Origin of the sequence: Pseudomonas sp. PDM09, from assembly GCF_014852305.1 — a bacterium.
In the GTDB taxonomy this organism is placed as follows: Bacteria; Pseudomonadota; Gammaproteobacteria; order Pseudomonadales; family Pseudomonadaceae; genus Aquipseudomonas.
On record NZ_JACVBI010000013.1, the window covers coordinates 57,672 to 115,342 of the forward strand.

Genomic DNA, 57,671 nt, shown 5'->3' on the forward strand with positions numbered 1-57,671 from the left:
TGCTGGGCGAGCTGCGCGACGGCGCAGAAACCGAAGCAATCAACGTGTTCGCACACAACCTGCACGACTTGCTGCTGTCGGCCCCGGCCGGCCCGCGCGCCACCCTGGGCCTCGACCCGGGCCTGCGCACCGGCTGCAAGGTCGCCGTGGTCGATGCCACCGGCAAGCTGCTGGATCACGCCACGGTTTACCCGCACGTGCCGCACAACAAGTGGGACCAGACCCTCGCCGTGCTCGCCGCCCTGTGCGCCAAGCATTCGGTGGACCTGATTGCCATCGGCAACGGCACCGCCAGCCGTGAAACCGACAAGCTCGCCGCTGAGCTGATCAAAAAATACCCAGCCATGAAGATGACCAAAGTCATGGTCTCCGAGGCCGGCGCATCGGTGTACTCGGCGTCGGAACTGGCCTCCAAGGAATTCCCGGACCTCGACGTATCGATCCGTGGCGCGGTATCGATTGCCCGTCGTTTGCAGGATCCGCTGGCCGAGCTGGTGAAGATCGATCCGAAATCCATCGGCGTTGGCCAGTACCAGCACGACGTGTCGCAGCTGAAACTGGCGCGCGGCCTGGACGCGGTGGTCGAGGACTGCGTGAACGCCGTCGGCGTCGACGTCAACACCGCTTCCGTGGCGCTGCTGGCGCGCATCTCCGGCCTCAATGCGACCCTGGCGCAGAACATCGTCAGTCACCGCGACGAGCACGGCGCGTTCAAAACCCGTGCGGCGTTGAAGAAAGTCGCGCGTCTGGGTGAAAAAACTTTCGAACAGGCTGCGGGTTTCCTGCGTGTAATGAATGGCGACAACCCGCTGGATTCGTCCGCGGTTCACCCGGAAGCCTATCCGCTGGTGCAGCGCATTGCCGCTGAAACCGACCGCGACATTCGCTCGCTGATCGGCGACGCGAGCTTCCTCAAACGTCTCGATCCGAAGAAGTACACCGATGAAACGTTCGGTCTGCCGACGGTCACCGACATTCTGCAAGAGCTGGAAAAACCCGGTCGCGACCCGCGTCCCGAGTTCAAGACCGCCGAGTTCCAGGAAGGCGTCGAAGACCTCAAGGACTTGCAACTGGGGATGATCCTCGAAGGCGTGGTCACCAACGTGACCAACTTCGGCGCCTTCGTCGACATCGGCGTGCATCAGGACGGTCTGGTGCATATTTCCGCGCTGTCGGAGAAGTTCATCAAGGATCCGCGCGAAGCGGTGAAGGCCGGTGATGTGGTCAAGGTGAAGGTCATGGAAGTCGACATCCCGCGCAAACGCGTTGGCCTGTCGATGCGCATGAGCGACACGCCGGGCGAGAAAATCGACGGTGCCCGTGGCGCGCGTCCGGGGTCGGCACCACGCCAATCCCAGAACACCGCCCCGCGCAAGGAAACCACCGCAGCAGCCCCGGCCAACAACGCCATGGCCTCGCTGTTCGCCAACGCCAAACAGTTGAAAAAACGCTGATGGAGATCCCGGCCGGCTTGACCGAAAGCGCATTTTTCAAGCTGCTGGGGTGTCGCTTGCACAGCCTGGAAGCCGGGGTGGCGCAAGTCGCCCTGGCGCTTGAGCCAGAACTGCGCAATCGCGGCGGCAAGCTGCATGGCGGGGCTTTGTTCAGTCTGGTGGACATTGCCATGGGGCTGGCCTGTTCCAGCACCCACGGCTTTGACCAGCAGAGCGCGACCATCGAGTGCAAGATCAACTACATCCGCGCTGTCGCCGACGGTGAAGTGATGTGCACGGCACGGGTGATCCATCCGGGCCGGCGCACGCTGGTGGTCGAGGCCGATGTGATGCAAGGCGACAAACTGGTCGCAAAAGCACAAGGCACGTTCGCTGTCCTGTAGCCCCCAATCATCAATTTGAGTTAATTTCGGCGCTGTGACTGCAGCGTCGGAGTTTTCTGTGGGAGCGGGCTTGCTCGCGAAGGCGGTGTATCAGGCAACTTCAGTGTTGACGGACACGCCCTCTTCGCGAGCAAGCCCGCTCCCACAGGGATTGCGGCGATCAATCCCTGGCTGGCTGACAGCAGGCCAGTGCGGCCCGAAAACCAGGCGAAAACGCCAGTTTTAACTTCACCCTTGTAGACCGTCTTGCCCACCCCCATATTGGGGCGACTGACGCGTGAAGGAATCCAACTTGAGCGAACTTCTCAACCGCCGCCTGGCTCTGCTCGGCGAGCGCGCTAACCTCTCTCTGCTCGAACAGTGCCTTCACGGCATCGAACGTGAATGCCTGCGCGTAACCAGCGAAGGTCGCCTGGCGCAAACGCCGCACCCGGAAGAATTGGGTTCCGCGCTGACCAACGAACAAATCACCACCGACTATTCCGAGTCGCTGCTGGAATTCATCACGCCAGCCCTGCCAGACCCGGCGGACACCCTGGCGAGCCTCGATAAGATCCATCGGTTTGCCTACAGCAAGCTCCGCAACGAATACCTGTGGAGTCCATCGATGCCGTGCCCGTTGCCGGCCGAGAAAGACATCCCGATCGCTTATTACGGCACCTCCAACATCGGGCAGCTCAAGTACGTCTATCGCAAGGGCCTGGCGCTGCGTTACGGCAAGACCATGCAGTGCATCGCCGGGATCCACTACAACTTTTCCCTGCCGGAAAAGCTCTGGCCGCTGCTCAAAGAGGCCGAAGGCTTTGTCGGCACCGATCGCGACTATCAGTCGTCGGCCTACATCGCGCTGATCCGCAACTTCCGTCGCTACAGCTGGCTGCTGATGTACCTGTTCGGTGCTTCGCCGGCGCTGGACGCCGGTTTCCTGCGCGGTCGCTCGCATCAGCTGGAACAGCTGGATCCGGACACGTTGTACCTGCCGTACGCCACCAGCCTGCGCATGAGCGATCTGGGTTACCAGAGCAACGCCCAGGCCGGTTTGACGCCGTGCTACAACGATCTGACCAGCTACACCGACAGCCTGCGCAAAGCCGTGGCCACGCCGTATCCGCCGTACGTCGAGATCGGAACACACCAGGACGGTGAGTGGGTTCAGCTCAATACCAACATTCTGCAGATCGAAAACGAGTACTACTCCAACATCCGTCCGAAACGCGTGACCTACACCGGCGAACGGCCGATCCAGGCGCTGGTGGCCCGTGGCATTCAGTACGTCGAAGTGCGTTGCCTGGATATCAACCCGTTCCTGCCGATGGGCATCGACCTCACCGAGTCACGGTTCCTCGATGCGTTCCTGCTGTATTGCGCGCTGAACGACAGTCCGCTGCTGACCAGCACCAGCTGCGGCAATGCGACGTCGAACTTCCTTAGCGTGGTCAAGGAAGGTCGTCGTCCGGGCCTGCAATTGCAACGCGACGGGCACCCGGTAGACCTGAAGGAATGGGCAAGCGAATTGCTGGAAAAGATTGCGCCATTGGCGGCGTTACTGGACCAAAGCCATGGCGGCGAAACTCACAGCAAAGCACTGGACGCACAGCTGGCCAAGGTCAAGGACCCGTCCCTGACGCCATCGGCTCAGGTGTTAGCGGCGATGGCCGAGCACAAGGAAAGCTTTGCTCAGTTTTCCTTGCGTCAGAGTCAGGTGCATGCAGAGTTTTTCCGCAGCGAGCCACTTTCAGGCGAAGAACAAGCTAGATTTGAAGAGTTGGCACGTTCGTCGCTGGCTCAGCAGGTGGAGCTGGAACAGAACGAAGTCGGCGATTTCGATGTGTTTGTCGGGTCCTATCAGGCGAGTATTCTGGCGATCAGTAACTAAACTGCCAAAGCGGGTCCCCCTGTGGCGAGGGGGCTTGCCCCCGTTCGGCTGCGAAGCAGTCGTAATGCAGGCGACTCGGTTTGTATGATCGTTCCCACGCTCTGCGTGGTAATGCCTCAAGGGACGCTCCGCGTCCAGGTGACGCGGAGCGTCACCGGCTGCATTCCCACGCGGAGCGTGGGAACGATCGAAGGCCACACCACGGTCTCCCTTAGAATTTTCCGCTCATAAGTTAATTCTAAAAAGTTATTTATTTTCCAATTCTTATATCATTTAGTCTCCTTTTCACGCCGACACTCGGCCGTCTGACAAGGAGCTTCGCAATGAAACTGACTTCCCCTCTTCGCCTCCTGGCAGCCGCGTCTCTGGCTGCGGCGAGTTTCCTGGCTCAGGCGGCAGATGTGACCGTCGCCTACCAGACCACCGTTGACCCGGCTAAGGTTGCCCAGGCCGACGGCACTTACGAAAAGGCCATCAAGGCCGACATCAACTGGCGAAAATTCGACAGCGGCGCCGACATTATCGCCGCCATCGCTTCCGGCGATGTGCAAATCGGCTACCTCGGTTCCAGCCCCCTGACGGCGGCAATCACCCGCAAAGTTCCGGTAGAAACCTTCCTCATCGCCACCCAGATCGGCGCCGCCGAAGCGCTGGTTGCGCGAGACGGTTCCGGGATCAAGACCCCGCAAGACCTGATCGGCAAGAAAATCGCCGTACCGTTCGTTTCCACCGGCCACTACAGCCTGCTGGCCGCGCTGAAACACTGGAACATCGATCCATCGAAAGTCACCGTGCTCAACCTCGCGCCGCCAGCAATCATCGCTGCATGGAAACGCGGTGATATCGACGCCACCTACGTCTGGGACCCGGCCCTCGGCGTGGCCAAGGAAAACGGCAAAGTGCTGATTACCTCGGGCGAACTGGCCAAGTTCGGTGCGCCGACTTTCGATGCCTGGATCGTGCGTAAGGATTTCGCCGAGAAGCACCCGGAAATCGTCACCGCGTTCGCCAAAGTGACCCTCGATGCCTACGCCGACTACCGCAAAGATCCAAAAGCCTGGCTCGCCAACCAAAGCAACGTCGACAAACTGGTGAAGCTCTCCGGTGCCAAGGCCAGCGACATTCCATTGCTGCTGCAAGGCAACGTCTTCCCGCTCGCAGCTGATCAGGTGCTCACCCTCGGCGCGCCGACCACCAAGGCCATCACCGACACCGCGGTGTTCCTCAAGGAACAAGGCAAGGTCGAGGCCGTGCTGCCGGACTACGCGCCGTACGTCAGCGCCAAATACATCACCAATTGATCGGGAGTTAACCGCGATGGCTTTGCTTCAGCTGGAGCGCATCTGCGCACAGTATCCCGGCGCTGCGGAACCTGTGCTGGCGGATATTTCCCTGAGCCTGGGGCCCCGGCAGTTGCTGGTTGCCCTCGGCCCCTCCGGCAGTGGCAAGACTTCGCTGTTGAACCTGATTGCCGGTTTCGTCGAGCCCAGCGCCGGGCGCATCACCCTTGACGGTGTGCCGGTCAAAGGCCCGAGCGCCGAGCGCGGCGTGGTGTTCCAGGACGACGCCCTGTTGCCTTGGCAGGACGTGCTGGCCAACGTCGGCTTCGGTCTGGAACTGGCTGGCGTCGTCCGGGATAAACGCGAAATCCGCGCCCGGGAAATGCTCGCCCTGGTGGACCTTTGCGGTTTCGAACACCGCCGAATCTGGCAGCTCTCGGGCGGGCAGAAACAACGTGTCGGCCTCGCTCGCGCCCTCGCAGCAGACCCTCGGGTCTTGCTGATGGACGAACCCTTCGGTGCCCTTGATGCCTTCACCCGCGAACAGATGCAGGAGCTGTTGCTGCAAGTCTGGCAGCGCACCGCCAAACCGGTGTTCCTGATTACCCACGACATTGAAGAAGCGGTGTTCCTCGCCACGGATCTGATTCTGCTGGCGCCCAACCCCGGGCAAATCGTCGAGCGCCTGAGCCTGGATTTCGGTCAGCGTTACGCCGCCGGCGAATCGGCGCGGGCGATCAAATCCGACCCGCGCTTTATCGAAACCCGCGAACACGTGCTCGCCAAAGTGTTCTCCCAACGCAGTGCCGTCCAGCGACAGGAGCGCGTATGAGCACCTATGAAGTTCCCGCCGCGACGGTGAAACCGGGCTCGACCGTAATCCCGCTGCGTCGCAGTTTGAACACGCGCTGGATCAGCATGCTGACGCTGGTCGCTCTCGTTGCCATTTGGTGGGCCGTCACGGTCACAGGTTTGATCGAACCGCTGTTCCTGCCGCCACCGTCCGCCGTGCTGCAAAAAGGCTGGTTGCTGGTGACCACCGGCTACATGGATTCGACCTTGTGGCAGCATTTGGGCGCGAGCCTTGGCCGCATTGGCCTGGGCCTGGGCTTCGCCGTGCTGACCGCCGTGCCGGTCGGCATTGCCATCGGCCACAACCGCATCGCCCGAGGCATTCTTGACCCGCTGATCGAGTTCTATCGCCCGATTCCGCCGCTGGCTTATCTGCCGCTGATCGTGATCTGGTGCGGCATCGGTGAGTTGTCGAAAGTCTTGTTGATCTACCTGGCGATCTTCGCGCCGATCGCGATAGCCACCGCCACTGGCGTACGCACCGTCGACCCGGCGAAATTGCGCGCCGCCCAGTCGTTGGGCGCGACTCGGGCGCAGTTGATTCGGCATGTAATTCTGCCCAGTGCCTTGCCGGACATTTTGACCGGCGTACGGATTGGCCTGGGTGTGGGTTGGTCGACATTGGTGGCCGCCGAGTTGATCGCCGCCACCAGTGGTTTGGGCTTCATGGTGCAATCGGCCGCGCAATTCCTGGTCACCGATGTGGTGGCGCTGGGGATTCTGGTGATCGCGCTGATCGCTTTCGCCATGGAAATGGGCCTGCGTGCGCTGCAACGTAAACTGGTGCCGTGGCATGGTCAGGCTCACTGAGTAGAGCGGGTCTATGGCGAGGGGCAAGCCCCGGGGTTGAGCCCACCACAATCTCGCGTAGGATCGACGTCGCTCTTTAATTGAACGCGATGTAGAAGTAGCCCAGCTGTGGATCCCGCCCCATCGGGGGGACCCTCGACACGAAAATGTCTTTCACCCGGCCCAGTTCCGGTAATTCCATCACACACAAGCCATCGACAAAGTCGGTGGGTTGCAGGCTGTTGAACCCGACGCTGAACGGCAAGCGCTCGCTTTTGGGCATCTGTGAATGCGGTGTTTCTTTAAGGGTGTCGATATGGATCGGCAGTTCACTGCCATCGGGCAGTCGCAGCGTCCCCGTTTTGCCCAGCAGCGCCTGAAAGTGCTGGCTTTGAACCTGTTGCAGCATGGCATCACTCCATCAGCAAAAAGTGGCCGGGGGATTGGCATCCCCCGGCCAGACCCTCAGTTGCGCGAAGGGAAAAGACCGTTCAGGGCGATGCTGAAGTTGAGCACCAGGAACGGGTTCATCACCTCCATGGGCAAGCCGTTGCCGGCGGACGAGATTTCCCCCGTTACCGTAGTGGCCACGCCCTTGAGCGGCACGGCCGCAGCACCTTGCTGATCGGAGTAAATACTCGCCGAGCCCGGCCCGCCGCCGGAGGCGCCGATGTAGGCGTTGGTGGCGGTCGGGTTGGTGACCGGGTTGCTCGCCGGGCTGGCCAGTTGCAGGGTGGTGGTGGCCGTGAGCCCGGACAAGGCATGGGTGTGGTTGGGCAGGTTATTGATGGTCGCGGTGACGTTCTCGGTGCCGGAAACTTCGCCGATGACGCGCGGGGTCAGGCCCAGGCCGTTGCCCATGGCGACCGGCATGCGACCTTGCAGGTTGGGCAGCATGAAATTGGTGGTGCCATTGCCTCCGTAGTAGGTTCCCAGCAGTGCGAAAACTGTGTTGTATTGCGCGATGCTCAGCGTCTGGCCGTTGCACAGGGCCCAGCCGTTGGGCGCGAAGTTAAAGGCGAAAGACTGGATAGTGCCGATGAATACTTCCATGGTTCCTCATCCCTCAGGTTAGTGTCTGATGCGTCACGTTGCAGGCCCGGTTAACCGGGTTCGCGCTATCAGCCGACTCCTTTCCTCTCCATGGCTGGGTCACGCCACGCCAAAGCGTAGACGCTGATCGGAATGATTGCCGGACGTCGTCCGTCGCAAGGCCAGCATCGACGTCGGGCTCGCGCCTGTCCTACAGTGCTGGGGAAGCTTCGGTTTTCACATGGCCGTTGCAAGGGGAGGTAATGGAGGCGCGCAGAGAAACACCGCTGGGCGATACTCAGGACCCGCATGCGATGCCGGGGTCGTGGGCGGCTGCCCGTCGCTTGCTGCGATGGGCGCGGGAGCATTGGCTACTGTCGATTCTGACGTTGGCCACGCTGGTGCGTTTTTACCACCTGACGGCGGCAGTGATTCGGGGCGACGAAGGGTCCAGCCTGTTGCTGAGCCAATATTCCCTGGCCGGGATCTGGGAGCACGCGGCCCATGGTGTGCATCCACCCCTGTATTTCATGCTGCTGCACGGCTGGATCGATCTGTTCGGAGATGGCATTTTTTCGATTCGCAGCCTGAGTGCGTTGTCGGGGATTGTCACGGTGGGGCTCGGCGTCTGGTTGGTGGACTTGCTCGCTACCCGCCGTGCCGCGTTGCTGGCCGGGGTCGTGCTGGCGCTGCTGCCCACGGCGGTACATTACAGCCAGGAAGTGCGCATGTATTCGTTGCTGGGGCTGTGGCTGATCGGTGCCACGATCGCCTTGATGTATTGGATCAGGCGGCCGCAACGTACACGCTACCTGGTGATTTATACCCTGCTGATGAGTGCGGCGTTCTACACCCATTACTTCACGGCGTTTTGCGTGCTGTGTCACTGGCTCTATCTGGGGCTGATCCGCCTGCAGCCAGGGTATCGATTGCGGCACATTCAGCGCTCTGGCTGGTGGTTGGCCAACATGGCGATTGTGGCGTTGTACCTGCCATGGCTGCCCAATCTGTTCGATCTGGTGCAGCACATGGATCAGCTCCAAGCCAATGTCGACGTGGGGTGGGAGGCGCCCGTCACGCTCGGCTCACTGCCTTCAATGATCTGGTCGTTCCTGATCCAGGACGATGGCGAGAACCTGCCCACACTGATTTTTATTGCGTTGCCACTGGCGCTGCTGGCCCTGGCGGGCGTGGCGCTGGCGCGCGATCGCAGTGTTTTCCGTGGAAGTGCGCTGGCGCTGATCTACACCGTTCTCCCGTTGTTGTTGGTATTTGCGGTGTCGTTCATATCGCCGGTATTCATCGAACGCTACCTGAGCGCTTATGCCTTGGGCTTGCCGATGCTTGTGGCGCTGGCCATCGATCGTTTGTACGCGGACTTCAAGGTAGTGGCGCTGGCCGTGCTGATGCTGTTTGTCGGCGTCGAACTGGTGGGGCTGAAAAACAATGCCACGGTGGATACCGGCGATCAGATCAGCGTCATGGTCAGCTATGTGAACCAGCACTTCGCTCCCGGCGACCGAATCGTCGCGCCTTTGCCCCAGGGTTGGCAGAAGTAGGCCGTATTCAAAGGCTTAATCGGTTCATTTTTCAACTGGCTATATGAATCGCCTTTTCCAGTCGATTTAGCTCAGATTTGATATCAAAACACCACTAGTTGGATGGCCATTCATGGTCTACGCTCGTCATATAAAAGGACTTATGACGGGTGAATGGATGCAGCACTTTCACTTTATTTCCGGCTTGCCGCGCTCAGGCTCGACCCTGCTTTCTGCCATTCTTTTGCAGAACCCGCGCTTTCATGCCGGTATGACCAGCCCCGTGGGTGCGCTCTTTTCCGGCGTTCTGGAACAATGCAGCGCTGGCAGCGAATTCGGCGCGGTGATCGACACCGACCTGCGTCGCCGTCTGTTGCGCGGCCTGTTCGATTCTTTCTACGCCGACAAGGCCGACAAACCGGTGGTGTTCGACACGAACCGCCTGTGGAGTTCGCGCCTGCCGGCGATCAGCGATCTGTTCCCTCAAGCCAAAATCATTGCCTGCGTGCGCAATGTCGCTTGGGTCATGGACAGCATCGAGCGCCTGTACCGCGCCAACCCCTTCGAAAACACCAAGCTGTTCGGTGATGCGGTCGAACGCAACACGGTCTATAGCCGCTGCGAAACCCTGGCCCAGCGCAATCGGCTAGTGGGGTTTTCCTGGGCCGCCCTCAAGGAAGCCTATTACGGCGAACACGCCGACTCGTTGCTGATCATCGATTACGACCTGCTGAGCCAGGCGCCTGAGCGGGTGATGCGCCTGGTCTACGATTTCATTGGCGAACCCTGGTTCGAACATGATTTCGATCATTTGGCCTACGACGCCCCGGAATTCGACCAGGCCCTCGGTCTCTCGGGGCTGCATAAGGTGAAGGCCAAGGTCCAACTGCAATCGAGGCGAACGATCCTGCCGCCGGACCTGTTCAAGCAGTACGCCGAGTTGTCCTTTTGGCTCGATGGCTCAGCCAGCGCCGCCAATGTCATTCGTATGAAAGCCGACGCCGCGATCAGTTGATCGCGGCGTTTTCATTGATGCGTCTAAAAGTTCGAGTCCGGGTGAGCAGCATGTGGTGGAGCAAAGGCAAGTCGCGGGTTACCGAAGGCGCACGAGCGCTGGCCTCGCCAATGATCATGTCCCTGGAGCCGCGCATGCTGTTCGACGGCGCGGTGGCCGCCACGGTCGCCGACACTGCCCAGGCCGACAGCCATGCCACCGCCGAGGTGGTCAAGGCACCGACGGCCGATCAACCGGTCGCCAGCAAGGACACCCACGGCCAGGCCGATGCCACACCGGCGCCAGCACCCGCCGCGGTGCCGGGGCAGAGCGTGGTGTTCGTCGATTCGCGGGTCAAGGACGCTGGCAGTCTGCTTCAGGGTATTGCTCCCGGTACCCAGGTGGTTCAGCTCGATGCCAGCAAAGATGGCCTGCAACAAATCGCTGACTATCTGGACGGCCATCAGGGCATCAGCTCGGTGCAGATTATCGCCCACGGCAACGCGGGCGATTTGTGGCTGGGCAACAGCTACTTGTCTGCCGACAACGTCGCGGGCCGCAGCGCGGTGCTGGCGGAAATTGGCAAGGACATGAACGTTGGCGGCGACATCCTGATTTACGGCTGCTACACCGCCGAAGGCGAGCGCGGCTTGAATTTTATTGACTCGCTGGCTCAATTGACCGGCCGCGATGTGGCCGCCTCCAGCGATCGCACCGGGCTCGGTGGCGACTGGGATCTGGAAATCGCCACCGGCAACATCGAAAGCGCCAATGTTCTTTCGACTACGGCCATGAGCGACTATCAGTGGGGTCTGGCTACTTGGACCGCCACTAACAACGCCAACACGGGCGTCGGTTCGCTGCGCGCGGCCATCGCCTCGGCGCAGAACGGCGATATCGTCACCTTCAGCAGCAGCATGACGGTGCAGCTGACGTCCGAACTACTGATCAACAAGAACATCACCGTTGATGGCGACTTGAACAACGACGGTGCGGCTGACGTGATTATCGACGGTCAGTACAGGACCCGAGTGATTGAAGTGTCGTCTGGCAGCATCGTGACGCTCGATGGGCTGGTGATCACCCGTGGCTTGGTGTCGGGCAACGGTGGCAACGGTGGCTACGGTGCCACGGGCTCGATGGCCGGGGGGATTTTCAACGCAGGGATTCTGACCCTGAACAACGTCAGCGTGACGTCCAACGGCGCTTCCGGTGGCGGTGGCGGCGGCGGTGTCACGACGTATTACGGCGGTGGCGGCGGTGGCGGCGGCGGTTTGGGCGGCCAGGGCGGCGGGCATGGCGGTTCGGTAGGGCCGGGCACCGGCACCATGGAGGGTCAGACGGGCAGCGGCGGTATCGGTGGTAACGGCGGTTATTATAACGGGGTCGACATGGGCGGTCACGGTGGCACCAGCACTGGCGGAGCTGGCGGGCTGGGCGCTTTCGATTACAGCAACGGCGGCAATGGTGCGACGGCTACCAATGGCACGCTTTCCATTGGCGGCGGTGGCGGCGGGGCCGGTTGGGACAAGGTCGGTGGCGCCGGTGGCAATGCGGTGGGCGGGATCTACAACGCCAGCGGCGGCACCATGACCATCGTCGGCACCTCGACCATCACCAACAACATCGGTGCCGGCGGTGGCGGCGGTGGTGGTGGTGGCTATGCCAGCAATGCCAGCAATGGCGGCGTGGGCGGCCGGGGCGTCGGTGCGATCTGGAACAAAGGCACGCTGCTGATCACGGCTGCCAACTTCGCCGCCCTGGCCGGTAATGCCGCGGCCAGTGGCGCCGGTGGCGCCGCGTTGGGCGGTGGGAGCACCGGCACCTCGCCAACCGCAGTCGCGACAATCTATAACGACGGCGGCGTACTCAACACCGCGTATTCGCCGCCACCGACCGCGACCATTGTGGTCGCTGACACTACACTGAGCATCGGCGAAACGTCCCTGGTGACCATTACCTTCTCCGAGGTGGTGACCGGTTTCACCAATGCGGACCTGACCATCGCCAACGGCACGTTGACGCCGGTAAGCAGCGGCGATGGCGGCATTACCTGGACGGCAACCTTTACCCCATCCGCCAGTATTTCCGATACGACCAACGTCATCACCCTGGACAACACCGGGGTGATCAACATTCTGGGCACCGCCGGCGTAGGCACCACCAACTCCAACAACTACACGGTCGACACCGTACGCCCGACCGCCAGCATCGTGTTTACCGACACGGCGCTGAGAATCGGCGAAACCTCGCTGGTGACCATCACCTTCAACGAGGCGGTCACCGATCTCACCAATGCCGATCTGACAATTGCCAACGGCACCTTGACCTCGGTGAGCAGCGGCGATGGCGGCCTCACCTGGACGGGGACTTTCACGCCGAGCGCGAGCATCACTGACACGAGCAATCTGATCACCCTGGACAATACCGGGGTCAGCGATCTGGTGGGCAACGCCGGCAGCGGTACCACCGATTCGAACAATTACGCCATCGATACCGTGCGGCCAACGGCAACGATCGTGGTGACAGACAATGCGCTGAGAATCGGTGAAACCTCGCTGGTGACCATCACCTTCAGCGAAGCAGTCAGCGGTTTCACCAACGCCGACCTGAGCATCGCCAACGGCACCTTGACGGCGGTCAGCAGCAGCGACGGCGGCATCACCTGGACCGCCACGTTCACCCCGAACGCGAGCGTCAATGACACGACCAACCTGATCACCCTGAACAATACCGGCGTGGCGGATCTGGCGGGCAACACCGGCAGCGGCACCACCGACTCGAACAATTATGCGATCGATACGCTTCGTCCAACCGCAACCATTGTGGTGACGGACAATGCGCTGAGAATCGGCGAAACTTCACTGGTGACCATCACCTTCAATGAAGCAGTCAGCGGTTTCACCAACGCCGACCTGACCATCGCCAACGGCACCTTGAGCGCGGTGAGCAGCAGCGACGGCGGCATCACCTGGACCGCGACCTTCACACCCTCCGCGAGCACCAACGACGCGACCAACCTGATCACCCTGGACAACACTGGCGTGGCGGATCTGGTGGACAACGCCGGCAGCGGCACTACCGATTCCAACAACTTTGCGGTCGACACCGTACGCCCGACGGCCACCATTGTGGTTGCGGACACCGCGCTGAGAATCGGCGAAACGTCGCTGGTGACCATCACTTTCAGCGAAGCGGTCAGCGGCTTCACCAACGCGGACCTGACCATTACCAACGGTACCTTGACCGCGGTGAGCAGCAGCGATGGCGGCATCACCTGGACCGCGACCTTCACACCTTCCGCGAGCATCAACGATACAACCAACCTGATCACCCTGGACAATACGGGCATCGCGGATCTGGCGGGCAACGCCGGCAGCGGCACCACCGATTCCAACAACTACGCCATCGACACCGTGCGTCCGACCGCCACGATTGTGCTGGCCGATTCAACACTGACAGCGGGCGAAACCTCGCTGGTGACCATTACCTTCAGTGAAGCGGTCAGCGGTTTCACCAACGCCGACCTGACCATCGCCAATGGCACGTTGAGCGCCGTGAGCAGCAGCGACGGCGGCATCACCTGGACCGCGACCTTCACGCCAACCGTCGGCGTGAATGACCCGAGCAACGTCATTACCCTGAACAATACCGGTGTGGCCGATCTGGCCGGCAACACAGGCAGCGGCACCACCAACTCCGGCAACTACACCCTCGATACGGTGCTGCCGACTGCCACTATCGTTGTTGCTGACAATGCGCTGAGAATCGGCGAAACCTCACTGGTGACCATCACCTTCAGTGAAGCAGTCAGCGGTTTCAGCAACGCCGACCTGACCATCGCCAACGGCACCTTGAGCGCTGTGAGCAGCAGTGACGGCGGCGTCACCTGGACCGCGACCTTCACACCGACCAACGCCATCACCGATACCACCAACCTGATCACCCTGGATAACAGCGGTGTGCAAAACGCTTCGGGCAATGCCGGCAGCGGCACCACCGATTCCAACAACTACGCCATCGATACCGTGCGGCCAACGGCAACCATCGTGGTGACGGACACGGCGCTGAGAATCGGCGAAACGTCGCTGGTGACCATCACCTTCAGTGAAGCGGTCGTTGGTTTCACCAACGCCGACCTGACCATTACCAACGGTACCTTGACCGCGGTGAGCAGCAGCGACGGCGGCATCACCTGGACCGCGACCTTCACACCTTCCGCGAGCATCAACGATACAACCAACCTGATCACCCTGGACAATACGGGCATCGCGGATCTGGCGGGCAACGCCGGCAGCGGCACCACCGATTCCAACAACTACGCCATCGACACCGTGCGTCCGACCGCGACGATTGTGTTGGCCGATCCCACACTGACTGCGGGCGAAACCTCGCTGGTGACCATTACCTTCAGCGAAGCGGTCAGTGGTTTCACCAACGCTGACCTGACCATCGCCAACGGCACTTTGACCGCCGTGAGCAGCAGCGACGGCGGCATTACCTGGACCGCGACCTTCACGCCAACCGTCGGCGTGAATGACCCGAGCAACGTCATCACCCTGAACAATACCGGTGTGGCCGATCTGGCCGGCAACACAGGCAGCGGCACCACCAACTCCGGCAACTACACCCTCGATACGGTGCTGCCGACTGCCACTATCGTTGTTGCCGACAATGCGCTGAGAATCGGCGAAACCTCACTGGTGACCATCACCTTCAGTGAAGCAGTCAGCGGTTTCACCAACGCCGACCTGACCATCGCTAACGGCACCTTGAGCGCCGTGAACAGCAGTGACGGCGGCGTCACCTGGACCGCGACCTTCACACCGACCAACGCCATCACCGATACCACCAACCTGATCACCCTGGATAACAGCGGTGTACAAAACGGCTCGGGCAACGCCGGCAGTGGCACCACCGATTCCAACAATTACGCCATCGACACCGTGCGCCCAACGGCCACCATCGTGGTCGCGGACGCGGCGCTGGCGGTAGGTCAAACCTCGGTGGTGACCATCACGTTTTCCGAGGCGGTGACTGGTTTTACCACGGCTGACCTGACCGTGAGCAACGGTTCCCTGAGCAATTTGAGCACCAGCGATAACATCACCTATACCGCCACCCTGACGCCGACGGCGAGTATCACCGACTCGACCAACCTGATTACCCTGGACAACACCGGAGTGATCGACGGAACAGGCAATACGGGGACCGGTACTACCGATTCGAATAACTACGCCATCGACAGCCTACGCCCGACCGCCACTATCGTGCTGAGCGACACGACCCTGAAACCGGGCGAAACCGCGCTGGTGACCATCACCTTCAGCGAGGCGATAACGGGTTTCGACAACGCTGACTTGAGTATCGCCAACGGCACGTTGAGCGCGGTGAGCAGCAGCGACGGCGGCATCACCTGGACCGGGACTTTCACCCCCACCGCCGGAATTACCGACACCAGCAACCTCATCACATTGAGCAACGGCGGCATCTCGGACCTGGCCGGCAATGCCGGATCTGGCACCACCAACTCGGCCAATTATGTAGTGGAAACCGAAGTCCCGACCGCGACCATCGTGGTTGCCGACAATGCGCTGAAGGTCGGTGAAACCTCGTTGGTCACCATCACGTTCAGCTCGGCGGTCAGTGGTTTTGACAACGCCGACCTGACGATAGCCAACGGCACCCTCAGCAACGTTTCGTCCGTCGATGGTGGCGTGACCTGGACCGCGACCTTCACACCTGCGGTCAGCGTGACGGACACCACTAACCTGATCAGCCTGAACAACAGCGGTGTGACCAACGCGTCGGGCAACAGCGGCGTCGGCGTGACCGACTCCAACAACTATGCGATTGATACCGTTCGCCCTGATGCGACCATTGTGGTGGCGGACAATAAGCTGGGCATTGGTGAAACCACCACGGTGACCATTACCTTCAGCGAAGCGGTATCCGGTTTCGACCTGTCGGACCTCAGCGTGGCCAATGGCGTGCTGTCCAACCTGGCCAGTAGCGACGGCGGTGTGACCTGGACCGCCACACTCACACCGACCGCGAGCCTTAACGATGCGACCAACCTGATCCTGCTCGACACCGGCAATGTGCTCGACGCGGCGGGGAATGCCGGCGCCAGCATCGCCATTTCCAACAATTACGCACTCGATGCGACTCGCCCGACCGTCACCATCGTGGTTGCCAACCCGAACCTGGGCATTGGCCAGACGACGCTGGTGACCTTCACGTTCAGCGAGGCGGTCAGCGACTTCGATTTGTCGGACTTGAGCGTCACTAACGGCGAGCTGACCAATCTGGCCAGCAGCGACGGCGGCAAGACCTGGACCGGAACGTTCACACCCACCGCGAGCATCACTGACCCGAGCAATTTCATCGCGCTGGACACCAGCAACGTGACGGACCTGGCGGGCAACATCGGCGCCAGCGTCGCGGTGTCCAACAACTACGCCATCGACGGCGAACGGCCGACGGCCACGGTGGTGGTTGCCAACCCGAACCTGGGCGTGGGCCAGACCTCATTGGTGACCTTCACCTTCAACGAAGCAGTGAGTGGCTTCGACCTGTCCGACATCAGCGTGGCGAACGGCAGCTTGTCCGGTTTGAGCAGCAGCGATGGCGGTAGAACCTGGACCGCGACCCTGACGCCGAACGCCAATGTCAGCAGTGGCAACAATGCGATCAGCCTGAGCGTCGCTGGCGTCAGCGATTCATCAGGCAACACGGGTAGCGGTGTCAGCCTGTCGAACAGCTATGCGATCAATACGGTCGTTGCACCGTCGTCCCCGCCTGTCGTGGTGCCGCCGGAACCGGAATTCCGGGCCTCGGATCCTGTCAGCGTGCCCGATCTGCCCAACGTGCCATTACAACCGATCATCTTCACTGCGCCCACTGGCGATCTCGGCTCGCCGCTGACCTTTACCTCGCTGTTTGAACAGCGAGTGATCGGCAACGGCATTCGGCCTTTGGGCGATATTTTCATGAGTCATGGGGCGCTGACGCCCAGCTTTATCGCGCAGGTATTCAGCAGCAGTGAAAACGGTGGCGATGGCTCAGGTCACGGCTTCCTCGGTTTTGGCGGCGGCGATGGCGGGGTTTTTGGCAGCAGCACGCTGTCGAATCTGTTCAATCAGGACGCGGGCAGCGAGGGGGACTCGCTGAACGCCTTCGGCCATAACTCAATCAGGATGGGAGATGCTTCCCAAGGGTTGCGCGGCGTGTTTGGCGCACCGAGTCTTGGTCAGCAATTGCAACAACTCAAGGACATCGAGCAGCGGCAGGTCGAAAGCCTGGCCGCGGCTTTGCACCAGGTCGGCATCAGTGAAATGCAGGCCTGAAAAAACCATTAAAGCAGGGCGGCATCTGGGGGCTCCAAGGATGAAGAGAAGTCAGAAGTTATTCGGCGCCAGCCTGCTGGCGCTGGCGATCAGCGGGTGTGCAGTCACCAGTGAACCGATCGAACGCAGCGTCAGCCAACAGCGCGCCCAAAGCGATCTGCAAAACATGTACAAGGGGCAGGAACCTCTCAGCGGCCCGCTGACCCTGCACCAGGCCATGGCCCGGGCGGTGAAATACAACCTCGAAGGCCGGCTCAAGATCATGGAAGAGGCCTTGGCCAAGCGCCAACTCGACCTCGCCAGCTTCGACATGTTGCCGCGCATGGCGCTGGACGCCGGTTACGTGGGGCGTAACAACGTCAGCGCCTCCAGCAGCCAGAGCGTCGAGACCGGTGCCCAGTCCCTGGAGCCGTCGACCTCCCAGGACCGCGACCGTGAAGTGGCGGACCTGACCATGGTCTGGAACGTGCTCGACTTTGGTGTCAGCTACATCAGCGCCAAGCAACAGGGCGACCAGCGACTGATCGTCCAGGAGCGTCGGCGCAAGGTTATCAACACCATCGTGCAGGACGTGCGCTCGGCCTATTGGCGAGCCATGGCCGCCGAACGTTTGCTCAAACAGATCGACAGCCTCATGGTTCGGGTCGAAACCGCTCGCACAAATAGCCAGAGCATGAGCGAGCAGCGTATTGGCGATCCGATTCAGGCATTGGGCTATCAACGCTCGCTGATCGAAGCCACCCGCCAACTGGAAGAACAACGCCGCGCACTGTCGTTGGCGAAAACCGAATTGGCGACCCTGATCAACCTGCCGCTGAGCACCGAGCTGACGCTGGCGACCCAGGACGATTACGTCATCCCGGAACTCAAGGTCGATCTCGCCAGCCTGGAACAGGAAGCCCTGACCAGTCGGCCGGAGTTGCGCGAGCAGGATTACCAGACCCGGATCAGCGCCGCCGAAACCCGCAAAGCCATGCTGCGTCTGCTGCCGGGGCTGGAGTTTGCCGCTGGCGGGCATTACGACAGCAACTCGTTTTTGGTGGAACAGGGCTGGGCGGATTATGGGGTGAAAGTCACCTGGAACCTGTTCAATGTGATTTCCGCGCCCGCCGCGATTGACGTTGCCAAGGCCGGTGAAGAAGTCGCCGCGGCGCGCAGGCAGGCGATGTCGATTGCCATACTGGCGCAGCTTTACGTGGCCAACGCCAACTATCGCGAGGCGATGCGGCAGTTCAAGACCAATCAGCAACTGTCAGACATCGATGGGCAAATCGTCGGCCAGCTGCGCAATCGTTATCAGGCGGCCGGGCTGGGCGAACTGGACCTGATCCAGGGTGAGCTGAACACCTTGCAGGCCGATCTGCGACGCGACCTGTCTTACGCCGACCTGCGCAACGCTTACGGGCAGATCTTCGCCAGCGCCGGTCTCGATCCGCTGCCGGACGAAGTGCAATCGACTGAAGTCCAGTCCATCGCCACGGCCCTGGCCAATCGCGAAGAGGCCTGGGCGACGGGCAACATCTCAGTGCCGGTGGCCCATGCCCCGGTCCAATAACCTGCTGGCGCCGACGGCGAGCATCAGCCGTGCCCAACGGGAGACCCGCAACGGCCATCGCGGCACGGCAATTCTGCTGACCGGTTTGCCGGCCGCGGGCAAGTCAACATTGGCCCAGGCACTGCACGCCGAATTGTTCGAGCACGGCGTGCAGAGTGTGGTGCTCGATGGCGACGGACTGCGGGTCGGGCTCAATCGCGATTTGGGGTTTACCGACAGCGATCGCCTGGAAAACATCCGCCGCGCCAGTGAACTCGCGGCATTGTTGGTCGAGAACGGGCAGATCGTCATCCTCGCGATGATCGCGCCTTTGGTGGAGTTGCGTGAATTGTTCGCCCGACGATTGGGGGAGGATTACCGTGAAGTCTGGTGCAGCGCCTCGTTGGCGGTCTGTGAACAGCGCGATCCCAAAGGTCATTACGCCCGGGCTCGACGGGGTGAGTTGGCGGGGTTTACCGGTGTCTCCGCGCCTTACGAACCACCGCCATGCGCGTCGCTGGTGCTCGACACAGGTGCACAGTCGGTGGAGGCTTGTCTCGACCGTTTGCTGACCTGGCTCGGCGAATGCGCGGTGCTGCCGAAACGATGAGTCGGCCGGCCTTCTCCCGCTTGCCGGTAACGGTGGATGATTATTTCCTCAGGATTTTGACGACAAGTCCGCCATCCCCTTGAGCAACTCGATCGGCAGCGGAAAGACGATGGTCGAACTCTTGTCCCCGGCAATCGAACTCAGCGTCTGCATGTAACGCAGTTGCATGGCCCCCGGCTGACGGCCGAGCATTTCAGCCGCCTGCATGAGTTTTTCCGAGGCCTGCAATTCGCCTTCGGCGTGGATCACCTTGGCCCGACGTTCCCGTTCGGCCTCGGCCTGCTTGGCGATGGCGCGAATCATCGATTCGTTGAGGTCCACGTGCTTGATCTCGACGTTGGCCACCTTGATGCCCCAGGCGTCGGTCTGCGCATCGAGCACTTGCTGGATATCGACGTTCAGCCGTTCCCGTTCGGCCAGCAATTCATCGAGTTCATGTTTACCGAGCACCGCCCGCAATGTGGTCTGGGCCAGTTGGCTGGTGGCCATGAGAAAGTCTTCGACCTGAATGATCGCCCTTTGCGGATCGAGCACGCGGAAATACAGAACCGCATTGACCTTGACCGAGACGTTGTCCCGGGTGATGACGTCTTGCGGCGGTACGTCGAGCACCACGGTACGCAGGTCGACGCGAACCATTTGCTGGACCACTGGAATCAGCAGGATCAGGCCAGGGCCCTTGACCTGCCAGAAGCGTCCGAGCTGGAACACCACGCCGCGTTCGTATTCGCGCAGGATGCGGAAGGTCGACCCCGCCAGTGCAATCAGCAGTAACAGCAGCGCGGCAAAACCCAATTGCAGACCCATGACTATTCTCCGCCATCATTGTTCATACGGGCGCCGCGTCAGCCGCGACCACTTCCAGCAGTAGACCCTTGCGTGCCACTACCCGGACCTGTTGACCCGGTTGCAGCGGTGTTTCGCTCATTGCCTGCCATTGCTCGCCTTGCAGGTGCACCCAGCCGATATAAGCGTTACCGGCCTGCAACGACGTTATCGGCGTCACGGCGCCCAGTATTTCGGCGTCACCGCTGACGTTGCGGCGCGGTCGGGTTTTCAAGGCGCGGATCACCAGGAAAATCAGTAGCAGTGCGCTGATCAGTCCCAAGCCGATCATCAACGGAACAGGGACTTCGGCGTTAGTCAGAATCACCGCGCCGATCACGAACATCACAAGGCCGCCCAAGCCGACTACGCCGTAATTGGGCAAGGCCGCCTCGGCGATCAGAAACGCAATACCGAACGTGATCAACCAGAGCCCGAGGGGATCGGGAACCAGCACCACGAGAGTGTCCGCCGCGAAAACCGGTCCGCTCAGGGCCAGCAACAGCGCAATTGCACAGCAACGCATGTTCACTTGACCCTCCGGGAGAGTCATCCGTCCGCGAGCCGTTCAGGGCTCTGTATACAAGTCTAGTTGACCGAGCATTGGTATGAATTTTGACCCGTTGTCGAAAGCGTCCGACGGGCGGATTTCCCGTCGGAACCCCTCGGTGGGCCTAGACTTTTAATGGAGACAAAAAAGTTAACCATCGTCCGTGATTCGTTGCTGCGGACACCGAGGTGCATCATGCGTATGGCAAAAACCGTGCAGAACAGCCTGGACAAGGCTCACTGCGAATATGACATCGTTTCTCACCCGCACTCGGCCAGCAGCCTTGAAACGGCTCGGCTCGCGGGCATTCCTGCCGAACGGGTCGCCAAATCGGTGATTCTTGACGACAGCCACGGCCACTACTTGATGGCCGTACTGCCTGCCAGCCGTCACCTGGACCTGAGCAAAGTACGTGGCAGCGGCGAATGGCAAGTCACCCGTGAAAGCAACCTGCCGCACCTGTTCGACGATTGCGAACGCGGAGCCGTGCCTGCACTGGGCGAGTCTTATGGAATGGACATGGTCATCGACCCACTGCTGACCCGGCAGAAAGACATCTACCTCGAAGCCGGCAACCACAGCAATCTGGTACACATGAGCGTGCCGGAATTTTTGAAAATGGTGCCGCATGCCGAGGTGTGCGAGTTGAGTCTTTCGGCATAACAGTCGCCCCGACTGACGTCATCGCGGGCAAGCCTCGCTCCTACAGGACTTGCGAAAACCCTGTGGGAGTGGGCTTGCCCGCGAATAGCCGCACCGCGGTCACCCATCCAATAAGCGATTACCAAGGAGCCCGACATGGAATCCCCAACCCACAGCCTCCCATCCCTGTTCAAACAACTCGGCCTGCCGGATGACGCCGAAAGCATCGATAAATTCATCGCTACCCATTCACCGCTCAAGCCCGAACTGCACCTGGCGGACGCGTTCTTCTGGAACGAGAGCCAGGCAGAGCTGCTGCGTGAGGAGATTCTGGATGATGCGGATTGGGCTGAGGTGGTGGATCAGCTGGATGTGCTGCTGAGGAAGGGGCGAGGGGTGTAAAAAAATCTGGAGAAAAATGGCGAAATGTAAAAAAACTGTTGAGTGGTAAAAAAATCCGAGTAAAAACTTAATTTGGCAGCTTTTTCCAGGGTTGCTCAGAAACAGGTAATAGACCAGAATCAAGACCTAAATTGAGGTCTTAATTATGCAAAGTGTTCTGGCCGACATGGCGGTTAGCGTGTCTGAGTTGAAGAAAAACCCATCTGCCGTTTTGAGCGGTGCTCACGGTGGGCCTGTGGCAGTGCTGAACCATAACCGAGTGATGGGATACATGGTTCCGGCCGATGTTTTCGAGCAAATGATGGAGCGTCTCGATGACTTCGAGTTGGCGGAAATTGTTCGCTCGCGTAGAAATGAAAAGCCGGTCCCGGTAAGCCTGGATGACCTATAAGCTTGAATTCCTGCCATCCGCGCGCAAGGAATGGGACAAGCTGGGGCATACATTGCGTGAACAGTTCAAAAAGAAACTGGCGGAACGGCTTGAATTGCCTCGAATCCCTTCCGACTCCCTGCATGGGATGCCTGATTGCTACAAAATAAAATTGAAGTCATCGGGATACAGGCTTGTGTATCAAGTTTTTGATGAGCGTGTAGTCGTTTCTGTGGTGGCGGTTGGTAAGCGCGAACGCAGCGATGTGTACGACCGAGCCAAGAAACGCTGATAGTTATCAGACCTCTCCTATTTTTGCTGCTGCTCAAGCGTCGACCCGACGTACGGCGCAACTGGCCTCGGCCACACCCAAGTCGCCATGAGCCAGAACGATTTGTTCCTTGCTTTGGGTGGCGGCCGGGAAAGCGGACGAACGCAAGGGTCACAGCCCGGCAAACCCTGAGGCCGTTGCTATGCTTTGACTTGATGGGGGCGCGTGGCGAACCCGTCGATCAAGGCTTGCGTTGATCATGGGGATCTAATAATGAAAAACCCTTACGCTCCCGGCTTCTGGTGCGCCATTGCGGCATTGGTTTTGCTGTCGGCCACCTATTTCTACGGCGTCATGCTGGCCCACCAGCTCGACACGGCGCTGATATTCCTCGACAGCGCGGCGGCGTTGATCGCCGTGATGGCTATCGTGGTGGTCGCCTGGGCTTCATTACAGAACCAGCGCATCAAGAAGCGACAACTTGAACAAGGCAAGACCCTGGTGCTGATCTGGGACACCAAGGTGGCTTTGCGTCGCGTCGAAACGGTGTTCGACCGGTATTTCTGGGGCAGTTACTGGCAACCGGGGCGCACGTTCCAGGAAGTCATGGGCGAACTCACCGGCACGCCGCTGGAAAAAAGCCTCGAAACCTTGAAAAAACAATGCCTGGCGCTGGACAAGCAAGTGGCCGACGAGGGGTGGCACTGGCTCAACAATGCGCGAGAGCTGTCCGATGTCGCCAACGCCATGGCCCGTGAACGCTATCAGCTGGATTTCTGCGACCCGCGCGCGGAAGTGACCGGCGGGGCGGTGATCAATCGGGATTTTGAAGTGCTGGTGTATACGTGGACGGCGCGGCTCAAAAGCTTTGATCATCAGCTTGATGAAATTGAAGTGCAGTATTCGTGAGTTGAGGTTGGCTGGACTGACGCCATCGCGGGCAAGCCCGCTCCCACAGGTTCAGCGCAATCCTTGTGGGAGCGGGCTTGCCCGCGATGGCGATCTCATGACCACCAAAACTCTCGCTCCCATGCGCGGTCCATAGACACTCTTTCACCTTTAATCATTGGGCCGCTTTGCGGCGCAAATGCTAATCTCCATCCCACTTTCAGCACAGTCGTGACCGTAACCCGTCATGGGTTCAGGGAAGACGACCACACTTTCAACAACGGACATTGAACGGGTACTTCATGAATAAATCAGCAGGCGTGCTTCTAGGAGTTGTCGTGGCCATCGGTGCAATCAGTGCCGGCGGTGCGTGGTACACCGGCAGCAAACTCGATGGGGTGCTGAATACCTCGATCACCGACGCCAACAAAGAGCTGCAAGTCGCGCTGGCTGGTTCCAACGGCACGGCGTCGCTGGAACTGGTGTCGCTGGATCGCCATGTGTTCAGCAGCACCGCGCACTACCGCCTCAAGGGTGAGGGCGAGATGTTTGGTGAAGCACCGGTCGAGTTGCTGTTCGTCGACCGCATCGAACACGGCCCGCTGCCGTTCTCGCGCCTGGTGTCGCTGAAGTGGTTGCCGGTCCTGGCGACCAGTCACTACGAGCTGGAAAAGACCCCACTGACCGAAAAGTGGTTCGCGGCCGCCAAGGACAAATCCCCGGTCAAAGGCGTGGTCAACATAGGCTACGACAATTCCACCAAGGGCACCCTGGAGTTTCTGCCGCTGGAAACCGCACTGGATGACAAATCCAATCTGACCTTTTCCGGTATGAAACTCGATGTAGCCGCCAGTGCCCAGGCGCAAAAGGTCAAGGCAGACGGTTATATGGACAGCCTGAAGCTGACCACCGTGGCTGAAGATCAGACCCCGGTGCAGGTCGAGCTCAACGGCTTGACCGTGGCCAGTAACCTGAACAAAAGCACATACGGCTATTACACCGGCGAAAACACCGTCGAATTGACCCACAGCAAGACCACCTTCGGGGCCAAGCAGTCGGTACTCGGCATCAAGAACTTTGAAATGAAGAACCAGACCGAGGAATCGGGCACCAACGCTTCGGGGCGTGCCGATTACAAGGTCGGTGAAGTGTCCTTGAACGGCAAGGTTATCGGCTCTGCACAAATGGCCATGAGCCTGAAAAACCTCGACATCCCGTCAACCATGTCACTGATGCAGATCTACCAGACCAAACTGCAACCGTACGAGAAGGCCGCCACTGAAGCTGCTGCCGCCGGTGAACCGGCGCCGCAGCTGAACCTGACCCCGGCCGAAGAGGCGCAGGTCAAGACCGGCCTGGAGAAACTGCTGGCCGCAGGTCCCCAGGTGGCTCTGGAAAACCTCTCGTTCAACACCACCAACGGCGAAAGCCGCGCCAACCTGGTGCTGGACCTGACCAAACCGCAGTCCATGGACTTGCCGCCAGACCAGTTGGTCAAGCAGTTGATCGCGCTGCTGGACTTCAACCTCTTGGTGTCCAAGCCAATGCTGGTTGACGTGCTCACCGTGCAGTCGCAAATCGACGGCCAGACCGACGCCAAGCTGATTGCCGATCAGGCGAGCGCAACCGCCGACATGTTCAGCAGCATGGCGGTGGGCACGCAACTGGCGAAACTGGACGGTAACAACGTCGTCACCAAGCTGCACTACGCCAACAATCAGGTGGACTTCAACGGCCAGAAAATGACCCTCGAAGAATTTGTCGGCTTCGTGATGAGCAAACTTGGCGGCACGGGCGACGTCAGCATCCAGTAAAACTGCAGGCCTCACCGCAACGCCCGGCCTCTGCATTACGCAGACGCCGGGCGTTTTGCTGTCTGGGGTTTGGAAACGGGGAGAGGGGAAGGAGGTTCCAATGTCAGTCAATCAAGGCACGGAACCTGTGGGAGCGGGCTTGCCCGCGATGAGGTCATGTCAGTCGATAAAGATGTTGACTGATAGATCGCTATCGCGGGCAAGCCCGCTCCCACAGGGGCTGCGCTTGGCTGACTGGTACCAGAGAAGGCCCGAGCGACACGAATCTGAACAATTATTGTGCTCTGAATAGTTGACTTCGCTTGCATGCAAAATTGCGTCGATAAAGCCTGGCCGGGTCTTTCGATCCGGCTTTCCGCTACGAATGGGCAAGGGGACATTGCGACCCGGCTGGCCATGTAAGGATGCTGACGAATGCCGTGTATTGCTGGTCCCTTTATTCATCGTGGTTTACGCCCCTTGTTTCGCGTTGCGCTGTGCGGCCAATTGCTGTGGCCGGTGCTGGCGTTCGCCGATACGCCTTATGACCAAATGGTTCGCGATGCACGAGCCGGCAACTACACGCCTGCGCTGACCGTATTGCGCCAAGTGCCGGTGAACCAGGCCACCACCGGCCAGATCAGCGATCACTTGCAGATCGCCAGCTGGGCCGGTCTGGACGCTGAAGTGGTTCGGGTCTATGAAACCCAGGGGCACAATCGGGCGTTGCCGGTTCAGGCCCTGACCGCCACCGCGCGTGCCTATCGCAACCTCAAGCGCTGGGACTCGGCGACCCAGGTGTACAACAAGGCCCTGGCCCTTGAACCGAAAAATGCCGACCTGCAGCTGGGGTTGGCGATGACCCAGGCCGACGCCGGTAAGCCTGACGAGGCGGTTGCCCGCGCCAGGGCGCTGGTGGCGGCGAAACCGGATGATCCTTCCCGCCGCTTGGCCCTGGCCTACGCCTTGACCCGCGCCGGTGCCACCTACGACGCGCTGTTTGAATACGATCAGGCCTTCGTCCGCGCCGGCAGCAAGCCCGACGTCGCTCGGGAATACGTGATTGCCCTGCAACGCGCCCGCCTGCCAGAACCGGCCTTGCGCCTGGCCCTTCAGCGGCCGGGGTTGCTGGATCCGGTTACGCTGCGACGCCTCGAAGGTGATCTGGCCGCAGAACGCGTGCGGCTGGCCGAGCTGGCCACCCGCAGCGAAAAAGAACGTTATCTGATCGCTGATCGGGCTCTGGCCGATTACGACCAGTTGCTGACGACCTGGACGCCGGATCTTCAGGCCCACGATGACGTCATCCGCTGGCGAATCGATCGCATGGGCGCCCTCAAAGCCCGCGCGCGCACCGCTGATGTGATCGCCGAATACCAGAAATTGCTCGCCGAAGGTGTGAAGATTCCGACCTATGCCTTGCGTTGGGTGGCGTCGTCTTATCTGGACCAGCGTCAGCCAGAAATCGCTACCGATTTGTATCGTCAGGTGCTGGTCGCGCCGGATGCCGACGTCGGCGACCGTCTGGAAGACAGTACCGCGCTCTATTACGCCTTGCTCGAAAGCGACAAGGCCGATGAAGCACGTCAGGTCGCCGAGGACTTGGCCAAGACCCAGAAGCCACGGATCGAGCTCAAGGGCTTGCCGGTGGGCAATCCCAACGATGAATGGATGGACGCGCAGCAACTCGCCGCCCAGGCCGGCACCTACGGCGCTGATCTGCCGTCGGGCGAACAGCGTTTGCAGACGCTGGTGGATCAGGCCCCGGGCAACCTCGGCCTGCGTCTGGCCCAGGCCGATCTGTACCTGGCCCGGGACTGGCCACGGCGCGCCGAGAATCAGCTCAAGGAAACCGAGAGCATGGCGCCGCGGGACATCGGGCTGGAAGTTGCGCAAGGTCACACCGCCATGGACTTGCAGGAATGGCGGCAGATGAATGCGCTGACCGACGATGTGGTCGCGCGTTTTCCGGACAACCGTCAGGTCCAGCGTTTGCAGCGCCAACGTGCGGTCCATGACATGGCCGAGCTGCGGGTGGAAGCCTACGGTGGCAAGAGTTATGGCGGGGGCAACGACGACGCCGGGGCGGTCAACGGCAGTCGCGATTTCGGCCTCGAAACCACGCTGTATAGCCCACCTATCGATGAAGACTGGCGCGTGTTCGTCGGTGCCGGTTACGCCACCGGCGACTTCCAGGAAGGCACCGGCCACCATCGTTTTCAGCGCGTCGGGCTAGAACGCCGGACTCGCGATATGACCCTGGAGGCGGAAGTCTCCAACCATTCCTATGGCTTCGGTGACAAACAGGGCGCGCGCCTGGCGATTGCCCGAGACATCGACGATCACTGGCAGTACGGCGGCAGCCTCGAATACCTGTCGGCGCAAACGCCGTTGCGGGCCTTGAACAGCGACATCACCGCCAACGGCGGCAGCGGTTTCATCCGTTGGCGCGCCAATGAGAGCCGCGAGTGGAGGCTGGCGGTCAGCCCCTCGCACTTCAGCGACGGCAACAACCGTGTCGAAGCCTTGCTCACCGGTCGCGAGGGTGTTTACCGCGCGCCGGGGTTGCAGGTCGACCTCGGCCTGGAGGTCGGCACCAGCCGTAACTCAAAGTCCGACGACGTGCCGTATTTCAACCCCAAGTCCGACTTCAGCGTGCTGCCGACGGTGAACGTCAATCACGTGCTCTACCACCGCTACGAAACCTCCTGGAGCCAGCAGTTCCAGGCCGGCGCGGGCACCTATAGCCAGCGCGATCACGGGACCGGCGGTGTCGGCCTGTTGGGTTACGGCCAGCGCTACAGCTGGAACGACGTATTCGAGGTGGGCGGCCTGCTGAGCGTGATCAACCGGCCTTATGACGGCGACCGCGAAACCGATCTGCGCCTGCTCGTCGACCTCACTTACCGCTTCTAGAAGAGTTTGAAGATGCCTTTTATTTCGCGTTTCATCCTTTTGCTGGGAGCGCTGTTGATCAGCGCCTGCGCCCAGCAAGCCCCGGCCTTCGCACCGCCGTCCGAACGCCCGGTGTCGGCCAATGAAAAGCCGTGGCCGAAAAACCATGTACTCGGAATCGCTTACCACGATGTCGAAGACCGTGACCCCGATCAGGCGGTGGTGGCCGTGCGCACCGAGCGTCTGCTCGAGCAACTGGCGTGGCTGCGGGAGAACAACTACAAACCGGTCACCGTCGACCAGATCATGGCTGCTCGCAACGGCGGCCCCGAGCTGCCGCCACGGGCGATCGTGTTGAGTTTCGACGATGGCTATTCGAGCTTCTACACCCGCGTGTTGCCGGTGCTGCGCGCCTATAACTGGCCCGCCTTGCTGGCGCCGGTCGGAGTATGGATCGATACGCCGCTGAACCAGCCGGTGGATTTCGCCGGTACACCGCGCAAGCGTTCGGACTTCCTGACCTGGGAGCAGATCCGCGAGATTTCCCGATCCGGCCTGGTGGAAATCGCCGCCCACACCGACGCCAGCCACAAAGGCGTGTTGGCCAACCCGCAAGGCAACCTGCAACCGGCGGCCGCGACCCGGCGCTATGACGCGGCTACCGGTCGCTATGAAATCGAAGCCCAATTCCAGGCCCGGATGCGCGCCGATGTGGCGGCCATCTCGGAGAAGATCCGCAAGGTCACCGGTTACAAACCGCGTGTGTGGGTCTGGCCCTATGGCGCGGCGGACGGCACTTCGCTGCAAGTGGTCAACGAGCAGGGTTATCAGATGGCCCTGACGCTGGAAGACGGCCTCGATGCCCTCGACAACCTGATGAGCAGCCCGCGCTTTCTGGTGGCCTCGGACCCGGATGGCGAACACTTCGCCAACAGCATCGTTTCGGTGCAGGCCGAATCGCCGATGCGCGTGGTGCATGTGGACCTGGACAACGTCTACGACGCGGACCCGGCCCAACAGGAAATCAACCTCGGCAAACTGATCCAGCGCATGGCCGACATGGGCGCCAATACGGTGTTTCTGCAAGCCTTCGCCGACCCTGTCGGCGATGGCCTGGTGCACTCGCTGTACTTCCCCAACCGGCACCTGCCGATGCGCGCCGATATCTTCGACCGCGTGGCCTGGCAGTTGCGCACTCGGGCTCAGGTCAAAGTCTATGCCTGGATGCCGGTGCTGAGTTTTGCCCTGGATTCGACGTTGCCGCGGGTCACTCGCTGGGACCCGAAAACCGGCGTCACCTTGATCGACCCGGACCAGTACAAGCGCTTGTCGCCATTCGATCCGAACGTGCGGCGCATCATCGGTGAAATCTACGAAGATTTGGCGCGTCTGACCTCGGTCGACGGCATCCTCTATCACGATGACGCGGTGCTGTCGGACTTCGAAGATGCCGACCCCGAAGCCCTGAAGGTTTACGCCGCCAACGGTCTGCCGGGTTCGATTGCCGCCCTGCGTGACGATCCGGCCACCTTGCAACGCTGGACGCGGTTCAAGAGCCGCTACCTGATCGATTTCACTCACGAGCTGACCGCCAAGGTCCGCGCCATTCGCGGCCCGCAAGTAAGAACGGCGCGCAATATTTTCGCCGAGCCAATGCTCAACCCCGAGAGTGAAGCGTGGTTCGCGCAGAACCTCGACGACTTCCTGGGCGCCTACGACTGGACGGCACCGATGGCCATGCCGCTCATGGAAAAACAGAGCCGCAAACAATCCGGCCCTTGGCTCGAAACGCTGGTGGCAACGGTGAAATCGCACCCCGGCGCACTCGAGCGCACGGTGTTCGAATTGCAGGCCCGTGACTGGACGAAAAAAACCGACGCCGACATCGACGGCGAACAGTTGGCTGAGTGGATGGGCCGCCTCAAGCGTCAGGGCGCCACCAGTTTTGGCTACTACCCGGACAACTTCCTCGAGAACCAGCCGGAGCTGAAAACCGTGCGGCCCGCGCTCTCCAACAAGTGGAATCCATAACATGCTGGACAGACTTTTAGCCCTGCTGGTTCTGGCGATCGTCCTTGGGGTTCCCCTCGGGCTGATCTTTCTGCTCACCGGGCAATTCCTGATGGACTTCGTGTTCTTCTATCCACTGTTCATGTCGGGACTGTGGATTGCCGGCGGCCTGTATTTCTGGCTGCACTGGGAGCGGCACTGGCCGTGGCAGGACGACACTTTGCCGCCACCGCTGGCCGGCGAACCGCTGATCTCGATCCTGATCCCTTGCTACAACGAAGGCGATAACGCGGCCGATACCATCCACGCGGCGCTGGCCCAGCATTACCCGAACATCGAAGTGATCGCGATCAACGACGGCTCCAAGGACAACACCGCCGCGGTGCTCGATGCACTGGCGTTGCAGGATCCGCGTCTGCGGGTGCTGCACCTGGCGGAGAATCAGGGCAAGGCCGTGGCCCTGCGCATGGGCGCCATTGCGGCGCGCAGCGAATATCTGGTGTGCATCGACGGTGACGCGCTGCTGGCGCCGAACACCGCGGCGTATCTGGTGGCGCCGATGCTCGATAACGCGCGCCTCGGCGCCGTCACCGGCAACCCGCGAATCCGCACCCGTTCGACCTTGATCGGCCGCGTGCAGGTCGGCGAGTTCTCGTCGATCATCGGCCTGATCAAGCGCACCCAACGGGTGTTCGGGCGGATCTTTACCGTCTCCGGAGTGATCGTCGCCTTCCGTCGCACGGCGCTGAACCGGGTCGGCTACTGGAGCCCGGACATGATCACCGAAGACATCGACATCAGTTGGAAGCTGCAACTGGATCACTGGAGCATTTTCTATGAGCCCCGCGCGTTGTGCTGGATCCTCATGCCGGAAACCCTCGGCGGCCTGTGGAAACAGCGTCTGCGTTGGGCCCAAGGCGGCGCCGAGGTGCTGTTCAAAAACATCCGTGGCATCTGGCAATACCGCCATCGTTACCTTTGGCCGCTGCTGTTCGAATACTGCCTGTCCACCGGCTGGGCGTTCACCTTTCTGCTGTCGGTGATTTTCTGGGGTGTCGGCAAATTCATCGAGATGCCGCCCGCCATTGCCGTCGATCACCTGCTGCCACCGGCGTTTACCGGGCTGCTGCTGGCGGTGGTCTGCCTGGTGCAATTCGCCGTCAGCATCCTGATCGATCGCCGTTACGAAAAGGGCCTCGGCAAGACCATGTTCTGGGTGGTCTGGTATCCGCTGGTGTTCTGGTTCATCAGCCTGCTTACCACCCTGGTCAGCTTCCCGAAAGTGCTGTTCGGTCAACATCAGAAGCGCGCGCGTTGGGTCAGTCCGGATCGGGGCATCAAGCCGCTGAATGACGATGAAGAGGAAGTCATCAAATGAAAATCATCAGAACCCGGCAGCGGCCCTTTCTGGTCGTGATCGATGTCTTCTTAACCGTGCTGGCCTGGATCGGTCTGCTGTATTTACTGGTGCGGGGGTTGTGGCCGTTGATCGATACCCATGCCGGCCCGCGCATCGATGCGTCGTTTTTCGACGCCCTCGGCACGTTGCAGATTTACCTGTGGGTGGCGTTGTTGAACGCGGTGATCCTGATCACATGGGCGCGTTATCAACAGCGCAAAAGCAAGAGCTTCGCCCAGCGCCGTTTGCCGGCGCCGGTGGTGGATGATCAGGGGCTCAGCAAAAGCTTCAAGCTGACCGGCGACCGATTGGCGAAACTGCGCACGCCGGGCTCGATGACCATTCATAACGATCAGGATGGCGATGTCAGTCATGTCGTTACGCACTTCATCCCGGTCGCCCCGGCTGACCTACCGTCGCCTTTGGCGCCGCTGGAGCATCCGCTGGTAATCCGCCTGCCAGCCGAAGATGACGATAACCGCGAGCCAATGAGCCGGGTCTAGCTTGCATTCCCCTGTGGCGAGGGAGCTTGCTCCCGTTTGAGTGCGTAGCGCTCACAAGATCTTTGGTAGATCAGAGATTTTGCGTCTGCTGCGCAGACGAACGGGAGCAAGCTCCCTCGCCACAGGTTTGCGCCTCGCCATAGAGTTTTACGGTGGTCGGCGGGGGAAAACAGCCGTCAATTTATGTCCCTGATCAGCCGCCAGGCCTCATCCACCGACAGCGGCTGCTTCATCCGTTCAGCAAGCATCGCCATCGCCCGCTCTTCATCGCAGGCAACGGCCGCCGCCACCACGCCGTTTTTGCCGAACAGGCCGATAAACGGTGGATGGTCAGGGTCACCCTTGAACTCGACCTCGTCCCAAGCCTGGGCGTGACCGAGGTAGTCGTAGTTTTTGCCGAAGTGCCAGGTCCAGAAATACGGTACATCGAGGTAGCGCTCATCGCCGCCGAGCATATTCGCCGCCGCAATCCGCGCCTGTTGCTGGGCCAGGCGCCAGTGCTCGATCCGTTGGGGCTGGCCGTTGAGCGGGAAGGTCGCAATGTCGCCAACGGCCCAGAGCCCATCGGTCACGCGCATCCCGCCGTCGACCTTCAATGACTGGTCTTTTTCTTTTGGCAGATCGGCAAACGGGGCCGTTGCCGGGGTGACGCCAATGCCGACCAACACCAGGTCCGCCGGCAAGCGCTGACCATTGTCCAGCAGTACCGCTTCGACTTTGCCTGCGCCTTCAATCCGGGCCGCTTCGCCATCGGTATGAAACACCACGCCGTTGGCCTCGTGCAGGGCACGAATCGCTTTGCCGACGGCATCGCCGAAGTGCGCCTCGAACGGGATGGCATGGCGGGCCAGGACGGTGACCTCCAGGCCGTACTGACGCAGGGAAGAGGCGGACTCCAGAGCGATGAAACTGTCGCCAACGATCACTGCCCGTTGACCAGGTTTTGCGACTGAAAGAATCCGCTGCGCCTGCGCCTTCGAGCGCAGCACGAATACCTGCGGCAGATCGGCGCCAGGCAGCGACAGGGTTTTGGGTATGCCGCCGGTGGCAATCACGGCGGCGTCATAGCTCAACGATTGACCATCGGCCAGGCGCAGAGTCCGGTTCTCTGCATCCAGGCCCATCACATCGCTGTTTATCCGTTCAATGCGCTGTTCTTGATAAAAGTTTTCATCACGCAGAGGCGGAACTTCGTCCGGCGGCATCTCGCCTGCAATCACGAATTTACTCAATACCGTACGGTCGTAACCGGACTCGGGCTCGCGGTCGATCAACACCACTCTGCCGCCAAAACCTTTCTCCCGCAGAGCCGCCGCACAAGCCGTACCTGAGGCACCGGCACCGATGATCACAAAGGTTCGCTTATCGTCCGCCGGTGGGGTGCTTGCGGTGGGCATCGGCTGGTCATCGACCCAGACCTCATCGTCGCGGATTTCAAGCGGGTAGCGTCGCAGACTGTCCAGGGACGGTGGCTCGCATAACGCGCCGTCTTCGAGCCGGTACGCTGCCTTGTGCCACGGGCAGATCAGCCGTCCCTCACACAGCGCACCTTTGGCCAAGGGAGCCCCGGCGTGGGGACATTTGCCCTGATAGGCGCGCAATTGATCGCCGAGCCGCAGCAAGACGATTTTCGTCTTATCGATCCGGACTTCAAGGCCACGGTCTTGGGGCACATCGGCGAAACGGGCAACGCGATGCAGGGCCATGATCGATCTCCTGGCAAGTGTTTCACTTAGGAGTTTGGCGCTTATTCCCAGGTTCAGCCAATTCTGCTGCCAGCGCACGAACGGTCCGGCTATAGTTTGCCAGCCGACGACGGCCTCACCCGCACAAGGTGCTCCGGTATGACCCGATTGACCTCTTTGAACCCTTGGCTGGCGGCCGTTGCAGTCGCCCTTTGCGTGCAGTTTCCGGCGCAGGCCCAGGAGCGTTTCACCCTCAGCATTCCCGGCGTTTCGGACAATCGTCTGTTCACGTCGGCGGCGGCCAGCGATGCCAGCGGTTGCGGCGGCAAGAACCAGTCCCCGGCCTTGAGCTGGAACGCCGGCCCTGCGGGCACCCTCAGTTACGCCATCGTCATGCACGACCCCGACGGCCAGAAAGGCCTGGGTGTCGATCACTGGATTCATTACGGGATCAAGGCCACCACACATCAGATTCCGGCCGGCGTCGGCGCCAAATCCGCCCTTGAAGGCGTAAGCGGCAGCAACAGCAAAGGCACCACCGGTTACATCGGCCCTTGCCCGCCCGTCGGCGACAGCTCCCATCACTACCTCATTCAGCTCTACGCCCTGGACCTGGCGCCAGATGCCTTGCCTGCCGGCCTGACCCGCGCGCAGCTGATGGAACAAATCAAAGGCCATGTGCTGAAAAACAGCAGCGTGGTGCGGCGTTATCACCGCTGAAGATTTTTTCCGGCGATTAACCCGAACCTGCCGGGCTGTCCGTCTCAGAGGATGAATGAGTCAATTTCCTCCTGAGGTCAGCCCCCATGTCCCTCCCTCTGCACTACCTCCGCCCGGCCGCCCAGGGTTTCGCTGCCGGGTTGTTGCTGGCCGTTGCCGGTTGCGGCGCTTCATCCACGCCAGACTCTGAGACGAACAGCCCCGCAGCGGTTGCGCCACCGATTCAAGAGGCGCTGAAAACTGAAGCGTTGGTGCGTAGCGAGGCGGTCATGGCAGATACCGTGATGGCCAAGCGCAGCGCGCGACCGGCACCGTCGGTCGCTTTCGCGCCCATGCCGGCCGGTGAAGCTTATCCACAGGGCTATCGGGATGAGCAGCGGGAGCAATATCAGGCGCTGGCCGATAACCCGATTCACAGCGTGGCCGAAGCACCGGTCTCGACCTTCAGTGCCGATGTCGACACCGGCGCCTACGCCAACGTCCGGCGCTTGCTCAATCAGGGGCGCTTGCCTTCCGAAGGGGCGGTGCGGCTGGAAGAAATGGTCAATTACTTCCCCTACGACTACGCCTTGCCCACCGATGGCTCGCCGTTCGGCGTGACCACCGAGCTGGCGCCGTCGCCGTGGAACCCGCATACCCGATTGCTACGCATCGGCATCAAGGCATCCGATCGCGCGGTGGCGGAACTGGCTCCGGCGAACCTGGTGTTTCTGGTGGACGTGTCCGGTTCCATGGACCGTCGCGAAGGCTTGCCGCTGGTCAAAAGCACCCTGAAATTGCTGGTCGATCAATTACGCGAGCAGGACAGGGTTTCACTGGTGGTGTATGCCGGAGAATCTCGCGTGGTGCTGGAGCCGACTTCCGGACGGGAAAAAGCGAAAATTCGTACCGCCATCGATCAATTGACTGCAGGCGGCTCGACCGCCGGAGCATCGGGTATCGAACTGGCTTATCAAATGGCGCAACAGGCGTTTATCCCCAAAGGCATCAACCGCATCCTGCTGGCCACCGATGGTGACTTCAACGTTGGCATCAGCGACTTCGACAGCCTCAAGCAAATGGCTGTGGATAAACGCAAGACCGGCGTGTCCCTGACCACCCTGGGTTTTGGTGTGGATAACTACAATGAACACCTGATGGAACAACTGGCCGATGCTGGCGACGGCAATTACGCTTACATCGACAACCTGCGCGAGGCGCGCAAGGTGCTGGTGGATCAGCTCGGGTCGACCTTGGCGGTGGTGGCGAAAAACGTGAAGCTGCAGGTGGAGTTCAACCCGGCCCAGGTCAGTGAATATCGGCTGTTGGGTTATGAGAATCGCGCCTTGAAGCGTGAGGATTTCAGCAACGACAAAATCGATGCTGGAGAAATCGGCGCAGGGCATACGGTGACAGCGCTGTATGAAATTGTCCCCAAGGGCGAGAAGGGCTGGCTGGAGCCGTTGCGCTATGGCAATGCTGGGGCCGATGTTTCCGCAAAAACCGGGGAAATGGCGATGCTGCGAGTGCGTTATCAGTTGCCGGAAGGTGGGAACAGTCGGTTGATCGAGCGGCCAATCCTGAGTGGTGAGGCCGGCAAACTCTCGGCCGCCAGCGATGACCTGCGCTTTGCCGCCGCTGTCGCTGCGTTTTCCCAGCAGCTCAAGGACGGGCGCTATACCGGTAATTTCAGCCTGAAAGACACCGAAGCCCTGGCCCGTGGTGCGCGGGGTGACGATCAATTCGGCCTGCGCGCTGAGTTCGTGCAATTGGTGGAATTGGCGCAGAGCCTGCGAACCCCGACCGCCTCGAATCAACAGCCCAATGACAACCGGATAGAGTGAAAGAGGCCAGCGTTGACATGTCCGATCCTGTAATCAGCTCAGCCGCCGGCAGCGACGAATCGCTGCTGGCGCGCTACCGCTCGGGCGACGGGCCGGCGTTCGAAGTTTTGTACGCCCGCCACCGTCAGGGCCTTTATCGATTCCTCCTCGGCCTCAGCGGCAAGCCCGAACTGGCCGAAGAGGTGTACCAGGAAACCTGGCTGAGCCTGATCCGCAGCACCAGTCAGCCACAAGGCCGGGCGAACTTTCGTACCTGGCTCTACCAGATTGCCCGCAACCGACTGATCGATCACTGGCGCAAACACGGCATCCACAACCCGTTGCACGACAGCTATGACGAGCAAACCCATGCACTGATCGATGACGCGGCCGACCCCGAACAACTGTTAAGCCTGAGCCGCGACGGTCAACGTCTCGAAACCGCCCTGCAAACCCTGCCCGCCGACCAGCGCGAAGTGTTCCTGCTGCGCGCCCACGGCGACCTCGACCTGCCGCAGATCGCCACCCTCACCGAAACCCCGTTGGAAACCGTTAAAAGTCGCTTGCGCTACGCCCAGCAAAAACTGCGTCGGCTGCTGGCCGAGGAGGTACTGACATGACTGACGCCCGACAAACACCGCCATCGCCCGACGATGAAGTGCTCAAGCATTTTCGCGATCACAGCAGCGGCGAACCACCGGCGCATCTCGACGCCTTCATCCTCGCAACAGCCCATCGCGAAGCCCCCACACCGAAGCCGAACCTGTGGCAGCGCTGGCTCCGCGCTTGCCAGCAACCCCGTTGGCAGGTTGCATTCGCCAGCCTCGTTGGCGTGGCACTGATGCTGGCGCTGGTACAGCGCCCGTCGGAACAACTGCCGAGTTATGACTTCGCGCCTGCGCCAAAAGCGTCCGCACCGCTTGCCAAACAGGAAGCCGCTGAAGCGAATGAACCCGCTGCTCGCTCCCAGGCTGCGCCGGCCGGCGCCATATCCGCGCCCGCACCGGCTGCGCCCATGGCGGAGTTCTCGGCACCGTTGCAGCGCGAGTCGATCAACAGCGAAATGGCTGACGAAGCAAAAACCAGCAAACGCTTAGCCGCGCCGGCCAAGTCATTGGATGATCAATTACATGAAGTGATACGCCTGCAAGAGACCGGTCAGACACAAGCCGCCGAGGCGCTGATGACGACATTGCACAAGCGCTTCCCCAAGGAAAACCTCACGGCCCGACTCAAGAATTTGCAGAAGAAATGAGGTGAACAGCGGTCGGCAAATTTGGCATCGACACCCGAAAGCGCGCACTATCGGCCTATAGCCGATGCGTTGGAGGATGCCGTGGCAAAAAAAATCGACCGCATCGCCCAAATGCTCAACTGCCCGGTGAAGGGTGAGGAATTGCGGCGAGCAGTGACTGAGAGTCGTAAGGAGTTTCTTCTGGCGAAGCAGCAAGAAGAAGCGCTTGAGGAAGACGTCCTTGATGATGAGTTGATCGAGGACGAAGAAGACGATGATGAGTACGACGAGTTTGACTGGACGACAGAATGAAAAAACCGCTTTGGCGGTTTTTTGTCATTGAAAGAAACGCTGTTTGAGGTTGCCATCAAGGCGAACCACCTTTCACCGACCACACCCGGACAAAGAAGCAAAGCCCTCCTGGATCGTGATGCTCGGGCTTTCCTTGAACAAGCAGGAGTCACCCCATAAACGTAATGAATTACAAAGGCTATGCCGCCAGAATTGAATACAGCGAAGAAGACGGCCTGTTTGTCGGCCATATCGCTGGTATTAGAGATGTCGTTGGGTTTCACGGCGAGTCAGTACCGGAGCTTCGGAATGCATTTGAAGAGGCCGTCACTGATTATCTGGATACTTGCGCCAAGCTCTGACGCGCACCGCAGAAGCCCTATTCTGGCAATCTCAGTCCGCGTTTAGCGCCCGCATTCCACGCAACTGTCGCCGTAAAGCGCAGTTAGCCCACAAGAGTATTAATCAGTGGGTAGCTGACGTTCTTGATCGTGAGGTGCATGTCTGACCACTGCCATTTCACCTTCCTGAAAAAGAGGCCAGAAGGTGTAAACCATATTCAGGACGCGACAGACAACACCCGCAAAAAAAGCCCCAGACCCTAAGATCTGAGGCTTTCTCGCTTCTACATATGCTGCCCAGGCGTCGTTTGAACTGGAGGCTGAGATGCCCGGTTTATAAGGGGAAGGCTTATGGTGTTTCGGTTAGGCATACACATGGGCATACACGAAGCCGGATGCTAGCCATGATGCTTGTGTGTTCGATGGAGCAAGTTTTCACGCCCTAGATCGTCAACCGTTTGCACCCAATGCTGCGTTGAGTGACCGCCCGATCTCAACAATCAGCAGTGATTGCCGTGCACATTCCAGCTTTAAAGCATGCATAGCCCAGCGTTCCTCAAAAGACTTCGTGTCATTTTCAAAGCTGGCGAACACTAGCCCGTGAGGCCGCCCATCTTGTTCTAGATCTAGGGAGTAGGGCGTATCCACAATGCTTTGATGCTTGCCGAGGTTGTTGAGTGCGGAGAAATAGCGAAAATCATCATGTTCCACCAACGTTTTGATCAGGTCGTGTAGCGGTCCAATTGGTAGGAGTTGTATGACCCTCGCCATCCCTATAACGCGCGGCTTGAGGCGTGTCGCTTGGGCCAAGTTCATGCCGAGTGCGAAATATACGGTGTGAGCAAGAGTATCTGCTATCGAATGCATGCTTTGCACGCAGGAGGTGATGTGAGCTGTTGCTTGGAGCCGTGCATCTTCGAACTGTTCGCTCGCCGCATCGTTTCCGAGTAACAGCCGCGCCATTGCGCCTGGCCCGGTATGGGGGGCGGTAGCATTCGCTAATAATCGTGCGGCCTCATTGTAGTGATAGCTCACAAATTTCATGCGCTGAACAAGAGAGTTCAGAGACGGGTTGATAGCTTCTTTTTGGGCAGGGCCGTGCAATTTCTCCACTGCACCCCTTAACGCCTCCAGGTTCCATGTAGTCAAGATAGGCTTCCTTCATCAGTGCGCCCAGATCAGGTTTAGTGACCATGTGCGGTGACGTCGCATGGCATGAACCTCTAGAGGGATAGCATCTATGAGGTTTCGGAGCCTATCCTACCCTCTGCTACTGTCAGTGATAGTAGGGCAATGTCTTCTATGATGATTCTCATACTAGCGCCACAGTCGACCAATGGAAGCGCGCATAGGCACCATGAAGCCCTCCATGACTCAGGCGGTTCGTCCCCGAACGCTGCTGGGGACCCTGAGTATTTTCCTCAAGTAAGGGGGCGGAAACCCGCGACATCGTGGTAGCGACAGGCTTCCGAGCTTACTGAAATTTCAACGTTGAAATTGAAAGGATTTGAAGAAAAAAGGACATCGTTACCGCGCTGGTAAAGATGCCCCCTTTGTGTCGCTGATAACGCAAGCATGGCGTTCGTCAACCGAGTCAACCGATCAACCGACTTCAAAAATCCAGCGACTAATACGAACGCGCGGGTTCTTTGCCCCGTATCAATTGCAATTGCCTAGGGGCCCCGACGGCCACCACACCATAGGGCAAATGCACAGGTGACGGAGGTTCACCTGTTCACTAAGCTGGGCACCTTTCCGCTAGCAAGATTCGGCGGGTTACTCGCCCCGTGTTGTTCCGATCTCTGAGGGGCCCCCTCGTAATTTCAATTTTTTAGCCAGAATTGACCGTTTATCGATTTTTTTGCACGTACGGATCCCTGACAGTACGAGGCCCCAACCCCGTGTCTGATACTTGTCCTTAGGGGGACCAAGGTAATGGCAAGGCCCTTTCTTTGGCTTCGGAATGTTTCCATCGCTGACGGCATGCTCGTATAGGGGTCAAAGAGGGCAGGATCAGCTAAAAGACGTGTTACAAGCGTTACAGGTGTTACGTTGATAGTTAACCTATTGAATTAAAAGGATATATTATTTGTTGCACGTCAGGCTGACGGCGTTTCAGGTCAGTGTTACAGGATTTGACCGTGTTACAGAGGGACACAGGACCGTACTGGAGGTTTTCCGAACTGTACGGGTGGGCTGATGGCAAGCAGCAAACAGAAGATGCATCTTCAATTTATAAATAGGACCTCTAGCCGGAGCGGTGCTATGGTTCTAGTACCATCCAGCGAAGCTAACGAAGTGCTTCGCTGGATGGTACTGACGACTGACGTAAGAGCCTTTTTGTACGGCAGCGACGATCAACTCCCGTAAATTTTAAGCGACCTAAAATCGCTTTGGACAAGTCAAAACCCTAATGAAAGAACGATTCGACAATCCACCCCTCGTAGAGCTTGTTGCCGAGCTCCGTTGGAAGGATTTGTCTGTACCTGCGGGTGTTCCCTCTGGATTCCCTGCTGGATTTGCATTCCCGCCCATCAACGACGCTTTTGATAAGCAGTTACCAGTCGTGACGAATGCAATGACATTAATTGGGTATGGAGCTTCCGAGCGTTTGGTCCCGGTAGGTTTTCCTGTTCCCGCAGAGGTACCAATCGTCCGTTACCGTTATTCAGGCACCGACTGTGCAGAGCCCGGTCGTGAGCATTTGCCATCAACTCTTTTTCAGATAGGCACAGGCATTTTTACCGCCAATGCGGTGAAACCTTACAAATCTTGGGATGACTTCAGTCCGATTGTGGAAAAAGGCATCAAAATTTTACTGGAATCCCAAACGGCTAACATTGAAGGTTATTCTTTAGTACTTCGTTATATCGACGCATTTAGGAATGATCTAACAGGGGATACTACTCACCTACAATTCCTGAAAGATGTGTTCGGATTCAAAATAGAGGCGCCCGACTTTCTGCGTAATCACTCGATCAGTGGTGAAGTGGCATTGCCTATAATGCAAATTACCGTCCCGCTTAAGTTCGGTAAACTACAATTGCAGATGGCCGAAGGTGAAATTGAAGGCGCGGCTGGTTACATTTTAGAGAATGTTGTAGTTATTGATGGATTAATAGGGTTTAGCGTCGAAGAAATAATGGCGAATTTCTCTAAGGCGCGAGATGTGATTCACGACGTTTTTGTGAATCTCACTAAGCCTCTTAAAGAGAAAATGAAACCTGTGGAGGTACCGCAATGATTGCGTATAGCGTGAATGCTAGTGCCGCTCACTTTACTACAGGCGTAGCGAGCTATAACACCACAACTACTTTAGTTAAGATCGCGAAACCGGATCCAGGCGTTGTTCAGAAAAGCTATGATGCTCTTGGGTATTTATGGGACTTGCTAAAGGTCGGCTGGGTTAGCCCTGCTGAAATTAACGCCAAGCCGAATTTAACTGCGGTGATTGAGTACGCCTACTCGGAAAGTGTAAAGGCACTTAAGGCTCATCAAAGCCTTGAGGGATTGTCGACCAAGGAGGTTACAGTTATGGCTGCATATCTTGCGATGGCTCGCCAAAATTTAAGCGAGAATTCATTTGCCCGTCTATCCCGTCTTGTCCGTTCCGAAGATAATTGGGATGGGGAAGGTGCGAAAGCAATGAGTCTATCCGCATTAGTCAACTTTACTGGTTTTTTTGAAAGAACTCATTTAAAGCCTTCGGATCTGAGCATTTTTCTAAATTATTATGGTGAAATTCTTACTACTTGGTCATTGAAGGATGGCGCATCTATTGATATGTCTTTCGGCGAGCATCAGATAGAGTTGGTAACTGATGAGTATGAATGCATCTTTGCCAGTGGCGATGAGGATCTGTTTAAACTAATTGCTGAGCTTTAATAAATCATGACTTCTGAAACAGCGTCGGATGAAGAATATCCGGCTAGGAAAATACTGGTTGAAGACCATGAATTGGTAATCCGAGCAATTGTCGAGGAGGAGTGGGAAGCCTCTACAAACAGAGGATCCCCTGGGATTTTTCAACGACCCAACACATCTGTAACACGTATAGACGCTATTGGACTTCAGGCAGGCATAGAAGTTGTAAAGCGAGATGTCGAACGCCCAGGTCGGCCGACGCGAGACGTCAAAGGTGTTGGACGGATTAGTGTCGAAATAATTAAGGCAGTGGGAGAGACGCCAATCCCGATAAGGAAGCCTGGGCCTGTAATATACCTTCAAGTGTGGGAAGAAAAGGTGAAGGCCTCAGAAACTCATCAAGGTAACGAGCACCACGCCGAAATCGTGCCATATTCGAACAAAGAGCGTACAGAAGAAAAAAGTTCAGTTTCACTTGGGTACAGCCGGATGTTGTCAAAAGCCTTGCATGTGTATGCCGTGGATCCTAACGGTGCAGTAATTGGCGAGTCACTCCCAGATGGGATTAAACTTTCTGAGAATAAAGCCGATTAAAGTGCGTCACTCAATTTTGAGTTGACGCAGCATTAAGTTTTAATTTCTGATTTGGTTGAAGTCGATTTTAGCTGATATTTAGACTTATATTTCGAGTTGCTCTGAGTTTTCTGCAGCCGATAATGGGTCGAATGAACCCGTTCTTATTCCGGATTTTCTAAGTCTTTCCAGCCACTCCGGAAACTTCTTCGCCCAGTAATCTTCTGTTGCCCATGGATGGCGGGTTACGTATGCATCACCCATTGAGGCAAGAAGAACATTATCAAATCGCGTTATTTGCCCTTGACGGTTGCCCCAAATTGCCCGAGAAATGGCGTCGTCATCATATTTGCTTATGCAATCATCTAGCTGTTGGATGCTGGTGAACCCAAGCCGCTTTAGGTAATTTGCACTGATTTCGTAACTCGCCTCAGTCTGTCTTGCATCACCGCCTAACTTTCTATCCAAGTATGCTTTTAGGGCGTCGGGAGTAATTTCAACTCCTGATAGGTGTCCAGACTCTACCGAGCTCCTAGCTTTGATGCGAAGAGATTGATCTTCTTCCTGTAGTGCTTGAAATTCGCGGTCTGCAATCTCCAGCATTCCAGCCAACGCGATAAATCGCCTACGTATGACGGTAGGTATAACAGATGCGCTTTTGTACTGAATGTCGTGTTCCATTTCAGCCCAAGCGTGCTGAAGAATGGTGCGAATTTGAATTTCAAATATAAGTTCGGCGAAACGTTTGTACTCCGGAAGTCGTATTCTATCTTGTGGAAAGGTTACAAGAAAGTGAATGCTGTGATAACCGAATTTACCTTCATCCATTAGTTCCTCTGCTTTGTCTGTTTTTTCAAGCACGACAAATTCAGATTCGATGCAGGTACAGACTTTTCCTACCGCTCCAGGTAGAAAGGTAATTATTCGGGCGGCCGAAAGGTCAGTGATTTCCTTAAGAGGATCTTTGTACTTTGGCTCTTGCGGGTTTACTGGAGATGGTTTAGAGGCTTTGTTGCCGAAGCTGTTAATCGCCTTAGCCCTAGCCTCTATGGAATGGATAGAAATATCTGCTGCGCTCAGAGTGTCTTTGAGGACTCGTTTAACCGTTTCTGCTAAATCTTCGTAAAGGCCGCGTACCTCGCGGAACTGCGAAGTAGCTGTCTCACGATGTCGATCAAAGTCAAATATTTGCTCTTCCATATGGACTCCTGTGCAGAGCATTACTAATTAGTACCAATCTTCACCATGTTTTTTGCAGCAAACTAAATATGACTTAGAGTTGATTTCTAGTGAAGATACCTAGAGTAAGAAACGGTTAAGCACGATAAAGATATATTCCTTCGTGCCGGAAGTGACAGGCATAAAGAGTAGCGCGAGTTGCTTGCGAAAAACAGAGCACGCCACCTTCGCCGAACTGCATTCTTGATCGTCTTTACGGCAAAGGGCAGCAACTCGTCGTCCTGTAACGATGGTAGGGAGGCGATCGGCTCCAGGTACATCACGCATTGTGTTTTGCCACACCGCCGGATCGTTGGCGTAACCAGTCGATTGATCAACCAGCCAGTAGGTAACCCTGTCGGTCAAACCAGGCGATTTAACGCGGCGCGGCGGCCTTCTTTCATCGCGAAATGCCCTGTACCGTGAATGTTGGAAAACTCTCGGCGCACCGCGTTTTTGCGGAGCAGTTCGGGCAATTCCCACGGATTGGGTTTAAGCGGAAGGACCAGGCCATCAGGGTTGAAGAAGAAGGCTTCTTGTTCTTCCCCGTTCCAGCTCACGCCCGCGATGGTGCGGTGCCGCCATAACACGGCCCCTATCGGTTGATGCGCTTAGGTGCTGAGACTGCTCAGGTTTTTTTTGTTTAGAGCGTGGTCACGCGTTCACATCTGGCAGTTTTGGAGGCCCCGAAAAATCGGGGCGCATTTCAAGGGTAAGTTGCCGCTACTCTGCGGCTTGTTGCGTCGCCGCCAGCGGTGGTTGCGTTAGAACTTTCACCACATCATCAACCACTGCCTTACCCATCGCCGTCAAATAGTGCGCGGCCCAGGCGTGGCGGTCGGTGTCTTTCGCGTAAGCCGCATCCTCAGCAAACGACTTGGCCAAGAACAACAGGTCGGACGCCTGCGCCAATGCTTTGCTAATAGGCACCCCAGCGCTGACATGAAACAGCGGATCGTCTGCACAGTAGAGGCAGGGCGTGTAGCCGATGGTTTTTGCTTCTGAGTGTTCAGTCATTTGCCACCTCCATTGACGGAGGTGCGGTGGGGGCGCGATTCGAAATCGCGGTGAGGGATAAGCCTAATTTGGTACGGATTTACATTGCGCATGGTCTAGCTCCTTGACGAGGAACTGCCACTTTTTCGTTACCAAGCGAATGGGTGGCAGCTGTGCGCAGGTTGGTAAACCGGGAGTCAAGGAATCCGGCACGCCCGAAGACGTCCCACGCACAGCCGCCATAACTCAAAATTGCGGGCATAAAAAAACGCCTGCAAATCTGAATGAGGGCGCTGTTGCGCTCAACTCTCGGGTTACCAAGCCCGGTCGCTGAATTGGCAGCGACGGCAGAAGGGTATCGCGCAGGCTGATCTCCTGCAACCTCCGAGAGTCGTAGGGATTTTCTTCAGAATCACCCGGAAGAGGGATGATTCTGAAGGAGGCGACTTCGAGGACGATAAGGTCTTGACCAGGGGACAGAACGCAAAAACAGCTTCGGCGGTTTTTTATCAGTAGCAGTTGTTCGGTTAAACCGAACAACTGCATTCTCAAGTAGCTCGCCCGGCATGGCAGCAGTGGCGTTCTGCTGCTATACAGCACAAGAGCATATTCAGTGCCTCGTCAGATAAAAGGAGTTCACGATGAAGGTTCTTGCAGGGTTGGTCGGAGGTTTAATATTAGCCATTCTTGTTTCGATGCTCGTATTTATCGCAATCGCAGCATCGCCAAGTGTTAGCGGATTGAAAGGAGCCATTGCTTTCTTCGTAACATGGATCATTGCAGTAGCCATAGCTGTTTATGCTCCCACTCCTGGCAAGGCATGGCGTCGACTTCTAATCGCCTCAGGCATCTCTGCATTCATGCTCCCCTTGTCCGGTATCATTTTCACGGGTAGCCATATCGCCACCATTAGTGGCGCTCACTCGGGCGTGAAAGCTGCGGGAGCAGCCATCGGTGGCACCTTGGTGAGTGGCTTTCTAGGGTTTGTTGGCTTCTTCCTAGGAGTGATCTTCCTCATCATCGGCTTGTTAGTGGGGCGAGATAAGCAAATCGTATACATCCAGCCGCCACCAAATTCATAAACAAGCCCAATTGAAGGCCGCTCCTCCACGATTTTTGTTTTGTATCGAGAATCAAGCCTTCGGAGCGATAAGCGTCGGCGATTGCCGATATTTTGCTTGCGGGTCGGATGCGGCTCTGCCAACTCCAGCCAGACGTCCTAAATACAGCGCCCACAAAAAAGCCCCAGACCCTAAGATCTGAGGCTTTCTCGTTTCTACGTATGGTGCACCAGGCGGGATTCGAACCCACGACCCCTGCCTTCGGAGGGCAGTACTCTATCCAGCTGAGCTACTGGTGCGATGCGGGCGCCATGATACTCATATGCGCTGCGGGCGTCCATGCTGCTGAATCGTCTGCCTTTTTCAAAAGCGTAACCTGCGTTTGCTACGCTGATCTGAAAAAATAGGCAAATGCGGCGTTTTCGTTCTTTTTTTCGAACAGCCTATTGTCCTTTACCCCCTTTGATCCTAGGATTCGTTTGAGATTTCAAACGCTCTTGTCTGGGTGCTGAACCGCACGAGTTCGATTTGTGCGCTATTTATGTGCTTCAGCCCGGTGAATGATTTCCCTGACGGCAGCCTATAAGGCGCCTTTCTACAATCATAATTCGCTCCGCCTCGCGCGGTGCTGTTAAGGAAAGCCGACATGCAGCTTAAAGACACCCAGTTGTTCCGCCAGCAAGCCTTTATCGATGGCGCTTGGGTTGATGCGGACAACGGTCAGACGATCAAGGTCAATAACCCGGCAACGGGCGAAATTCTGGGCACTGTGCCGAAAATGGGCGCTGCCGAAACCCGCCGTGCGATCGAAGCCGCTGATAAAGCGCTGCCAGCCTGGCGTGGCCTGACCGCCAAGGAGCGCGCGAACAAGCTGCGTCGCTGGTTCGAACTGATCATCGAGAACCAGGACGACCTGGCTCGCCTGATGACTCTGGAGCAAGGCAAGCCATTGGCTGAAGCCAAGGGCGAGATCGTTTACGCCGCTTCCTTTATCGAGTGGTTCGCTGAAGAAGCCAAGCGCGTTTACGGTGACGTGATTCCGGGCCACCAGCCAGACAAGCGCCTGATCGTGATCAAGCAGCCGATCGGCGTGACCGCTGCGATTACTCCGTGGAACTTCCCGGCCGCGATGATCACCCGTAAAGCCGGCCCGGCTCTGGCTGCTGGTTGCACCATGGTGCTCAAGCCGGCTTCGCAAACTCCGTTCTCGGCGTTCGCCCTGGCTGAACTGGCTCAGCGTGCCGGTATTCCGAACGGCGTGTTCAGTGTGGTGACCGGCAGCGCTGGCGACATTGGCAGCGAGCTGACCGGCAACCCGATCGTGCGCAAATTGTCCTTCACCGGTTCGACCGAAATCGGCCGTCAGTTGATGACCGAGTGCGCCAAAGACATCAAGAAAGTCTCTCTGGAACTGGGTGGTAACGCGCCGTTCATCGTGTTCGACGACGCGGACCTGGATAAGGCCGTCGAAGGCGCGATCATTTCCAAGTACCGCAACAACGGCCAGACCTGCGTCTGCGCCAACCGCCTGTACATTCAGGATTCGGTCTACGACGCGTTCGCCGAAAAACTGAAAGTGGCCGTGGCCAAGCTCAAGATCGGTAACGGTCTGGACGACGGCACCACCACTGGCCCGCTGATCGATGAGAAAGCCGTGGCCAAGGTGCAAGAGCACATTGCTGACGCCGTCGGTAAAGGCGCCACTGTGCTGGCGGGCGGCAAGAGCATGCAAGGCAACTTCTTCGAGCCGACCATCCTGACCAACGTGCCGAACAACGCTGCCGTGGCCAAGGAAGAAACCTTCGGTCCATTGGCGCCACTGTTCCGCTTCAAAGATGAAGCGGACGTGATCGCGATGTCCAACGACACCGAGTTCGGTCTGGCCTCGTACTTCTATGCTCGCGACCTGGGCCGTGTGTTCCGTGTGGCTGAAGCCCTGGAATACGGCATGGTCGGCGTCAACACCGGGTTGATCTCCAACGAAGTCGCGCCGTTCGGCGGCATCAAGGCGTCGGGCCTGGGCCGTGAAGGCTCCAAGTACGGCATCGAAGATTACCTGGAAATCAAATACCTCTGCCTGGGCATCTAAGCCCGGTAAGGCAAGGCATTGCTTCAAGCGCAAAGGGCACGAGAGCGCTGTCCCTTTGCGATGCTTCAAACGGAATTTTCTCTGTGGCCGGGAAAGCTGTGGCAGTCGATCATCGCATGCTGCCGTAGTTGCCTCCCCGCCGCATTTTCCTTGAACCACGCCGCCCGATGAGCGGTGAATGAGGACACTATGAGCAAGACTAACGCATCCCTGATGAAACGCCGCGAAGCCGCTGTACCGCGCGGTGTTGGCCAGATTCACCCGATCTTCGCCGAGTCCGCGAAGAACGCCACCGTGACCGACGTTGAAGGTCGCGAGTTCATCGACTTCGCCGGCGGTATCGCCGTGCTGAACACCGGTCACGTGCACCCGAAAATCATCGCCGCCGTGACCGAACAGCTGAACAAGCTGACCCACACTTGCTTCCAGGTTCTGGCGTACGAGCCGTACGTGGAAGTGTGCGAAAAAATCAACGCCAAGGTGCCGGGTGATTTCGCCAAGAAAACCCTGCTGGTGACCACCGGCTCCGAAGCCGTGGAAAACTCCATCAAGATCGCCCGCGCCGCCACTGGCCGTGCCGGCGTGATCGCGTTCACCGGCGCTTACCACGGTCGCACCATGATGACCTTGGGCCTGACCGGTAAAGTCGTGCCTTACTCGGCCGGCATGGGCCTGATGCCAGGCGGCATCTTCCGCGCGCTGTACCCGAACGAATTGCACGGTGTGAGCATCGACGATTCGATCGCCAGCATCGAACGCATCTTCAAGAACGACGCCGAGCCGCGTGACATCGCTGCCATCATCATCGAGCCGGTTCAGGGCGAAGGTGGTTTCTACGTCGCGCCTAAAGAGTTCATGAAGCGTCTGCGCGCTTTGTGCGACCAGCACGGCATTCTGTTGATCGCTGACGAAGTACAGACTGGCGCTGGCCGTACCGGCACTTTCTTCGCCATGGAACAGATGGGCGTTGCTGCCGACCTGACCACCTTCGCCAAATCCATCGCTGGCGGTTTCCCGCTGGCCGGTGTGTGCGGCAAGGCCGAATACATGGACGCCATCGCTCCAGGCGGCCTGGGCGGTACTTACGCCGGTAGCCCGATCGCTTGCGCCGCGGCCCTGGCCGTGATGGAAGTGTTCGAAGAAGAGCACCTGCTGGATCGCTGCAAAGCGGTCGGCGAGCGTCTGGTGACTGGCCTGAAAGCCATCCAGGCCAAATACCCGGTCATCGGCGAAGTGCGTGCCCTGGGCGCGATGATCGCGGTCGAGCTGTTCGTCGACGGCGACAGCCACAAGCCGAACGCGGCTGCAGTGGCATCGGTTGTGGCCAAGGCGCGTGACAAGGGCCTGATCCTGCTGTCGTGCGGCACCTATGGCAACGTTCTGCGCGTACTGGTACCGCTGACCTCGCCGGACGAGCAACTGGACAAAGGTCTGGCGATCATCGAAGAGTGCTTCGCCGAGCTCTGATGGATTTGTGACCTGATCAACAAAAAACCCGCTTCGGCGGGTTTTTTTGTATCTGCTTGAAAAGATCGGCGGCAATTGAGCTGTATCGAATGGCCATCATTGACTAAGGTGCAAGCATTGCCGTTGGAGTGTGCGATGACTGCCGTGGTGTTACCCGCTGTGCCGCGTGTGCTGATTGCCGAGGCCGACCCCTGGTCCCGCGACCTGCTCAAGCAGGTGTTGTTGAATGTGCGCTGCGACGCGCGGCTGGACCTGTGTGCCGATGGCCAGGAGACCTTGCAGCTGTTGGCGGAAAACCCTTATGACCTGGTGATCGTCGACTGGGAGTTGCCTGGCGTCGATGGCCTGAATGTTCTGCGCAGTGTCCGGCAGCGTAAGCGTAATCCGCCGCTGCCCTTCATTCTGATGAGCAGCCGCAACGACAGCGCCAGCGTGCGCGAAGTCTTGCCCCTGGCGCCCACGGCGTACCTGACCAAACCCTTGAACATCGAAAGCCTGACCCAGCGCCTGCAGGATTTGTTGCTGAACGCCGGCGAAGAGGTGTGCTGTGAGGCGCCGTCATTGGCGCCAGGCATGACCTTGTCGGTGTACCTGGAGCGACGTCGCGAACTGGCGGAGGGTGCGCCATTGATGACTGATGTGCAGGTGGCGATCAAACGTAGCCTCAATCCCGATGGCCTCGATCTGACGCGGCTGGAAGACGAAATCCGCACTGATCCGCAAATTACCGCTGTCCTGATCGCCGCCGCCAACAGCGCAGCCCAGCATCATGGCGTCGCTGTGCAAACCCTGGCCCAGGCGCTGCACCGTTTGGGCACCGGGCAAAGCCTGAACCTGATTCTGGGGCTCGCTCTCAAACGCAGTGCCCGACTCAGCGATCCGCAGCTGGCGGACTATGCCGAGCGTTATTGGGAGTTGTCGCTGCACACCGCCGAATACGCCCGGACACTGGCGCGTTTGCTGGATCTGGATCAGGCGCGCTGTTATTGCGCAGGCATGCTGCATTGTCTCGGCGACCTGGCGTTGCTGCGTTGTTTGCAGGAGTGGAAGGAGGCCGGCGGTGAGCTGGATGAATGGCAGGAAGTCGGCGATGCATTGGCCGAATTCGGCGCGGCCTATGGTTCGGCGCTACGGACCCGCTGGCGCCTACCCTTGGAGCTGCGGGAGCTGATTGCGGCGGTTTACCAGTTCGGTGGCGGGGTTTACTCCCGCGAAGCGCTGGTGATGAACATGGCCGCGCAACTGGCGCGCCTGACCGAGCATGAGGGGATCGAGACACTGGCCAAGAGCCGCACAGCGCGATTGCTCAAGATCGGATTGCCGGAATTGATGCGTTTGCGCAAAAAATAAGCTATATGCAAAACCTGTAGGAGCGAGGCTCTGTGGCGAGGGGGCTTGCCCCCGTTGGGCTGCGAAGCAGTCCTGAACTCGACAATCTGACTCTGTCAGAAATAACGCGTGCTCTGGTTTTACGGCTGCTGCGCAACCGAACGGGGGCGAGCCCCCTCGCCACAGGTAGGTGTCAGCGTCAGACAGCTTCTCAGCCAGAGATAATCCGGTTCTTACCTTGGCGCTTGGCCTGGTACATCGCCGCATCGGCGCGGGCGAACAGGCTGTCGATGCTTTCATCCTCGTATGTGAGGCTGCTCAGGCCCTGGCTGACGGTGATGCCGAAGGTCTGGTCGTCATGGCTGAAGCTTAACCGCTGAATTTCCCGTTGCAGACGCTCGGCCACCTGCATGGCCATGTCTGGTGCACAGCCGGGAAACACGGCTGCGAATTCCTCGCCGCCGATCCGTCCGAACAGATCACCACGCCGCAGGGCCGCGCGACCGCTCTCGGCGATGCGTTGCAGCACCTTGTCGCCTTCCTGATGGCCGTAGGTGTCATTGACCATTTTGAAGTCATCGATGTCCAGCAGCAGGAACGCCAGCGGCGCACCGTTCAACCGCGCCTGCTCGAATTCGCGATGGGCGCATTCGAAAAAGTGTCGGCGATTGCTGCTTTGGGTCAATACATCGGTGCTGGCCAAGCGTTGCAGTTCGGCTTCCATCTGCTTTTTTTCGGTGATGTCTTCGGCAATGCCGACGACGATCAGCGGTTGACCCGGCTCGGCCTGACGGTTGATGAAACACTTGTCGCTGAGCCAGCGCACTTGGCCGTCGGCAGCGATGATGCGGTACTCGCGGTCTTCAACGGCGCCTTTGACCAGCACTTGCGCCAGGCTGCGCTCGGCGTAGTCCAGATCGTCGGGATAGACGCTGTCGCGCCAGTGGTTGTAGTCGGACAGCAACAGACCGGCGGGACGGCCGAAAATCCGTTCATAGGCCGGGCTGACGTAAAGCACCTGGCGGGTTTCCCAGTTATATGCCCAAAGCACGGCGTTGACGCTGACCAGCAGCGAGCTGAACAGCTGTTCGCGTTCGCTCAGGCGTGCCACTTCACCCTGGGCATGCATCAGCGCCATCAGGGTTTGCGCGGCCTCGGGCCACTGTGGAAGGGATGTGTCTTGTAGGTTTTCATGGACCATCGGCACAAATCTCAAAGGGCGTGCCGCTATGTCGACAGCGGCCAAAAACAGAGCCCGCCTGGATGGCGAAGTGTCTTTGAGATAGGGGATTTGGAGCGAAGTTCCCGGTATTTGTGGTGATGGGGGAGGAGGCCGCTGGGCGGTACTGGCGACGCGTTTTTTTCAACTAAAACGCGTCGTCAGGTTTTACGTCTGCTGCGCAGCCGAGCGGGAGCAAGCTCCCTCGCCACAGGCAAGCCTCTTCAGTAGAGGCAAGCCGTTATCAGAGGATCAGGCGTTGGCAGGGCGCAGGGAGTAGGTTTTCAACTGGCCGGCGAAGTCACGCAGGGATTGAATCCCGCTGGCCTCGGCCTCGTGTACCCAATCCTTGATGGCAGCCAGCATGTCGTGACCATTTGAGCTGGTCTTGACCCAGATCTGTTGCAAGGCCAGGCGTTTCTCGTAAATTACCTTCAGCGCCTGGCTGTGCTCGAGCATGGTCTGGATGCGCATATGGTGCTTGTCGTCCAGCAGGCTGGTTTCCCGCGACAGCAAACGCTTGGCCCGGTGGAACTGATGACGGACCGAGTGATCGACCTTTTCCAGCTCTTGCTTGACCAGCGGCGCGATCACCAGCTTGCGGTACTGGGCCATGATCTGGAAGCGGTTGTTGAGGATCGCCATGGCAGTGTCCATGTCCAGGCTGCCTTTGCCTTCAACGCGGTGGGCGATCGGTGCAACCCGCTGGACCTTGGCCAGACGCAGGAAGCTGAAAACCTGGATCCAGGCCCAGCCGAGGTCGAACTCCCATTTCTTCACCGACAGTTTGGCGGAGTTAGGGTAGGTGTGATGATTGTTATGCAGTTCTTCGCCGCCGATCAGGATGCCCCAAGGCACCAGATTGGTCGCCGCATCGCGGCATTCGAAGTTGCGGTAGCCGATGGCATGGCCCAGGCCATTGACCACGCCGGCGGCCCATACCGGGATCCACATCATCTGGATGGCCCAGATGGTGATGCCGATGGTGCCGAACAGTAGCAGGTCGATGACGCCCATGATCGCCACACCCAACAGCGGGAAGCGGCTGTAAAGGTTGCGTTCGATCCAGTCTTCGGGGCAGTTCTTGCCGTAGATGCGCAGGGTCTCGGGGTTTTCCGCTTCGGCGCGGTACAGCTCGGCGCCTTTGCGCAGAACGGTGGACAGCCCCTTGATGACCGGGCTGTGCGGGTCGTCGACGGTTTCGCATTTGGCGTGGTGTTTGCGGTGGATAGCTGTCCACTCGCGGGTGTTCTGCGCCGTGGTCAACCACAGCCAGAAGCGGAAGAAATGTTTCAGGCCGGCATTGAGCTCAAGCGAGCGATGGGCTGAATAGCGATGCAGATAAACCGTGACGCCGACGATCGTCACGTGGGTCATCAGTAGGGTGACTGCCACCAGTGACCAGGGCGATAAGCCAAGAAAACCTTCGTACCACATAGCCTATAGGACCCTCGATAAAGAAAAAAACACCCGTTGCATTATCACTTAGCCCACAGATAAAACCAGTCGCCCTTTCAGATAAGAGTGGCTGGATGTGTCTTTAATCTATAATTCAAGCCTTTTTACAGGGACATGGACGCTCTAATGTCAGCCACCTATCGCGATGCTTTGCGTGCAGCGCTGCTCTACCTGGTGCTTTCCGTAACCTGGCTCCAGTTTAGTGGTTATTTATTGAACAGGTTCTTCGATAATTCCACCGACCTGCTGCGCTGGCAGCTGATCAACGGTTATGCCTGGGTGGCGTTCAGTGCCGGGCTGATCTTCATTGCACGGGCACGATTGTTTCGCTGCCTGGGTGTCGGCGCCAAATTGCGCGAGCGCAATGCCGACCGGGAGCGTTTGCGTCAGGCGGCAGCGGTGTTCGATTGCACCCGTGAAGGGGTGCTGGTCACTAATAGCAACGGGTTGATCGTCCATGTGAACCGGGCGTTCATGGAAATCACCGGCTACCAGCGCGAGGAAGTGCTGGGGCAGCGACCGAACATGTTCAAGTCGGGCCATCACCCGCCGGGTTTCTACCAAGTGATGTTCGCGGCACTCGACAGCCTCGGCGAGTGGAGCGGGGAAATCTGGAACCGCCGTAAAAACGGCGAGATCTACCCGCAATGGCAGACGATCCGCCTCATTCGCGACGAGCAGGGGCGGCTCAGCCAGTACGTTGCGGTGTTTTCCGACATCAGCGCGATCAAGAACTCCGAGCATGAATTGACGCATCTGGCCCATCACGATCCGTTGACCGATCTGCCAAATCGCCTTCTGCTAACCGACCGTGCCGGGCAGGCCGTGGCCTCGGCGCAGGTCCACAAGCGCGGTTGCGCGTTGCTGATGATCGACCTCGATCATTTCAAGTTGATCAATGACAGTCTCGGTCACAGTGTCGGTGACCAACTGCTCAAGGCTGTGGCTGAGCGCCTGAATGCCTTGTTCGACCCGGGCATCACGCTGGCACGGCTCAGTGGCGACGAATTTGCGGTATTGACTGAAAACTGCCCGCAACCGGGGCACGCCGCGGCACTGGCTCAGCGGGTTATCGATGGCCTTAAAGAACCTTTCCAGATCGACGGGCATTCGCTGTTCATCAACGCCAGCATTGGCATCAGCCTGTTCCCCAGCGATGCCTTGAGCGCCGAGCAGCTATTGCGCAACGCCGATTCGGCGCTGTTCAAGACCAAGAGCGCTGGCCGCGATGGCTATGCCCTCTACACCGAAGAATTGACTGCGCATGCCCAGCAGCGCGTCGAGGTCGCGTTCCAATTGCGCCAGGCGCTGGAGCAGGAGCAATTGCGGGTTTATTACCAACCCGTGCATGACCTCAAAACCCGTCGCCTGATCGGCGTCGAGGCGCTGGTGCGCTGGGAGCATCCGCAACGTGGGTTGGTGTCGCCGGCTGAATTCATCCCCATCGCCGAACGCACCGGGCTGATTGCCGAGATCGATGCCTGGATCATGCGTCAGGCCTGCCAGCAGATGTGCCAGTGGCAAGCGGTGGGCGTGGTGTTGTCGTTTGTCGCAGTGAACGTTTCTTCTCGTCTGTTTGCCCGGCGCGAGTTGTATCAACAGGTGGCTCAGGTGCTGCACGACACCGGGCTGGATCCGGCGTATCTGGAGCTGGAAGTTACCGAAAGCGCGGTGATGGAAGACCCGGAAGTGGCGCTGGAGCAGATGCATCGCTTGCGCGAGTTGGGTGTGCGGCTGGCCATCGATGACTTCGGGACGGGATATTCGTCATTGCTGCGGCTCAAGCGTTTGCCGGTGCAAAAGCTCAAGATCGATCAGGGATTTGTCGCAGGGTTACCGAGCGATGAGGATGACGTGGCGATTGTCCGGGTGATTATTGCGCTGGCGCAGAGCATGGGGCTGCAAGTGCATGCCGAGGGGATCGAGCAGGTCGAGCAGGCGAGTTTCTTGCTCGAGCATGACTGCAATTTGGGGCAGGGGTACTGGTTTGGGCGGCCAGTGCCGGCGGCATCATTGGATTGGGCTCGGGCGCCAGTGATTGGATGAGCGCCTGATGATCGTTCCCACGCTCTGCGTGGTAATGCATCCAGTGACGCTCTGCGTCACCTCTCGATCAGGGACGCAGAGCGTCCCGGGCGGCATTCCCACGCGGAGCATGGGAACGATCAATCTTCTGGTTATATAAACATTCTTAAATAGTCTTTTTAAGAATATCTGCGCCTATCTACTATTGCTCTTACGCCGTAAGCAGTGCCCGCCACTGCCAGGCATATCTCATTAAGGAGCAGCACCATGAGCGCATCCCTACGTAGTGTTGACGGGCAGGACGAAGCCACCATTTTGCGTGAGATTCAGAGCGCCTTGCGCGATCTGCGCTTTGGCGCGGTGGAAATCACCGTGCATAACGCCCAGGTCGTTCAGATCGAACGCAAAGAGAAATTCCGTTTGCAGAGCCCGGGCAACAAGCCGAGCTGAAACGAAAGATCAAAAGATCGCAGCCTTCGGCAGCTCCTACGCGCCTGTGCCGCCGCAGGCTGCGATCTTTTCAAACAGGCAACCCGTTCCAGACCATAAGAAAAGCCAACACATCAAGAATTCCAGGAGCTTTCACCATGTCGTCGATTCGTCATTTTGCTTTGGCCGCCCTGGCCAGTGCCCTTTTTGCTGGTTCCGCGGTTGCCAAGGATTACGAGCTGCTCAACGTGTCGTATGACCCGACCCGTGAGCTGTACCAGGAGTACAACGCCGAGTTCATCAACTTCTGGAAAAAAGACCACGCTGGCGACAACGTGAAAATCCAGCAGTCCCACGGTGGTTCGGGCAAGCAGGGCCGGGCGGTGATCGACGGTCTGCGGGCCGACGTGGTGACCCTGGCCCTGGCCGGTGACATCGACGAAATCGCCAAGCTCGGCAAGAGCCTGCCGGCCGACTGGCAGAAGCGCCTTCCGGAAGCGAGCACGCCTTACACCTCGACCATCGTGTTCCTGGTGCGCAAGGGCAACCCGAAAGGCATCAAGGACTGGGGCGATCTGACCAAGAACGGCGTGGAAGTCATCACCCCGAATCCGAAAACCTCCGGCGGCGCACGCTGGAACTTCCTCGCAGCCTGGGCCTATGGCCTGAAAGCCAACGGAGGTAACGAAGCCAAGGCCAAAGAGTACGTACAGACCCTGTTCAAACATGTGCCTGTGCTGGACACCGGTGCTCGCGGTTCGACCATCACCTTCGTCAACAACGGTCAGGGCGACGTGTTGCTGGCCTGGGAAAACGAAGCTTTCCTGGCCTTGAAAGAAGACGGCGGCGCTGACAAATTCGACATCGTCGTGCCTTCGCTGTCGATCCTTGCCGAACCACCGGTGGCCGTGGTCGACAAGAACGCCGAGAAAAAGGGCAACACCGACATTGCTGAAGCGTATCTCAAGCACCTGTACAGCCCGACCGGCCAGGAAATCGCGGCGAAAAACTTCTATCGTCCACGTGACAAAGAGGTGGCTGCCAAGTACGCCAAACAGTTCCCGACGCTGGAGCTGGTGACCATCGACAAGGACTTCGGCGGCTGGAAAACCGCGCAACCGAAATTCTTCAATGACGGTGGCGTGTTCGACCAGATTTATCAGGCGCAGTAACCTGAAATGGATCAGTCAATGGACCTGATTCCAGGCAGTTAAGGTGCTGAACCTGTGGGAGCGAGCCTGCTCGCGATGACGGCGGTACATTCAGCATAAATGTTGGCTGACCCGCCGCTATCGCGAGCAGGCTCGCTCCCACAGGGGCTGCAGTGTCCAAATCCTTAATTGGCTGGCATTAGCCAACAGGCCCCGATTTCACCGTCGGGGCTTAGCGCGTTCTCAACCAAGGACTTTTATGTCGCGTCGTATCTCCCCCGTCATACCCGGCTTCGGGCTGACGCTGGGCTACACCTTGGTGTACCTCAGCTTGATTGTGCTCATTCCACTGGCGGCGATGTTCGTGCATGCCGCTCAACTGACCTGGGACCAGTTCTGGGCGATCATCTCGGCGCCACGGGTGCTGGCGGCGTTGAAGCTGAGCTTCGGCACCGCGCTCTATGCCGCGATCATCAACGG

General features: G+C 58.8%; 46 protein-coding genes, 1 tRNA gene and 3 pseudogenes (2 of these 50 cut by a window edge). 38 read left to right on the top strand and 12 right to left on the bottom strand.

Annotated elements, in window-relative coordinates; all coding sequences use genetic code 11:
* The 6 genes from IB250_RS26345 to tauC form a co-directional block, all read left to right on the top strand.
* Positions 1–1,454 carry the 3' portion of a Tex family protein gene (locus tag IB250_RS26345; RefSeq protein ID WP_192346432.1) on the top strand. 871 nt of this gene lie to the left of the window's left edge, so the window shows 1,454 of its 2,325 coding nt (coding positions 872–2,325); its start codon lies beyond the left edge, outside the window; its stop codon occupies positions 1,452–1,454.
* Complete coding sequence (locus IB250_RS26350; protein WP_192346434.1) at positions 1,454–1,837, top strand: PaaI family thioesterase; 384 nt, start codon at positions 1,454–1,456, stop codon at positions 1,835–1,837. Before IB250_RS26345 ends, IB250_RS26350 begins: the two co-directional genes overlap by 1 nt.
* 292 nt (positions 1,838–2,129) lie before the next feature.
* Positions 2,130–3,713, top strand: a complete 1,584-nt coding sequence (gshA, locus tag IB250_RS26355) for a glutamate--cysteine ligase (RefSeq protein ID WP_192346436.1) — start codon at positions 2,130–2,132, stop codon at positions 3,711–3,713.
* A 323-nt stretch (positions 3,714–4,036) separates the two neighbouring features.
* On the top strand, positions 4,037–5,014 hold the full coding sequence (tauA, locus tag IB250_RS26360; RefSeq protein WP_192346438.1) for a taurine ABC transporter substrate-binding protein: 978 nt from the start codon (positions 4,037–4,039) through the stop codon (positions 5,012–5,014).
* Between the two features lie 16 nt (positions 5,015–5,030).
* Positions 5,031–5,825, top strand: a complete 795-nt coding sequence (gene tauB / locus IB250_RS26365) for a taurine ABC transporter ATP-binding subunit (protein ID WP_192346440.1) — start codon at positions 5,031–5,033, stop codon at positions 5,823–5,825.
* Complete coding sequence (gene tauC, locus IB250_RS26370; RefSeq protein ID WP_192346442.1) at positions 5,822–6,655, top strand: taurine ABC transporter permease TauC; 834 nt, start codon at positions 5,822–5,824, stop codon at positions 6,653–6,655. Before tauB ends, tauC begins: the two co-directional genes overlap by 4 nt.
* A 76-nt stretch (positions 6,656–6,731) precedes the next feature.
* On the opposite strand, the gene IB250_RS26375 is transcribed toward tauC, so the two are convergent.
* Complete coding sequence (locus IB250_RS26375; protein ID WP_192346444.1) at positions 6,732–7,043, bottom strand: DUF6916 family protein; 312 nt, start codon at positions 7,041–7,043, stop codon at positions 6,732–6,734.
* 56 nt (positions 7,044–7,099) lie between these two features.
* On the bottom strand, positions 7,100–7,687 hold the full coding sequence (locus IB250_RS26380; protein ID WP_123498204.1) for a phage tail protein: 588 nt from the start codon (positions 7,685–7,687) through the stop codon (positions 7,100–7,102).
* A gap of 242 nt (positions 7,688–7,929) precedes the next feature.
* On the opposite strand from IB250_RS26380, the pseudogene IB250_RS26385 reads away from it, so the two are divergent.
* The 5 genes and pseudogenes from IB250_RS26385 to cysC all read left to right on the top strand — a co-directional run.
* A pseudogene (locus IB250_RS26385) lies at positions 7,930–9,195 on the top strand (glycosyltransferase family 39 protein); the annotation flags it as partial.
* A gap of 187 nt (positions 9,196–9,382) precedes the next feature.
* Positions 9,383–10,219 carry a sulfotransferase family protein gene (locus IB250_RS26390; protein ID WP_038978410.1) on the top strand — a complete coding sequence of 279 codons (837 nt, stop codon included), beginning with the start codon at positions 9,383–9,385 and terminating at the stop codon, positions 10,217–10,219.
* Between the two features lie 134 nt (positions 10,220–10,353).
* Positions 10,354–17,547: an Ig-like domain-containing protein gene (locus IB250_RS26395; RefSeq protein WP_412548355.1), complete on the top strand. Its 7,194-nt coding sequence runs from the start codon at positions 10,354–10,356 to the stop codon at positions 17,545–17,547.
* 40 nt (positions 17,548–17,587) lie between these two features.
* The gene (locus tag IB250_RS26400; RefSeq protein ID WP_192346447.1) at positions 17,588–19,102 is read left to right on the top strand and encodes a TolC family protein; all 1,515 of its coding nucleotides are present in this window, start codon (positions 17,588–17,590) and stop codon (positions 19,100–19,102) included.
* Complete coding sequence (gene cysC / locus IB250_RS26405; RefSeq protein WP_192346449.1) at positions 19,086–19,691, top strand: adenylyl-sulfate kinase; 606 nt, start codon at positions 19,086–19,088, stop codon at positions 19,689–19,691. Before IB250_RS26400 ends, cysC begins: the two co-directional genes overlap by 17 nt.
* A 48-nt stretch (positions 19,692–19,739) precedes the next feature.
* Here cysC and IB250_RS26410 read toward each other — a convergent pair whose 3' ends face one another.
* A complete protein-coding gene (locus IB250_RS26410) occupies positions 19,740–20,498 on the bottom strand; it encodes a slipin family protein (protein ID WP_007899545.1) in 759 nt (252 codons plus the stop codon).
* A gap of 22 nt (positions 20,499–20,520) precedes the next feature.
* On the bottom strand, positions 20,521–21,048 hold the full coding sequence (locus tag IB250_RS26415) for an NfeD family protein (RefSeq protein WP_192346451.1): 528 nt from the start codon (positions 21,046–21,048) through the stop codon (positions 20,521–20,523).
* Between the two features lie 213 nt (positions 21,049–21,261).
* Between IB250_RS26415 and IB250_RS26420 the strand changes: the two genes are divergently transcribed.
* From IB250_RS26420 to pgaD, 10 genes are all read left to right on the top strand, one after another.
* Positions 21,262–21,729, top strand: a complete 468-nt coding sequence (locus IB250_RS26420) for an aminoacyl-tRNA deacylase (RefSeq protein ID WP_192346453.1) — start codon at positions 21,262–21,264, stop codon at positions 21,727–21,729.
* 135 nt (positions 21,730–21,864) lie between these two features.
* Positions 21,865–22,110, top strand: coding sequence for a DUF2789 domain-containing protein (locus tag IB250_RS26425; RefSeq protein ID WP_030128603.1), 246 nt, complete (start codon positions 21,865–21,867; stop codon positions 22,108–22,110).
* 145 nt (positions 22,111–22,255) lie between these two features.
* Entirely contained in the window at positions 22,256–22,501 is a 246-nt protein-coding gene (locus IB250_RS26430; RefSeq protein ID WP_192346455.1) for a type II toxin-antitoxin system Phd/YefM family antitoxin, read from the top strand.
* The gene (locus tag IB250_RS26435; RefSeq protein ID WP_007899567.1) at positions 22,491–22,772 is read left to right on the top strand and encodes a type II toxin-antitoxin system RelE family toxin; all 282 of its coding nucleotides are present in this window, start codon (positions 22,491–22,493) and stop codon (positions 22,770–22,772) included. The genes IB250_RS26430 and IB250_RS26435 overlap by 11 nt, the downstream gene beginning before the upstream one ends.
* Positions 22,773–23,024: 252 nt before the next feature.
* Positions 23,025–23,660, top strand: a complete 636-nt coding sequence (locus tag IB250_RS26440; protein WP_008068581.1) for a hypothetical protein — start codon at positions 23,025–23,027, stop codon at positions 23,658–23,660.
* Positions 23,661–23,941: 281 nt separating this feature from the next.
* Entirely contained in the window at positions 23,942–25,453 is a 1,512-nt protein-coding gene (locus IB250_RS26445; protein WP_192346457.1) for a YdgA family protein, read from the top strand.
* 414 nt (positions 25,454–25,867) lie between these two features.
* Complete coding sequence (pgaA, locus tag IB250_RS26450; RefSeq protein ID WP_192346459.1) at positions 25,868–28,348, top strand: poly-beta-1,6 N-acetyl-D-glucosamine export porin PgaA; 2,481 nt, start codon at positions 25,868–25,870, stop codon at positions 28,346–28,348.
* Positions 28,349–28,360: 12 nt separating this feature from the next.
* The gene (gene pgaB / locus IB250_RS26455; RefSeq protein ID WP_192346461.1) at positions 28,361–30,358 is read left to right on the top strand and encodes a poly-beta-1,6-N-acetyl-D-glucosamine N-deacetylase PgaB; all 1,998 of its coding nucleotides are present in this window, start codon (positions 28,361–28,363) and stop codon (positions 30,356–30,358) included.
* A gap of 1 nt (position 30,359) precedes the next feature.
* Entirely contained in the window at positions 30,360–31,715 is a 1,356-nt protein-coding gene (gene pgaC / locus IB250_RS26460; RefSeq protein ID WP_192346463.1) for a poly-beta-1,6-N-acetyl-D-glucosamine synthase, read from the top strand.
* Positions 31,712–32,239 carry a poly-beta-1,6-N-acetyl-D-glucosamine biosynthesis protein PgaD gene (pgaD, locus tag IB250_RS26465; protein WP_192346465.1) on the top strand — a complete coding sequence of 176 codons (528 nt, stop codon included), beginning with the start codon at positions 31,712–31,714 and terminating at the stop codon, positions 32,237–32,239. The genes pgaC and pgaD overlap by 4 nt, the downstream gene beginning before the upstream one ends.
* A 176-nt stretch (positions 32,240–32,415) precedes the next feature.
* Here pgaD and IB250_RS26470 read toward each other — a convergent pair whose 3' ends face one another.
* Positions 32,416–33,945 (bottom strand): apoptosis inducing factor family protein, encoded by a 1,530-nt coding sequence (locus IB250_RS26470; RefSeq protein WP_192346467.1) that lies wholly within the window; start codon positions 33,943–33,945, stop codon positions 32,416–32,418.
* A gap of 138 nt (positions 33,946–34,083) precedes the next feature.
* Between IB250_RS26470 and IB250_RS26475 the strand changes: the two genes are divergently transcribed.
* The 6 genes and pseudogenes from IB250_RS26475 (at position 34,084) to IB250_RS26500 (ending at position 38,479) form a co-directional block, all read left to right on the top strand.
* The gene (locus tag IB250_RS26475) at positions 34,084–34,644 is read left to right on the top strand and encodes a YbhB/YbcL family Raf kinase inhibitor-like protein (RefSeq protein ID WP_192346469.1); all 561 of its coding nucleotides are present in this window, start codon (positions 34,084–34,086) and stop codon (positions 34,642–34,644) included.
* Between the two features lie 86 nt (positions 34,645–34,730).
* Entirely contained in the window at positions 34,731–36,467 is a 1,737-nt protein-coding gene (locus tag IB250_RS26480; RefSeq protein WP_192346471.1) for a vWA domain-containing protein, read from the top strand.
* Positions 36,468–36,484: 17 nt separating this feature from the next.
* A complete protein-coding gene (locus IB250_RS26485; protein ID WP_063341928.1) occupies positions 36,485–37,066 on the top strand; it encodes an RNA polymerase sigma factor in 582 nt (193 codons plus the stop codon).
* Positions 37,063–37,701: a hypothetical protein gene (locus tag IB250_RS26490; protein ID WP_192346473.1), complete on the top strand. Its 639-nt coding sequence runs from the start codon at positions 37,063–37,065 to the stop codon at positions 37,699–37,701. The genes IB250_RS26485 and IB250_RS26490 overlap by 4 nt, the downstream gene beginning before the upstream one ends.
* 21 nt (positions 37,702–37,722) lie before the next feature.
* Entirely contained in the window at positions 37,723–37,992 is a 270-nt protein-coding gene (locus tag IB250_RS26495; protein WP_225603856.1) for a hypothetical protein, read from the top strand.
* 155 nt (positions 37,993–38,147) lie between these two features.
* A pseudogene (locus IB250_RS26500) lies at positions 38,148–38,479 on the top strand (type II toxin-antitoxin system HicB family antitoxin).
* A 283-nt stretch (positions 38,480–38,762) separates the two neighbouring features.
* On the opposite strand, the gene IB250_RS26505 reads toward IB250_RS26500, so the two are convergent.
* Positions 38,763–39,461, bottom strand: coding sequence for a hypothetical protein (locus IB250_RS26505; protein WP_192346477.1), 699 nt, complete (start codon positions 39,459–39,461; stop codon positions 38,763–38,765).
* Between the two features lie 1,264 nt (positions 39,462–40,725).
* On the opposite strand from IB250_RS26505, the gene IB250_RS26510 reads away from it, so the two are divergent.
* Genes IB250_RS26510 through IB250_RS26520 form a run of 3 tightly spaced genes read left to right on the top strand, consistent with a single transcriptional unit; the run spans position 40,726 to position 42,770 of the window.
* Positions 40,726–41,556, top strand: a complete 831-nt coding sequence (locus IB250_RS26510; protein WP_192346479.1) for a TIGR04255 family protein — start codon at positions 40,726–40,728, stop codon at positions 41,554–41,556.
* Complete coding sequence (locus IB250_RS26515) at positions 41,553–42,197, top strand: hypothetical protein (RefSeq protein ID WP_192346481.1); 645 nt, start codon at positions 41,553–41,555, stop codon at positions 42,195–42,197. Before IB250_RS26510 ends, IB250_RS26515 begins: the two co-directional genes overlap by 4 nt.
* A gap of 6 nt (positions 42,198–42,203) precedes the next feature.
* Positions 42,204–42,770 carry a hypothetical protein gene (locus IB250_RS26520; protein WP_192346483.1) on the top strand — a complete coding sequence of 189 codons (567 nt, stop codon included), beginning with the start codon at positions 42,204–42,206 and terminating at the stop codon, positions 42,768–42,770.
* 84 nt (positions 42,771–42,854) lie between these two features.
* Here the strand turns inward: IB250_RS26520 and IB250_RS26525 are convergent, their stop codons facing one another.
* From IB250_RS26525 to IB250_RS26535, 3 genes and pseudogenes are all read right to left on the bottom strand, one after another.
* Positions 42,855–43,949 carry a GTP pyrophosphokinase family protein gene (locus IB250_RS26525; RefSeq protein ID WP_192346485.1) on the bottom strand — a complete coding sequence of 365 codons (1,095 nt, stop codon included), beginning with the start codon at positions 43,947–43,949 and terminating at the stop codon, positions 42,855–42,857.
* Between the two features lie 309 nt (positions 43,950–44,258).
* Positions 44,259–44,566 (bottom strand): annotated as a pseudogene (locus tag IB250_RS26530) (hypothetical protein); the annotation flags it as partial.
* Between the two features lie 124 nt (positions 44,567–44,690).
* Positions 44,691–44,984: a DUF3077 domain-containing protein gene (locus tag IB250_RS26535; protein ID WP_192346487.1), complete on the bottom strand. Its 294-nt coding sequence runs from the start codon at positions 44,982–44,984 to the stop codon at positions 44,691–44,693.
* Positions 44,985–45,604: 620 nt separating this feature from the next.
* On the opposite strand from IB250_RS26535, the gene IB250_RS26540 reads away from it, so the two are divergent.
* Positions 45,605–46,045: a hypothetical protein gene (locus IB250_RS26540; RefSeq protein ID WP_192346489.1), complete on the top strand. Its 441-nt coding sequence runs from the start codon at positions 45,605–45,607 to the stop codon at positions 46,043–46,045.
* A gap of 201 nt (positions 46,046–46,246) precedes the next feature.
* On the opposite strand, the gene IB250_RS26545 is transcribed toward IB250_RS26540, so the two are convergent.
* Positions 46,247–46,323, bottom strand: a tRNA-Arg gene (locus tag IB250_RS26545).
* Positions 46,324–46,670: 347 nt separating this feature from the next.
* Between IB250_RS26545 and gabD the strand changes: the two genes are divergently transcribed.
* The 3 genes from gabD (at position 46,671) to IB250_RS26560 (ending at position 50,930) form a co-directional block, all read left to right on the top strand.
* A complete protein-coding gene (gene gabD / locus IB250_RS26550) occupies positions 46,671–48,113 on the top strand; it encodes an NADP-dependent succinate-semialdehyde dehydrogenase (RefSeq protein ID WP_192346491.1) in 1,443 nt (480 codons plus the stop codon).
* Positions 48,114–48,302: 189 nt separating this feature from the next.
* Positions 48,303–49,580, top strand: a complete 1,278-nt coding sequence (gene gabT / locus IB250_RS26555; protein WP_008068635.1) for a 4-aminobutyrate--2-oxoglutarate transaminase — start codon at positions 48,303–48,305, stop codon at positions 49,578–49,580.
* 135 nt (positions 49,581–49,715) lie between these two features.
* Positions 49,716–50,930 carry a response regulator gene (locus IB250_RS26560; RefSeq protein WP_192346493.1) on the top strand — a complete coding sequence of 405 codons (1,215 nt, stop codon included), beginning with the start codon at positions 49,716–49,718 and terminating at the stop codon, positions 50,928–50,930.
* 190 nt (positions 50,931–51,120) lie between these two features.
* Here the strand turns inward: IB250_RS26560 and IB250_RS26565 are convergent, their stop codons facing one another.
* On the bottom strand, positions 51,121–52,110 hold the full coding sequence (locus IB250_RS26565) for a GGDEF domain-containing protein (protein WP_192346496.1): 990 nt from the start codon (positions 52,108–52,110) through the stop codon (positions 51,121–51,123).
* A gap of 270 nt (positions 52,111–52,380) precedes the next feature.
* Complete coding sequence (desA, locus tag IB250_RS26570) at positions 52,381–53,565, bottom strand: delta-9 fatty acid desaturase DesA (protein WP_063341922.1); 1,185 nt, start codon at positions 53,563–53,565, stop codon at positions 52,381–52,383.
* Positions 53,566–53,712: 147 nt separating this feature from the next.
* On the opposite strand from desA, the gene dibA reads away from it, so the two are divergent.
* The 4 genes from dibA to cysT all read left to right on the top strand — a co-directional run.
* Positions 53,713–55,632: a phosphodiesterase DibA gene (dibA, locus tag IB250_RS26575; RefSeq protein ID WP_192346498.1), complete on the top strand. Its 1,920-nt coding sequence runs from the start codon at positions 53,713–53,715 to the stop codon at positions 55,630–55,632.
* Between the two features lie 246 nt (positions 55,633–55,878).
* Complete coding sequence (gene oscA / locus IB250_RS26580; RefSeq protein ID WP_007899630.1) at positions 55,879–56,061, top strand: sulfur starvation response protein OscA; 183 nt, start codon at positions 55,879–55,881, stop codon at positions 56,059–56,061.
* 137 nt (positions 56,062–56,198) lie between these two features.
* Positions 56,199–57,212: a sulfate ABC transporter substrate-binding protein gene (locus IB250_RS26585; protein ID WP_192346500.1), complete on the top strand. Its 1,014-nt coding sequence runs from the start codon at positions 56,199–56,201 to the stop codon at positions 57,210–57,212.
* A gap of 238 nt (positions 57,213–57,450) precedes the next feature.
* A protein-coding gene (cysT, locus tag IB250_RS26590) for a sulfate ABC transporter permease subunit CysT (protein ID WP_033058556.1) crosses the window boundary here: on the top strand, positions 57,451–57,671 show its start. 598 nt of this gene lie beyond the right edge of the window; only the first 221 of its 819 coding nucleotides appear in the window; it begins with the start codon at positions 57,451–57,453; the stop codon falls past the right edge of the window.

Bases quoted from the DNA above. Each gene is read 5' to 3' on its own strand.
- IB250_RS26410 (WP_007899545.1), bottom strand. From the start codon at position 20,498: ATGGGTCTGCAATTGGGTTTTGCCGCGCTGCTGTTACTGCTGATTGCA.
- IB250_RS26490 (WP_192346473.1), top strand. From the start codon at position 37,063: ATGACTGACGCCCGACAAACACCGCCATCGCCCGACGATGAAGTGCTC.
- IB250_RS26475 (WP_192346469.1), top strand. From the start codon at position 34,084: ATGACCCGATTGACCTCTTTGAACCCTTGGCTGGCGGCCGTTGCAGTC.
- IB250_RS26565 (WP_192346496.1), bottom strand. From the start codon at position 52,110: ATGGTCCATGAAAACCTACAAGACACATCCCTTCCACAGTGGCCCGAG.
- IB250_RS26485 (WP_063341928.1), top strand. From the start codon at position 36,485: ATGTCCGATCCTGTAATCAGCTCAGCCGCCGGCAGCGACGAATCGCTG.
- IB250_RS26560 (WP_192346493.1), top strand. From the start codon at position 49,716: ATGACTGCCGTGGTGTTACCCGCTGTGCCGCGTGTGCTGATTGCCGAG.
- IB250_RS26470 (WP_192346467.1), bottom strand. From the start codon at position 33,945: ATGGCCCTGCATCGCGTTGCCCGTTTCGCCGATGTGCCCCAAGACCGT.
- cysC (WP_192346449.1), top strand. From the start codon at position 19,086: ATGCCCCGGTCCAATAACCTGCTGGCGCCGACGGCGAGCATCAGCCGT.
- IB250_RS26435 (WP_007899567.1), top strand. From the start codon at position 22,491: ATGACCTATAAGCTTGAATTCCTGCCATCCGCGCGCAAGGAATGGGAC.
- IB250_RS26375 (WP_192346444.1), bottom strand. From the start codon at position 7,043: ATGCTGCAACAGGTTCAAAGCCAGCACTTTCAGGCGCTGCTGGGCAAA.
- IB250_RS26440 (WP_008068581.1), top strand. From the start codon at position 23,025: ATGAAAAACCCTTACGCTCCCGGCTTCTGGTGCGCCATTGCGGCATTG.
- IB250_RS26430 (WP_192346455.1), top strand. From the start codon at position 22,256: ATGCAAAGTGTTCTGGCCGACATGGCGGTTAGCGTGTCTGAGTTGAAG.
- IB250_RS26425 (WP_030128603.1), top strand. From the start codon at position 21,865: ATGGAATCCCCAACCCACAGCCTCCCATCCCTGTTCAAACAACTCGGC.
- tauA (WP_192346438.1), top strand. From the start codon at position 4,037: ATGAAACTGACTTCCCCTCTTCGCCTCCTGGCAGCCGCGTCTCTGGCT.
- IB250_RS26515 (WP_192346481.1), top strand. From the start codon at position 41,553: ATGATTGCGTATAGCGTGAATGCTAGTGCCGCTCACTTTACTACAGGC.
- IB250_RS26350 (WP_192346434.1), top strand. From the start codon at position 1,454: ATGGAGATCCCGGCCGGCTTGACCGAAAGCGCATTTTTCAAGCTGCTG.
- oscA (WP_007899630.1), top strand. From the start codon at position 55,879: ATGAGCGCATCCCTACGTAGTGTTGACGGGCAGGACGAAGCCACCATT.
- IB250_RS26390 (WP_038978410.1), top strand. From the start codon at position 9,383: ATGCAGCACTTTCACTTTATTTCCGGCTTGCCGCGCTCAGGCTCGACC.
- IB250_RS26480 (WP_192346471.1), top strand. From the start codon at position 34,731: ATGTCCCTCCCTCTGCACTACCTCCGCCCGGCCGCCCAGGGTTTCGCT.
- pgaD (WP_192346465.1), top strand. From the start codon at position 31,712: ATGAAAATCATCAGAACCCGGCAGCGGCCCTTTCTGGTCGTGATCGAT.
- IB250_RS26400 (WP_192346447.1), top strand. From the start codon at position 17,588: ATGAAGAGAAGTCAGAAGTTATTCGGCGCCAGCCTGCTGGCGCTGGCG.
- IB250_RS26510 (WP_192346479.1), top strand. From the start codon at position 40,726: ATGAAAGAACGATTCGACAATCCACCCCTCGTAGAGCTTGTTGCCGAG.
- desA (WP_063341922.1), bottom strand. From the start codon at position 53,565: ATGTGGTACGAAGGTTTTCTTGGCTTATCGCCCTGGTCACTGGTGGCA.
- gabD (WP_192346491.1), top strand. From the start codon at position 46,671: ATGCAGCTTAAAGACACCCAGTTGTTCCGCCAGCAAGCCTTTATCGAT.
- IB250_RS26380 (WP_123498204.1), bottom strand. From the start codon at position 7,687: ATGGAAGTATTCATCGGCACTATCCAGTCTTTCGCCTTTAACTTCGCG.
- gabT (WP_008068635.1), top strand. From the start codon at position 48,303: ATGAGCAAGACTAACGCATCCCTGATGAAACGCCGCGAAGCCGCTGTA.
- tauC (WP_192346442.1), top strand. From the start codon at position 5,822: ATGAGCACCTATGAAGTTCCCGCCGCGACGGTGAAACCGGGCTCGACC.
- IB250_RS26585 (WP_192346500.1), top strand. From the start codon at position 56,199: ATGTCGTCGATTCGTCATTTTGCTTTGGCCGCCCTGGCCAGTGCCCTT.
- IB250_RS26540 (WP_192346489.1), top strand. From the start codon at position 45,605: ATGAAGGTTCTTGCAGGGTTGGTCGGAGGTTTAATATTAGCCATTCTT.
- IB250_RS26525 (WP_192346485.1), bottom strand. From the start codon at position 43,949: ATGGAAGAGCAAATATTTGACTTTGATCGACATCGTGAGACAGCTACT.
- pgaB (WP_192346461.1), top strand. From the start codon at position 28,361: ATGCCTTTTATTTCGCGTTTCATCCTTTTGCTGGGAGCGCTGTTGATC.
- tauB (WP_192346440.1), top strand. From the start codon at position 5,031: ATGGCTTTGCTTCAGCTGGAGCGCATCTGCGCACAGTATCCCGGCGCT.
- IB250_RS26445 (WP_192346457.1), top strand. From the start codon at position 23,942: ATGAATAAATCAGCAGGCGTGCTTCTAGGAGTTGTCGTGGCCATCGGT.
- dibA (WP_192346498.1), top strand. From the start codon at position 53,713: ATGTCAGCCACCTATCGCGATGCTTTGCGTGCAGCGCTGCTCTACCTG.
- pgaC (WP_192346463.1), top strand. From the start codon at position 30,360: ATGCTGGACAGACTTTTAGCCCTGCTGGTTCTGGCGATCGTCCTTGGG.
- IB250_RS26395 (WP_412548355.1), top strand. From the start codon at position 10,354: ATGCTGTTCGACGGCGCGGTGGCCGCCACGGTCGCCGACACTGCCCAG.
- IB250_RS26420 (WP_192346453.1), top strand. From the start codon at position 21,262: ATGCGTATGGCAAAAACCGTGCAGAACAGCCTGGACAAGGCTCACTGC.
- IB250_RS26520 (WP_192346483.1), top strand. From the start codon at position 42,204: ATGACTTCTGAAACAGCGTCGGATGAAGAATATCCGGCTAGGAAAATA.
- pgaA (WP_192346459.1), top strand. From the start codon at position 25,868: ATGCCGTGTATTGCTGGTCCCTTTATTCATCGTGGTTTACGCCCCTTG.
- IB250_RS26535 (WP_192346487.1), bottom strand. From the start codon at position 44,984: ATGACTGAACACTCAGAAGCAAAAACCATCGGCTACACGCCCTGCCTC.